Here is a 57671-nt window from a genome sequence, read left to right as displayed (position 1 = left end):
CACCCAGGGCAGGGTCAGCAGGCCCGAGGTCAGCGGCAGAGCCACCCGGGTGTGAGCGGTACTTCCCGGCTCCTGGGGGGCGCCCTCTTCAACCACCGAGCCAGCCCAGTGAGGGGTTGCCCGGGTCAGGGCGCCGGGGCGCATAAACCAGGTGCGCACCGTATCTTCGGGGTGGGGGTAAGCGGCAGTATAGGTAAAGTCAGCCATGGCAACCTTCCTGGGATCAAAGGAATTTTAAGCAACCTTACCTTTTGGGAGGGGCAATGCGCGGCAGGCACGCGCGATTGATAGAAAAGAAAGCCTCCTAGATAGCCAGGGCGGTTAGCTTCGCCTCCACAGCCTCAATCAGCTCAGCCAACGTGGTGATGTAATACTTCTCAGCCAGGGTCACCGCATTCTCACCCGGCAGGCCGTCCGTAGCGAAAGACCCCAGGCCAAAACTAGCCCCGGCGCCAAAGCTGCTGGTAGCGGGTGCCTGGCTGCCGGCGTCCTGACCAAAAGCGCCCACCCCAAAGGTGGACGCCGGCGCGCTCGCCGCCTCGCGCGTGAGGGTATAGCCGTAGGCCGTGGAATCGGCATAGCTGATGTTGAGCACATACTCCACCTGCACGCCGTCCTCGGTGCGCTCCACCGACAGGTCGGCGTCGTCAAGGAACTCACCGTCTAGCTCCAGGCCGCCGTTGTATTCCAGGGCCCAGCCAAACTTGCGGGCCAACGCAAAAGCGGTCTCTTTAATCTGGGTGCGCTGCGGGTCAATAGCCACTGACTCTCCTTGCCGAGGCGGGTGTTTCGTATCTACTGTACTTCGAGTCAAAGAAAGGGGATAAAGAGAAGCGGAGACGAGCCCTTCCCAGGGGGCCCGCCTCCACTTCGAGGTACTGCCCACACCCCTGCGGGCAGCTATCAGAGACGATAAATTTGAAACACACTCATACTCTGAATCGCAGGTCTGTCAGCCCAAACTCTTCCAGACCTACTACACCAAGTATGACACCTTAACCTATGCAAAACCTGAGATTCTGTAGGCATAAAAGGGGATAAAAACCAGGCAGGTGAGGGGTCTTGCCCCCTGTTTTGGGTCTGGCAAGGTGAAACAAAACCACCCCTCAATGGTGCAAATTTTATCTATCTGTAAAAAATTTCTAGACCTTCAGGGCGTGTTGCCCTCTCTGTCACACGCTTGACCGGTGATAGAGAGGGCATGGTGGCACAGGCGCCCTATTTCACCTCGTCAAGGTCAGCAGACTCGGGCACCTTGACCCGGGTATCCATGTTCAGGGTATCGCCGCGGAAGAAGGGCTTGAACTCGTCACGGCCCATCAACAGGGCCATCAGCCCAAAGCCAATCACAAAGGAGGCAACCGCCGTGACAAAGACGCCGCTGGTGCCCAGCATCTGGGTGTAACCGTACTCCGGGTCAGCCATGTTGTAGAGCGAAATAACCAGAATCGCGGTCATCATCAGACCACCGGTTGCCGGAATAACCAGGCGGAACACCACGTTGCGGGCGCTAGTGAAAATATCGCCCCGGTAGTACTTGATGCAGGCGAAGGACGTCACCGCGTAGTACAGGGCCACAGCCACGCTGGCAGCCTCGATGGTATCGGCCAGCATGTTCTCGCTGATGTAGGTCATGCCCGCGTAGAAGAGAGCCGAGCACACACCCATATAAACGGTAGAGGTCTTAGGGGTCTTGAACTTGGGGTGCACATCGCCAAACTTGGCCGGGATTGACCGGTAGACAGCCATGGCAAAAATACCGCGGGAGGAGGGCAGAATCGTGGTCTGGCAAGTCGCCAGGGCCGATACAGCCACCGCCAGAATGATGACCCAACCCCAGGAGCCCAGGGCGGCGTCCTTAAAGGGGGTGAAGACGTCGTCCGAATTATCGGGGTTAGCCAGACCAATCCCGCCTGAGCCAGCACCCGCGTACATTAGGGCCACCACGGCCACAAACACATAGGTGACCACCAGAATGGAGCTAGAAAGGACGGCCGCACGCCCCGGGGTACGGTGAGGATCCTTGGTTTCCTCAGCAATAGCCAGGCAGGTATCCCAACCCCAGTAGATAAAAATGGCAATCAGAACAGCCTGAATCATGCCGTTAAAACTGGCCTCAAAAGGATTAAACCAGCTGGCCTCAAACTCAAAACCCGTCACAGTGCCCGAGGCCAGCGAGTTAAAGACCCCCAAAGCCAGCAACACAATAGCCACGTACTGAATACCCACTAGCAGCCACTGGGTGAGCGAACCGGCCTCAATATTGCGGTAAGAAATCCAGGTAGTTAGAGCAATCACCAGCACCCCGGTTGCCACAATCACGTGCTTGTTATGGGCCAGGTCGTCCTGCCCCACCAAAAGCCAAAAATAAATTGCTGCGATCTGGGTCTGATTAGCCATAGCAATCACACCCGCAACGATCACGCCCCAGCCAGAAATCCAGCCGGTCTTAGGGCCAAAAGCCTTAGCGCCCCAGGTAAAGACCGTGCCCGAATCCGGAACTGCCTGATTCAGCTCCTTATACGAGAGCGCCGTCAAAAGCATAGGGATAAAACCCAAAATTAGGGCGATAGGGGCCTGATAGCCCACCGCTATCACGATGAACCCAATCGAGGCAGCCAGAGAATACATGGGGGCAGTTGACGCTACCCCAATAACGGTTGAAGAAGCTAGTCCCAGGCGCCCCGCGGCCAGGCCCTTATGGCGAAAGTCGTTGGTCATTGTCGCTAAAGATCATCCTCTACAGTGAAGCGGGCATATGCGACCCGCCCCCGGTGGCGGTTAAAGAACAGGTTTCAGTATATGGGTTTAAAAGAAGGACGCCGCCCCGCGCCACCCCTGCCGCAGGGCAGGGAGTGGGGGAGCGGCATCCTGAACTAACCTAAAGCTCAGAAACTTACCTGCCTCGTGCGGCGCGCTTCTGGGCTTGCTCACGGTCGTAAGCCTCCCAGTGCTCGCGCAGGGTGAGGGGGTCGGTGCCGTCCCAGGCGTCCAGGTTCTTAATCTCAGGTAGATCTGAGGCCTGGAAAACAGGCTCAAGCCCGGCCTTGCGCTGCGCCTCATAGTTGCGCAGCACCTTCATAACCTGGGGCATCAGCAGACATACTGCGGTCAGGTTCACAATAACCATGCCGCCGTTGAGCACATCTGCTAGGTTCCAGAGCAGATCCAGTGAAGAAATGGCACCGAAGAAGACGAACACAATCACAATCGCGCGGAAGATGTTCATGGGCAGGTGCTTCTCAGTCACAAAGCGGATGTTGGACTCACCGTAGTAGTAGTTGCCGATAATAGATGAGAAAGCGAAAAGGGTAATGGCAAGAGTCAAGAAATGAATCGCCCAGGGGCCCAGGTGGGTTGACAGCGCAACCTGGGTTAGGGTGCCTGACTGTTCACGGTCACCGTAGGGCACATTGCCAGCCACCAGCACAATGAAGGCGGTAACGGAGCAGACCAGCATGGTGTCAAAGTAGACACCCAGCGCCTGCACAAAGCCCTGCTTAGCGGGGTGGGAAACAGAGGCGGTTGCACCGGCGTTGGGGGCGGTACCCATACCGGCTTCGTTGGAGAGCAGGCCGCGGCGCATACCGTGAATAATGATCATGCCGATGCCGGTGCCGGTAACGAACTCGCTGATGCCGAAGGCACCTTCAAAGATGGAGATCAGGACGCCGGGTACAGACCCGATGTTCATCACAACAATGATGAGACCCAGGATCAGGTAGAGCACTGCCATGAAGGGTACCAGGATTTCGGTGACTGCTGAGATAGTGCGGATGCCACCGAAGATGATGAAGCCGGCGATAGCTGCAATGACGATGCCGATGATAACGCGGAAGCCCATGCCGCTTGTGCCCGTGACGTCAATACCGAAGGAGCCAGCTGCAGCGCCCACAATAGCGTTGGTTTGAACGGCAACGAACACGAATGCATAGGTGATAACAATGAAACCTACGAAGATGAGGCCGAGCCAGCGGGCGCCGAGGCCGCGTGACATGTAGTAGGCGGGGCCACCAATGTAGGAGTCTTCGCCCTTGCGCTTGTAGAGCTGGCCGAGCAGTGATTCTGCGAAGGCGCTGGCGGCACCGATTGAGGCGATGACCCACATCCAGAAGACAGCGCCGGGGCCACCGAGGATGATGGCCATAGCTACACCAACGATGTTGCCAACACCGACGCGGGAGGCCGCTGAGACGGTGAAGGCGCGGAAGGCAGAGATGCTCTTCTTGCCGTTGTATTCGGTGCCTGCAGGGTCTTTGAGGGTGCGGAACATTTCGCCGATGAGGCGGAACTGCACACCGCGGGTGGCGATGGTGATGCCGAGGCCTGCTCCGACGAGGAGGAAGAGGATGAGGTAGGTCCAGAGGGCATCTGAGATGCCGATGATGACGTCGGTGGCTCCAGCGGTGGATTCATTGATCCAGTTCACTGCATTGAGCAGAAAGTCCATGCGTGCTCCAAATTTCGTGTGAAGGGCAGGGCGGCCCTGGGGAGGGTGCGATAAGCACTAGGTAATTCTCACAGCTCGGTTTGGTTTCTGCAAAGCAGATGGACTGTGATGTTCGCGGTTCACGCCCTGCCCTCCCCTAGGGGAGGGTAAATCTAGGCGCGGCCGCTCCCGCTGCTGCGGGCGGTGTCGTCACTAAAGATGTCAGGAATCCCATCGGCGTTTGCGTCGATACTCTCCTTTTGGGCAATGAGCTTGTAGTGCTGGTTGCGCAGTGACAGGAGTGAGGCACCAAGGATTGCCGCGATGACTGAGCCGATCATGATGCCGATCTTGGCCTCCTCAGTGTGGGCAGAACCGGCCGCGAAGGAAAGCTCAGCAACCAGCATCGAGACAGTAAAGCCGATACCGCCGGTAGCGGCAAGACCTACCACGTCAAGCCAGGTGATGTCGGAGTCAAGACTGACGCCCCGGAAGCGGGTGATGAGCCAGGTGGTGCCGGTAATGCCGACGGTCTTGCCCAGCACCAGACCGACCATAATACCGATAGCAACTGAGTCAGTGAGGGCGGTGCGCAGGCCCTCCCAGCCACCTACGGCTACACCTGCCGAGAAGAAGGCAAAGACGGGTACGCAGAAGCCTGTGGAGAGCGGGCGCAGGCGGTGCTCTAGGGTCTCAGCCAAGGACGCGTGCGCGTCAGCCTGCTGGGCCTGGGCAGTCATGCGCACAGGGACGCAGAAGCCCAAGATAACCCCGGCAATGGTGGCGTGAATGCCTGATTCGAGGAAGAGTGCCCAGGTCAGTAGGCCAAGGGGGAGTAGAATCACCCAGGCGGCCCACTTGTGATTGTGGAAGAGCTTTTCGTGTTTGTGGGTCAACCAGAAATATAGCCCGATGGGAATAATAGAGGCGATGAGGTACCAGGCATGGAAGTTGCTGGTGTAGAAGAGGGCGATAATGACGATGGCAATCAGGTCATCGACCACGGCCAGGGTGAGCAGGAAGGTACGGAGGGCTGCGGGCAGGAAGGTGCCCACACCGGCGAGGACTGCCACCGCGAAAGCGATATCGGTGGCGGCGGGAATAGCCCAGCCGTGTACTGCAGTTTCGTTGCCGTGGTTGATAGCGAAGTAGATAATAGCCGGGGTCATGGCGCCGCCGAAGGCTGCCGCTACCGGAACAATAGCCTTGCCCGGGTCGCGCAGGTCACCTACCACGAACTCTTTTTTCAGCTCTAGGCCGGTGAGGAAGAAGAAGACCGTGAGCAGGCCGTCAGCCGCCCAGAGGTGCACGTTCATCATCAGGTGGCTGAAGCCGGGAATGTTGAAACCAAGTTCGGTGTCGCGGATGCCTTCGTAGAAGTGAGCTGCCTGGGTGTTAGCCAGGACGACGGCAAGCACGGTGGCGGCGAGAAGAATAAAACCGCCCACCGATTCCTTGCGCATAATCTCTGAGACTCGGCTGGTCTCGGCGTACGATCCGCGGGAAAAGAGCGGGTCCTTGTGAGGCGTTTCAGTCATGCCTCTCCTTAGGTCAGGTGTGTCTTCGCTTGCTTCAGGTTCCATTATGCTCCTTTAGCCCAGCTAATGCCGGAATCTGAGATGCAGAACTGCACACCGGCGTCCGCCCCTCATCTCACTCAAGGGGACCGCAAAACTTCAAAAGGACCGCATAATATGCGGTCCTTTTGAAGAAATCAGGTCCCCTCGGGGGTGTGTTGAGGGGCAGGCGGACGCTAGGCGCCGGGGCGGGGTGCGTCCGTGTTGTCGGTGAAGACGTCGGGGATGCCGTCCTGGTTCTCGTCCACGGTCTCCTTGAGCGCAATCTGCTTGTAGTGCTTGTTGCGAATCGACAGGATAACGGCACCCAGCAGAGCAGCGGTAACCGAAGCAGTCAGAATCGCGACCTTAGCTGCATCGTTGTAGTCAGAGCCCAGGCCGAAGGAAAGCTCGGCAATCAGCAGGGAGACGGTAAAGCCGATACCGGCCAGGGTGGCTACGCCAATAACATCGATCCAGGCGATATCGGGGTCGAGGTTGGCGCGGCGCAGACGGGTAACCAGCCAGGTGGAAGCAGTAATACCGATCATCTTGCCGAAAATCAGGGCCAGAATAATGCCGTAGGCAATCGGCTCGGTTACTGCATCGACAAAGCCCTGGAAGCCACCGATAGCGACGCCTGCTGAGAAGAAGGCGAAGACGGGTACGCAGAAACCGGCGGAGAAGGGGCGCACGCGGTGCTCCATGACCTCTGCCAGGCCGTGGTGGGCGTCCGCTGCCTCGGTGCGCTTGTTCTTGCGCACGGGAATCATGAAGGCCAAAATGACACCTGCGATGGTGGCGTGAATACCGGAGTTCAGGAAGAGTACCCAGACCACAAAACCGATGGGCAGCAGGATGAACCAGGACGCGGCGGGGGAGAGGTGGAAGAGCTTCTCACCCTTGCGCGCTACCAGGGCGTAGAGGGCAATCGGGATAATCGAGAGCGCCAGGTAGCCGATTTGTAGGTCAGAGGTGTAGAAGAGGGCGATGATGGTGATAGCGATGAGGTCATCGACCACGGCCAGGGTGAGCAGGAAGGTGCGCAAGGCGCTAGGTAGGTGGGAGCCAATGACGGCGAGGACGGCCACAGCGAAAGCGATGTCGGTTGCCGCAGGAATAGCCCAGCCCCCCAGTGCCTCGGAGCTGCTGTTGAGGTTGACCAGTACGTAGATGATAGCGGGTAGGGCAACGCCGCCTGCTGCTGCCACGATGGGCACCAGGGCCTTGCCGGGGTTGCGCAGGTCGCCCTCGACGAATTCTTTTTTGAGTTCCAGACCGACCAGGAAGAAGAAGACCGCTAGCAGGCCGTCCGCTGCCCAGTGGCCGATGGAGAGCTTGAGGTGTAGACCCCAGAAGTCTGCGCCCAGGTAGGTATCGCGCAGGCCGAAGTAGTGCTCGGCGGCCGCTGAGTTAGCAAAGATGAGGGCGAGGACGGTGGCAACCAGCAAGATGATGCCGCCGGTGGATTCCTTGGAGAGAATCTCTGAAATGCGCTGCGATTCCTTGTAGGAGCCACGCGACAGGACGGTGTTTTCTGATGACATAAACGCTCTTTGAGGTCGATGGGTAACGATAAACCGCCTACTCACCGGCCGCTTCTGAAGGGCTACACCAGTGCGGACGCCTGTAGTGCCGCGGGTGCCTACCTTAGGTGGGGAGGCGGTGAGTTGGGCGGGCCGACCAGTCTTCCCGGCACACCTTAGTAGCCTAGCTTATCAAATGAAGGGGGTGCTAGGGAAAATTTAGGGGCTGAGGGTAAATTTTGGCAGCGAGTCATGCTAGCAAAGAAGGGGTTTGAGGGGTATCTCTCGGTAGTCAGAAGCAAAAACTGGCCCTAAATAATCGATATTTTTCGTTAAAGACAACAACACGGGTGCACCAGAAGCAGAAACTGTTTCGAATGAAACTTAGACTAGGTATAGACAACCCCCACTTTTACCCACAGTACCGACCAGAGGAACCATGAGCGAAGAAACCCCCGCAGCCGCTAACGATACCGCCCGCTGGCTTACGGAAGAAGAGCGCGAGGGCTGGCTCTTTATCTCCTCCATCATGTTTAACCTGCCAGGCCAACTTGAAAGCCAGTTGCAGAAAGATTCGGGCCTCAGCTTCGTGGAGTACATGGTGCTCGCTATGCTCTCGGAATCCCCCCAGCATAAGCTCACCATGACTGACCTTGCTAAGCAGACCAACACCCTGCTACCCCGTCTTTCACGTGTGGTAACTCGTCTGGAGAAAGACAACTTTGTGGAACGTAGTATCTGGGCCAAGGACCGCCGCGTCTCTATCTGCCACCTATTACCCGGCGGTCTGGCCAAGGTCCAGGAGGCTGCTCCCGGCCACGTTGAAGCCGTCCGCCGTATTATCTTTGACCAGCTCAACGCCCGCCAGGTGAAGTCCCTGGCCAAGATTGGCGAGTCAGTATTGGGCGACAAGCCCAGCGAAATTATCAACGTGCGTAACGTTGAACTCTTTGATGAAGAGTAGGCTGCCAGTCGGGCTCTGCCCCAGGTTTTAATAACAAAAACTGCTAGAGCTCCGCCCCCGATACGTGGGGGTGGAGCTCTTGTTTATCCACAGGTTTTATCCCCAGCAAAATGCGGACGCAGCCCGCAGGCGTGCTGCTTTAAGGCTGGTTACAGGGGGTTTTGGGGCGATTTTGGGTGCTTTTTCGCCTTTTATCCCCAACTGTGGATAAGTCTGTGAACAATATCCACTTAAAAGGCGGAAAAACTACCAGCCCTGTGGGTAAGAGCGGCGAAAAGCCCATAAAACTCGCAGTTTCAGGCCTTAGAAGCAGGTTCTCCACAGGTTTTATCCACACCCGTGGATAAGTGACAACAGTGTGATTTTCGAACAACACCGGTGTATTTTCGAAAGACTAACCCCCGAATTACCCCATTCTGCCCCGCATTCCCTCGAACATCTTCGAAACTCCCACCCGTGTAATTCGAATATCCCCAGTTTTATCCCCACCTGTGGATAACTTTCCCGTCCCTTAAGTGGAAAGCTGTGGAAAAACTGCTGCCGGCGTCCGTCTGCCCCGTTTCAGACCGTTTTGCCCAGGGCTAAACAAGGGGACTTATCAAGTAACCTCCCGTGACCCCGTGCTCCCCAGTGTGTAGAGTTAAACCCAGAAAGACCCAAAGAAGGGCCTTCAACGAAAGGAATGACCATGTCAGAAAAGTACGTTCTGCCTGAACTCGACTACGATTACGCAGCCCTCGAGCCCCACATCTCAGCCCGCATCATGGAGCTGCACCACTCTAAGCACCACGCAACCTACGTCGGCGGCGCCAACACCGCCCTCGAAAAGATGGAAGAAGCCCGCGAAAAGGGCGACTTCGCCAACATCGGCAAGCTCTCCAAGGACCTGGCCTTCAACCTGGGTGGCCACACCAACCACTCCATCTTCTGGAAGAACCTTTCACCCGAGGGCGGCGACAAGCCCGTCGGTGAACTGGCAGCAGCAATCGATAACGACTTCGGCTCCTTCGACGGCTTCCGCGCCCACTTCGAGAACGTAGCCCTCACCATCCAGGGCTCCGGCTGGGCTATCCTTGCCTGGGACACCGTGGGTAAGCGCCTGGTTATCGAGCAGCTCTACGATCAGCAGGGCAACATCTCCGTCGCCCTGATCCCCGTCCTGCAGCTCGATATGTGGGAGCACGCTTTCTACCTGGACTACCAGAACGTCAAGGGCGACTATGTCAAGGCCTTCTGGAACATCGTTAACTGGGAAGACGTCGCAGCCCGCTTCGACCGCGCAGTCTCCCAGACCAAGGGCCTCATCATTCCTGAGGCCTAAACCTCTCGCACCCTGTGTGCAGGAAAAAAGCCGGGTGCCGGCGTCCTTCTCACCAGAGCGGACGCCGGCACCCGGCTTTTAATCGCAACCTGGGACTGTAATACTGGCATGTTCACCCTCTAAATTTTGCTCTCACCAGTGTAAATAATGCCCAGGGAATAGGTAGCAAAGAGCTCCTAGAAGCTGTAGATTCTCTCACCCGCCTGCCAAGAGGCAGGGGAGCGAGGGACGGCGTCCGCTGAGCTCAGCCCTTTTAGGAACCCGGGCGCACCGGGGTGGCCTCAGCCTCAGCCTTCTTCTGCTGGTTCACGCTGGCGCCGTTCTCAGGGTAGAAGTCATCGCCCAGAAGTGAACGGAGTTCATTTAGCTGTGCTTTCACGGCGTCTAGGGTCACGATTGACCCTACCCACTGAGCGGGAGCTTTAGTTTGTTCTTCTAAGTCCTTGTACACCGCAGAGGCGTCACGGTAGATAGCCTGGCGTTCGTTTTCACGTTGCTTTTGCTCTAGCGGTGCTTCGGCTGATGTGTCCACTTCCCAGCTTTTAGCGTCCTCTACGGCTGTCTTTTGCGCCTGGATTTGAGCAGGAATGGTACATTCGATGTCCTTGGAATAGAGACCAAGACCCTCATTGGCAGCATCCTGCTGAGCCTGAGAAATCTCGCCGTAGAACTCATCTGCATTGCTGGTAAAGGTGGTAGCAACCATGCCAGCCCGCGCCATATCACGGTTGATAAAAGCGTCCCCCGCATACACGGCGGCCTCAACGTAGCCCGTTGCCCCGCGCTGGGACTCATCAAAATTCAGAGTTACCTGGCTACCTTCGGGTAGCTTCTCCGCAAGAAGAGCCTTGGACTCATCGATGAGACAAGTGCTTGATAAAGCAACGCCATTGCTCGAAGGAGCCGCGGTGTTGATTAACCGAACTTCTTTCTCAACTCCATCGATATTGGCGGTAAATGTGTTAGCCGATTCCACGGAAACTACAGTGGCGGTCATACCATCGGTGTATGTAATGGTGGGGTTCGCTTCAGGGGTTGCTTCTGTGGGTGACCCGCATGCAGATAAAGCGAGCACAGTGACTGCTACTAAGGGCACTAGGCGCTTCATAAATTTACTTCCCCTGTTCGGCGTTATAGGCGGCCTCACGGTACATGCCCAGAGGGCCCTGATCCGCGAAAGCACGCGAGTGATTGTAACGGTAAAGACGCGGCGGGCGGTGGCGGGTCCCCTCAACACGCTTACCTGTATCAATAATAGACTTGGACGCCGCAATCTGACGGCGGAAGTTCGCCGGGTCAAGCGCCCGACCTAAAATCGCTTCGTAGACCTCACGCAGCTGGGCGAGCGTGAACTCCTCACCCAAGAAGGAGTGGGCGATGCGGGAGTACTCCACCTTATTCTGCAGGCGGTAGAGGGCGTACTCAACGATCTCGTTATGGTCAAACGCCAGGATAGGGAGCTCGTCAATCGGGAACCAGCGGATATTCTCGTGCACGCGGGTTCGGTTCACCTCGGTCTGGGGGATCGACGCCCAGTAAATCACCGACACCACACGCTCATGCCGGTCTTCCTCAGCGGGAACAGGCAGAGAGCCACCCTCACGCATAATCTTGTAATCCGGGGTGCGGTGAACATCGCCAAAAGCATAGAGCTGCTCAAGATACCCCGGCACCAGGCCGGTCGCCCGCTGAAGGGTATAACCAGCGGCCTCTTCAAGAGACATATCGGGCTGGAGAGGGCCACCCGGCAAAGCCCACTGACCCTTATAAGGCTCACGCAAACGACGCACCAGAGGCAGCCACAGCGAATGTTGAGACTCGCCCTCCTTACGTCGCAGAGCCAAAATCACGGTAGAAACAGCAAGCGAAACCGACGCATGGTCGGCATCAAGATGCTCATCGTGGTGGGCCTGGGCGGCGTTCGGCAAAGTCATGTGGCTCCCCGGTCGTAGGCAGTAAAAATCAGGACGCCCCACGGCGACCTCTACACCCATTCTAGTCAATCGGTCAAGAGATAACCCCCAGCCCAACACCCCGGGCACAAGACCGAGAACAAAAACAAGGACGCCGGTGGGCAACTACCTGCCCACCGGCGTCCTGGTACGGGAAAGCTACGAAATTTTCAGCTCTCCCATTTCATCCCAGTCATTGCCGTCGATCGTGCGAGAAATAATCTTGGGAGTCTCGGCCAGCCAGGGCTTCATAGCTTCCAGTCCCTTGGCGAAGTGGTCTGACTCTACGTGAGCTGCCGCGGCGTCGTCCTCAAAAGCCTCAACCAGAACAACCTCGTTGGGGTCCTCAACGCTCAGTGACCACTCAAACCACTTATTGCCCGGCTCAGCGCGGGTAGCTTCGGTGAACTCACGGGTAGCAGCCAAAAAGCCTTCGCGGTCGCCGTCCTTAACCTGGTACTTCACAACAATGAAAATCACGGGCGCTCCTTCACTTGATTGATAACAGTTCACTTACTATCTTTCCGGTGTCAGGAGCCAAAAGCAAGTAGAGGGTAAATCTCCCCAGAAGATGCCCCGGAAAAGTGCACGTGCCTGTCACTTTTTTAACGGGAAGCTGCACTTTTCAGGGGGAAGCGGCCGTGAAGTACCCGACTGACCGCCCAACAGATCAGGAACCCGGCAATCATGGTCAGCACGATGACGCCACCGGTAGGCAGGTTGAAAGCCCAGGAAAGATAAAGCCCCACCGTGGATGTCACTGCCCCAAAGGCCGGTGCAAAGACCATCATGCGCCCCAGCGTGGAACAGAGCAGGCGGGCGCTCGCCGCCGGAACCACCAGCAGAGCTAGCACCAGCACATTACCCAGGGTCTGAAGAGAAATCACAACCGATACTGTGACTACCACATAGAGCAGGATATCCAGGGCCAGCACCGGCAGACCCGCGGCCTTGGCACTCTCCTTATCAAGCGATACGGCCACAATTTCCTTATGGAAGAGCCCCAACACAAGGGCCAGTACAGCCGCAATCGCCGCGGCCTGGGCGACGTCCGCGTTTGAAATGCCCACGATAGAACCAAACAAAAAGTCCTGCACCGACCCCGAGTAGCCCGGCGCCAAGGAAATGATGGTGATACCCAGAGCGAAGGACCCGGCAAAGAAAATACCGATAACCGAGTCCTCTTTGAGCTTCTGGTTCTGGCTAAAAATCGCCACCAAAATAGCGGTGATGACGCCTGCCACCAGGCCGCCCACCACCAGCGATCCGCCCACCACAAAGGCCACTGCCAGGCCGGGGAAAACTGAGTGGGCAACAGCGTCACCGATGAAGACCATGCCGCGCATGACCACGTGGCAGCCCACCAGCCCAGTAATCAGGGAGGCTAGGACGACCGCCGCCAGCGCTCGTGCCAGGAAAGCCAGGTTAGGGTTGAAAAGGTCTTGGATAAATTCGAAAGGAGTAATCATAGGGCTCGTTCACACCCTTCGTGCTGGCCGTGCAGGAAGGCGTAGAGTTCTTCGACGCTGTGTTCTTGAGCAGGGGCGTCCACGGCGAGGTGGCCGCGCACCCCGATGATGCGGGAGCACCAGGCGCGGGCGGCAACCATGTCGTGGGTGGACATCAGAATGGTCATCCCTTCGGCGGCTAGCGACCGGTAGAGGCGGTTGAGGGAGTCCTGGGTGGGAGCGTCTACACCGGTGAAGGGTTCATCCAGCAGTAGGAGCCTGGGGGCGGACGCCAGCGCACGAGCCAGCAGGACTCGCTGCTTTTGCCCGCCGGAAAGTTCGCCCACGGGGCGGTCTTTGAGGTCGGTGAGTTCGGCCTTCTCAAGGGCTGAATAGACGGCCTGCCAGTCGGCGCGGCCGGGGCGGCGGAACCAGCCGATGGCGCGGGTGCGCCCGCTCATCACGGCGTTTTCGACGGTGATGGGGAAGTCCCATTGGAAGAGGTGTTTTTGAGGCACGTAGCCGATGTGGGCGCGGGCTTTGAGGGGCGGGGTGCCGAGGATATCGATCTGCCCCTGACCGATGGGCACAAGTCCGAGCAGGGAGCGCAGCAGGGTAGTTTTGCCTGCACCGTTCGCCCCAATCAGGCCGACGAATTCGCCGGGGTGCAGGGTTAGGTTGAGGCCGGTCAGGACGGGCCGCCCCGGGTAGCCTGCATGCAGGCCGCTAATGGTGACGGTCGGTGTGGACGCCCCCACCCGAGTTTCTCGGGCCGGGTGAGGGGAAACTGCGGTCATGCCCGGCCCCCGGCGGAGTCTTTGAAGGCTTCAGCCTTAGCGGCTGCGGAGCGGCGGGCTATGAGGACACCACCGACGATGAGGGCCAGAAGGGCCGCACCACCACCGGCGATGAGGCCAACCGGCAGGGTGGAGTCGCTGTTCCCTGCTTCACTGCCGGTGCTTGAATCGCCAGCCGCCGCAGCGGTGGAGGTCGCCTCGGTGGCCTGGGCGCTCGTGTCCTGGTCTTCCCCCTGGCTCTCGCCAGCTGGGCTGCCCTCGTCAACTGCACCGAGGGCGTCCGCCCCGGCAAAGACCTGCTCATTCGTTACTTCAGAACCCACGGCGAAAAGCAGGCGGGCGGTGTCGCTGACGACGGTGCCGTCGGCCAGCTCAGCGTGGGCGCGCACGGTCAGGTAGTAGGCGCCGGGGGCGGTGAAGACCCAATTAGCGTGGGAGTGCACGTTGGGTTCAACGAAGATGTCCTGGGGGTCGGTGGCATCGGAGGTCCATAGCACTTCCGGTGCCCCAAAGGTGCCGTTTTCCAGGTACATGGAGAAGCCGCCGGGGCCCTCTACCCCTTCAAGAGTGAAGGTGACGCCGCGGCCCAGGCGCTCCACCACCTGGGGGTTCTGGGTATTCCAGCCGGGCCAGACCACCCCGGCCAGTTCGGTCTGCGGGATCACGTAGACCTGCTCACCGGCGGCTGCCTGCACAAAGGAGTAGCGGGGGTCGTCGGGCACAGCCATCATGGCAGTGTCGTTACCGCGCAGCACCACCTCGGCAGGGTCGCGCCAAACCGGCTCGGTGGTTGAATCGTCACGGAACATGAGTTCCCAGGAGCCCTCGACGAAGGCCGGGCCCATATCGACATGCCCGGCGGCAATCTCATGCTGGCCGGTTACTACCGGCTCGTCGGGAGAGAGGGTTTGCTCCAGGGCGCGCTCTTCGGCGCTCTTGTTCTCTTCGGCCGCGTAGGCTGCGGGGGTCAGAGCGGACGCAGGCACCAGCAGGGCTGCTAGGGCCAGGGCGGTAGTGAATCGGGGAGAGACTTTCATGGAAATCCTTGGGCTAGGTGGAACAGTCGGTAATGGCCTGCGCGTTGGACAGCATCATCTGGGAGTAGCTGGGGGCATCTGCATCGAGGGAGTCAGAGTAGAGTTCGCAGACCCGCACCCCGGTTTCGTTGCCCACCTGCTGGAGCACCGGCGTCCTGTTCATCGACCCGCGTTCGGTGTAGAGGGCAGGCACGGCCAGGTCGTCGATGGTGCGGCGCAGGCGCTCGCGCTGCTGGATGCTGGGTTCTACGCCCGCGCCGGGGGAGACGTAGCCGGCGACGGTGAGCCCGTAGGTTGAGGCCAGGTAGCGGTAGCCGTCGTGGGTGGTGACCAGGTTCTTGGCGGCATCGGGGAGCTGGCCGTAGATGCGGTGGAGTTCCCGGTCGGTGCCTGCCAGTTCGGTGAGCAGGGCTTCGGTGTTGGCCCGGTAGGTGGCTGCCCCGGCGGGGTCGGCGGCGGTCAGGGCGTCGCGCATGAGCTGGGTGGCGGCCATGGCGTTGGGAACCGAGTGCCAGATATGTGGGTCGATTTCGCCGTGGACGTGCTTGCCCAGCACCGCCTGGGCCAGCAGGTAGACCTGGTCGCCGGGTTTACCGAGGAAGCGGTACTGGGGCCCGGTGGGGAGCTCCTGCAGGGTGCGGGAGGGTACCGCAATGACGGTGGTGGCGGGGTCGTGTTCAGCTACCTGCCCGTCGGAGTCGGTACGAATCACCAGGCGGCCGGTGTCGAGCTGGGCGGTGAGGTCGGCATGCCCGGCATCGAGTACGGTGACGGGCTGACCTGTGGCTTCCTGGAGGGCGCGGGCCTGGGCGTCGGGTGAGATGCCGACGGAAAAGTGCACGGTGGTTGGGCGGACGTCGGTGAGGCCGTCCAGGGCCGCGCCGTCGGCACTGCGGGCCTGAGCTTCAAGCTCCAGGGAGTATATACCTGGTTGAGTATATGCCCATGAAAGATGGGTGTGGGCCTGAAGGGGTAGGGAGGTTTCCCCCAGATTCCCGGCCTGTGTGCTGCTGTCCGCACCGGAGTCCGCCACTTTCTCAACCGACCCGAAGGTTCCGGTGATAAAGGCGGCCAGCTGGCCCGGTCCGCTGGCGGCAGTGGCCCTGAAAGTGACTGAGGCGTCACGACCCAGGTCGGCATCGCGCGGGGCGCCGGAAGTGCGCAGGCCCAGCCAGATGGAGTCGAGGGAGGCGTCCTCAACAATCGGAATCAGGCTGCCCCCGTAGCTCTCAATCTCTTCGGCAACCGCCACCGAAAGCGCCCCCTCGGGCAGGTTTGCATCAACCGTGCGTACCAGCTTCTGCTGCTCCAACAAGAGGCCGTTGGTGAAGGCTACGTCGGCGTAGGCTACGTCGCGAACATCGCGCAGGGAGGGCTCGTAGGTGTGGGGGTCAGCCCCGGCTGGTACCAGGGAGGTCACCTGGGCCCTGTCCCCGGCAACGGCCGTGGCCAGGTCTGCCAGGATGGGAGTGGATGCCACCACCTGCAGGCCCTCCTGCCCCCGGGCCCCTGCGCCGCCACAACCGGTGAGGGCCAGTAGGGCGGTCAGCAGAAGCGGGACACAACGGAGTAGTCGGTTACGCTGCACGGCGGGCAGAGCGACGGCGAGCAAAGAGCAGGACGCCCGCCCCGGCCAGCAGGACCAGGCCACCGGCTGCGGCGAGGGTGCCAGCTGATGAGGTGCCGGTGTAGGCCAGCTCGCCCCGGGCTGAAGCCTGCTGGGCCTTGGCGAGTTCGTCCTCGCTCAGGGTGCAGTCGCGCCCATCGGCGGTCTTACCCACAATGCGCACCTGGGAACCGTCGGGTCGAGTGACCAGGCCGGTGGTGCTATCGACAGAGCCCTGCCCACCACCTGCGGGGGCCTTGGAATTAGAGCCGCTACCGGCGTCCTGTTGCTGGGGCTGCTGTTCAGCCCGAGCAATATCGCCCACCTCAAAATTCAGGGTGCCGCTGGCCGAAACCTGCCCGCCGCTCTTGAGCGGCACAGACCAGGTGAGGGTCGCGGAGTAAACGCCGGGGGCGGTGAAGACCCAGTTGGCGTGCTGGTGGGTGTTGAGCGGAACCGAGAAGGAGTCGCCCACCCCGTTAAAGACGGTGGTTCCAGCTGATCCAAAGTTGCCGGAGAGGAAGACCGACAGCCTACCCGGACCCTGCAGGTCGGTCAGGGTGAGGGTTGCTGGGCCGGAGGCCTGGGCAACGAGTTCGGGGTGCTGGGTGTTCCAGCCGACCCAGGGTACGGTGGCCTGCTGGGTTGCCCCAATTAGGTAGATCTCGGCCCCGGCCGGGGCGATATGGCCCATGCCGCCGGGCATGGTGGTCTTGGCGCTGTCACCCAGCACGAAGGTCAGAGCATCGGACTGCTTCCAGATGGCGGGGGAGGTACGGTCGTCTTTGATCTGGGCCGAGAGATTGCCGCCGCTCAGCACCGCTCCGAAGTCGAAGTGGCCGCTGGTGGCTTTGTCGGTGCTTGTGTTGACGGCCTTTTGGATGGTGAAGGCGGGCTTATCCAGGGTGCGCGCGGACGCCCGGTTAGCCGTACCTGCCTCACCCTGCTGGGATTGCTCGGCAGGTTTTACCAGTTCCTCGGTGGCCAGGCACTGCTGGGGCGCGGTGCCCCCGCTGCCGCCTGCCACTGAGTGCTGCTGGGCGGGGTGTGGTTGAGCTGGGTTTTGGGTAGCCGGTGCCTGGTGAACCTGGGGGCTGCCTCCCTCAGCCGGGGCCGCATGCTGCTGGCTGGTCTGGGCGCTGGTGCCTTCCTGGCTACTGCCGGGGGCTGGTGCCGGGTTGAAGGGAGCGTAGGTGGGGGCTGCCGGTTCGGACGCCGCTGCCTCTGTCGTTTCTACCGGTGCAGGCGCGCTGGGCTCAGGGTTAGTAGGTGAAGGTATCTTGGGTGCCGCGCTGGGGGAGGGAGTAGCGGTCGGCTGGGCGGCCTCGGTTGAGCCGCCCAGTTCGGCGGGGAGCTGCCCCACCACAAAGGTGTAGGTCTGCTCGGCGCTGACGGGGGTGCCGTCCGCCCGGGTGGCACTGGCGCGGAAAGTGAGCTCATAGGTACCGGTGGCGGTGAAAGCCCAGTTGGCGTGCACGTGGGAACCAACCGGCTGCTGTAGGGCGGACAGGCTCTCGCGGGAGCTAAAGACCCGCTCGGTGCCGAAGGGGGAGGACTGGAAGACCTCGACCGCACCGCCCTCGGGGGCCTTGGTTTTTACGAGTTCTATGGTCAGTGTGTCGTTGACCAGCTCACCGGGGCGGATGCCCTCGGTATTCCAGCCGGGCCAGAGAACCCCGGCTACCTGGGTCTGGGGTGCCAGCCAGACGGTTGACCCCTCGGCACCCAAAAAATCGAACCCTGCGGGCACGCTGACCTTGGTTTCAGTGCGGTCTTGCAGGTTGAAGACCGTCTGGGCGGGGTCAAGGCGGGTGTGCGGGGCGCCGGGTAGGTCGGCGTAGGTGAAGAGATCTAGCTGGCCGTCGGCTAGAGCCATGGCCAGGGCATCGGTGTGCTCGACGGTGAGGACGGTGCGTGCCGAGGCTTCTTCGCCTGCGGTGGGGGCTGTCTGGCTGGCACTAGGGGTAGGACGTTCCTGCTCGGCTACTGCGGGTGAGGCTGCTAGGGGGCCTGCAAGCAGGGCCACGGAAAGGGCTGCAACCGAGAGGGCTCGGGGGAACTGGTACATGGTGTGCTTTCTAGCTGTGTGTTGTTTGGCTTTTCTCGACACATAGAATATCGTTAATGATAATCATTCTCAACTCATGGGGCTCTTCTCGTCACCCACCCCGCACACACTAGAAAGACCGCAATGCAGAACCAAGCACCCGCGTCCGCCCCCTCACTGCGCCCAGCTGCCCGACGGCACCACAGCCCACAGCGAGACCCAGCGCGCGGTCTTTGCTGCAGGTGGGGCGGCGATTGACGATTGCCTGGCTGCAGCTGAGAATACCCCCAGCCCTGAGCCCAGCCAGCAGCCGAGCACTCAGCCTTCCGTGCACCCCAGTGATCAGCCGGCCGCCGGGGTGGGCGGCCTCGTATTGCCCAGAGACCAAGCCTGGCTTCTCTTGCGATTGTTCAACAATTGTGTAATCTATGTCTATGACCTAGCACGCACTATGACGGCCTCGTCGCGTGCTCCTACCCCTAAGGAGAGACATGGCAGACACAAACGCCCTGATCACCCCCAAAGACCAGGCCGCCAAGGGGCGCCGCACAGCCCTACTCGGCTCCCTCTTCCTCATGGCCACCAGCGCCATCGGCCCCGGCTTCATCACCCAGACCGGCCAGTTCACCTACCAGATGGGCGCGGCTTTTGCCTTCGCGATTCTGGTATCGATCCTCATCGACATTGCCGTGCAGCTCAACGTCTGGCGCGTCATTGGTGTCTCCGGTATGAAAGCCCAGGAACTTGCCAACTCCGTCCTTCCCGGCCTCGGCATCTTCCTCGCTATCCTGGTAGCCCTCGGCGGCTTCGTTTTCAACGTCGGTAACGTCGCAGGCGGCGGTCTGGGGCTCAACTCCATGCTCGGTATGGACGCCACCACCGGCGGTATCGTCACCGCCGTCCTCGCTATCGGCGTTTTCCTTTCCAAGCGAGCGGGCGTCGCCCTGGACCGCATTGTCGTGGTGCTCGGTGCCGTCATGATTCTGGCAACCCTCTACGTCGCGATTGTCTCTAACCCGCCCGTCGGTGAGGCCCTCAAGAACACCGTTATTCCCAGTGAAGTGAACTTCACCGTCATCACCACCCTGGTCGGCGGCACCGTGGGCGGCTACATCACCTACGCCGGTGCCCACCGCATGCTGGACGCCGGCATCCACGGTCCCGAGTACGTCAAGGACATCTCCCGTTCATCTGTTACCGGCATTATCATCACCGGCGTGATGCGCTTCCTGCTCTTCCTTGCCATTCTGGGCGTGGTAGCTACCGGCGTAGCCCTCGATACCGACAAGTCCATCGCCGGTCAGGCCTTCGGCATCGCAGCAGGTGAGATCGGAACCCGCCTCTTCGGTCTGATTCTCTGGGGTGCGGCCGTCTCGTCTGTCATCGGCGCGGCCTTTACCTCGGTATCCTTCCTGACCACCGCTAAGACTTCCGTAACCGTCAAGAACGCCCTAACCATTGGCTTCATCGTGGTCTCAACCATCGTCTTCATCACCGCGGGTAAGGCCCCCGCCACCCTGCTGATTGTGGCAGGTGCCGTCAACGGTCTGATTCTGCCGGTAGGTTTTGCGGTTCTGCTGTTTGTGGCAACCTTCCGCGCCAAGACCCTGCTCAAGGGCTACGCCTACCCCGTCTGGCTGATCGTTCTTGGCTGGGTCTCCTGGCTGCTGACCATCTACCTGGGCTACAAGTCCCTCAGCGGTATCGCCGCCCTCTGGGCCGGTGCCTAAACCGGCCCCAACCCGGAAAAAGAACCAGGCCCCGGCAAACACTGCCGGGGCCTGGCCCTTTAAAGAGAACGCTAAAGGGTGACCTGGCCCCCGGCCTGGCCCTGTGCACCCTGCATAAAATAGGCGCGAGAATCCTCCAAATAAGCCCAGAGAAAGGCCTGGGCCTGCTCCCGCTGGCCCGCCTCAACCAGCTCTAAAAGCTCACAATTCCGCTTCACATAGGGGGCGTGAAAACCCGGCACCGTCACCTGGGAAAAGAAAAGCAGACGCATCTCTGCCAGCACACTGGCCATTGCCCTGTTCAGCCGTTCAGAGCCTGCCGCTGCAACCAGGGCCCGGTGGAAGGCCTGATTAGCCCCCGCCATACCGGCTACTGAACCGCGTGCCTCGGCTGCCTGCGCGTCCTCCAAGGCCGCCCGCGCATCCCCAATAGCCCCCGCCGGGGTGTAATCAATGGCGGCAGACTGGATAGCCCACCGCGCCACAAACATCTCCCGAATCTGCTCACCAGCAGGGGACACCACAAAGACACCCCGATTGGGGATGCGTTCTACCAGGTTTTGGCCTTCCAGGATGGTGAAGGCCTGCCGCAGGGTATTACGGGAAACGTCTAGCACGCCCGCTAGGTGCTCCTCTGCCAGCTTAGAGCCGGGAACCAGGGCCCCGGCGTCCATAGCCTGCTGCAGGGCATCTGCCACCCACTCTGTAGCCTGGGCATGGGCAGGTCTGTCTGTGAGGAAGTCCTCCAGGGAGGGTACAGCTTCTAGGGTGGTGGTGAGAGGGTTCATGGTTTCTATCTTAGGACGCTAGGGTGCCACCAAAAGACCCCGCACCCGCCCCTCACAGCTCAAGCCAGTGGCTGAGAGCAAGGGCAGATAATTGGGCAACAGTAAGAATAAGGGAGCAGTGCTAGAAGGTCACCAATGGCCGCCAGGCCGTGACAGACTCGCCCTTTTGGCCATGACTTCGAGCTTTTGCATATGCTCCGGTAGAGGGCTCAGAGCGAGTAGCGCAACCTTATTCCGTGGGGGTGTGCCTTTACACTTGAAAAGTGCATCTTTTCTGTGCCAGAATTAAGTGAAGTCGATATTTTAACGTGAAGGAAGTAAGTATGGAGCTTTCAAAAGGGGATTGGCACCAATACTTGGCGGGGTATGAGCCTGACTTTTCGGCGTGTATTCAGAGTGCCCATGAAGATATGTCTGCAGCGCAAGAGGTGTCGGGGATGATGGGGGGCCGTGTTTATGGTCAGATATGGAGTAAGGTTCTTCAGGAGTTTTTAGGGGTTGCGAAGAGGCGATCCAATGTGACGGTCGTGAGATTACCTAATGCTGGATATTCTCTAATCGCAATTGGTCCTTATCTCATTTTCCCTTGGCGTTTCTCGGATAGGCAGGGTGTGGACCCTGGGGATAGGCCGTTTGCTAAGTCGGATGCGAGAGTTAAGCTCTTCAGTGCTGAACGTCAGCCTTCACAATTGCAGTTGCCGATAGGTTTTGAAGGTGAGCTCTCTGAAGGTGAGCTCTCTGAAGATGAGTTTATCTTCAGTGATGAGATTTTTAGTCAGTATCGAGTTGTAATTGTTGCATTCGCCAGCAACCCAAAGTCAATCCATAAAATTATATGGGGAGAAGCAGAGCTGTTGTCTTCTGGTAAATTTGTTTATATGTTGAATCAACGGGAAATAATTATTGAGAATGGCAAAAGAGAGTCTGTTTGGGATCCTGATGCTTCATTCGCTGATACCGAAGCTGTCGATGTTCCTGTTAGGCGTAAATCCAAAAATAAAAAGAATGCTGAATGATGAATAATGATCAATCTTTTATGTTCGACCCAGCTCGTTTAACCCAAGCTAGGGATGCTGTAGGAATGACTAAAAAAAACTTAGCGGAAAAAGTTTCTCTTAGTCCATCTGCTATAACGCAGTTTGAATCTGGAATCATTGCTCCAACAGGTGATAATATATTGAATATTTCTCATGCATTAGGTGTCCAAAGGGACTACTTCTATCTAGGGCGCCCTGTTTTCAGGTCTTCTGAAAATGGTGTTCATTTTAGGAGCCTGAGGTCCACTTCTGTTCGTGACAGGAAAAAAGCTCAATCCTATATTGAATGGCTGAGGGAGCTTATAAACTTTTTTGAGTCTGAGATAGATTTCCCAATATTGAATGTACCCAGGTTTCCTGTTGAGGGTAGCTCACCTGAAGAATCTGCAAGAAAACTAAGAGATTTCTGGGGTGTGAAGCCTGGTCCTGTTAAGAATCTAATCAACTTATTTGAAACTAATGGGGGTTTTGTCTCTATTCTAGAAATCCCAGAAGCGGATAAGATTGGCGCTTTCTCTGTTTGGCTGGGAGGGAAGCCGATTATCTCGATTAACAAGGGAAGGACCGACAATGTTTATGTTCAGAGATTTACAACTGCCCATGAAATTGGACATCTCGTAATGCATGGAGAGGTTATTCCTGGTGATAGAATTCAGGAGAATGAAGCAGATAGATTTGCTGCAGAATTTCTTATGCCCAAATCTCATGTAATCCACGAGCTGCCATCTCGTATAAGCATGAAGAAAGTTCTTCAGCTTTCTCAGAGGTGGGGAGTCTCTGCAGAAGCTATATTGTATAGGTCTAAGGAATTGGGTGTTTCCTCTGAGCAGTCCACAAGAAGAGGTTTTATGTCTGTGAATACTATGAAAAAAGACGGAATGATATCATATCCACCCAGCAGTCTTTTTCAAGGAGAGAGGCCTCGATCTTTGAAAAAGGCGTTTAGTATTCTCGAGGATGAATATTCTATCTCTGACATAGCTGATGTTCTTCAATTGAAAACTCGTGTGATTAGAAACATTTTGGGGATTGAAGAATCGAGGCCGCATCTTTCTGTCGTTAACTAGTTTTATTTTATTACTCCCCTCGTATTCTTTAATGAGGAATGGGGGTAGGCTGTGGCTAGAAGGCTACCCGTGCGTGGAGGGTGCTTTCTAGTTACGAGGTTCTGCAGATTTAGGCTGAGGCGCGTTTCCGCTCCACATAATCAAGCGGGGCAGCTATCTCATTTTTCGCCTTATTGTTCAGCGCCTTGTTATCGCGCATCATCTGCTCACCGCGTAGTTCGATGAACTCCAGATAATCGTCCTTACCCGTAGCTTTATAACCCCAGACAGCCAGCTCTGGAGTTGTGGGCGAGGGCGGGCACAGGTTCTACTATGGAGGAGGCTTAGAAAGCTACCAGCAACTGCCCAGCAGTCACCCGCTCACCCGGCTCCACCAGCAGGGCAGAGACTGTGCCAGTGGAGTCAGTATGAACCGGTACCTCGGTCTTCATAGCTTCTAGCAGAGCCACCTGATCCCCGGCGGCTACCTCATCGCCCACGGCAACGGTGTACTTAAGCAGGGCCCCACCCATGGGTGCCAGCACCTGCCCGGTACCTGCCTGCCCCTGCCTGCTGGCGGGGGTGGCGGCGTCCGCACCGGAACCCAATGAAGCAAACACCGAATCGGGCAGACCCACCCGATGCGGGGTGCCATCAATTTCCAGGGTGAAGCGGGTGACGCCGGTGCCCGGGAATACACTGGCACCCACCGGCAGTAGGGGTTGACGGTAGGACGCCTGCACCCCGCTCCCAGCCCCGGTGCCAGAAAGCTCGGCGGGGGCGTCCTCACCCTGAGCGAGGGAGGGGAGGAAGACATCCTCAATCCAGGTGGTATAAACCCCAAAGTCGCTGCTCTCGGCGGTAAAGGCCGGGACCTCAAGCACCTGCCGGTCAAAGGGCAGCACGGTCGCCACCCCGTCGATGTCCATCTGGGCCAGGGCGAAGCGGGCCCGGTGCAGGGCTACCTCGCGGGTGGGGCCGGTGACAATCAGCTTGGCCAGCATGGAATCGAACTCGCCGCTGACCACCGAACCGGGGCGCACCCCGGCATCCCAGCGAATCCCGGGGCCAGAGGGTACAGTGATGGACTCAATGCGGCCGGCAGCAGGCAGGAAGCCCCGGGCCGGGTCCTCGGCATTGATACGGAACTCAAAGGCATGACCAACAGGCTCAGGAGTCTCGGTAAAGGGCAGGGGCTTGCCCGCCGCAATGTCGAGCTGCAGGGCCACCAGGTCAACGCCGGTGACCTCCTCGGTGACCGGGTGCTCTACCTGAATGCGGGTATTGACTTCTAGGAAGGAAATGGTATCGTCGAGGGCCACCATGAACTCGGCGGTACCCACACCCACATACCCGGCGGCCCGGAAAATCTCAGCGGACGACCTCTCAATCTGCTCCCGCTGATCAGCGGTCAGGAAGGGGGCAGGGGCCTCCTCCACCAGCTTCTGGTTACGACGCTGCAGGGAGCAGTCACGGGTGCCAACCACCACCACATTCCCGTGGGAATCCGCAGCCACCTGGGCCTCCACATGGCGGGGCTTCTCTAGGAAGCGCTCAATGAAGCACTCCCCGTTACCGAAAGCAGCTACCGCCTCGCGCGAAGCCGAGACGAAGGCGTCCTCAACCTCGCCCAGCTCCCGCACGATGCGCATACCGCGCCCGCCGCCGCCGTGGGCGGCCTTGATAATAGAGGGCAGGCCGTGCTCCTGGGCAAAGGCGCGAGCCTCCTCGGGGGAGGCTACGGGACCGTCCGACCCGGGCGCCAGCGGGGCACCCACCGACTGGGCCAGCTCACGGGCCTTGACTTTGTCGCCCAGGGCTTCAATGGTCTCGGGGGCAGGGCCGATCCAGGTCAGCCCGGCGGCCATCACGGCCCGGGCAAAATCAGCATTCTCTGCCAAAAAACCGTAGCCGGGGTGGACGTCGGTAGCCCCCGAGGCCACCGCAATGGCCAGTACTTTCTCAATATCCAGGTAGGTTTCGGCAGGGCCGGTGCCCTCCAGGGCGTAGGCCTCATCGGCCAGGGCGGTGTGCAGGGCCTCGGCGTCAGAATCGGCGTAGACCGCCACCGACGCGATCCCCTGGGCGGCGCAGGCGCCAATAATACGGACGGCAATTTCGCCACGGTTAGCAACGAGAACTTTACGCATGCGGGGGCTCACTTTTCGGTCGGGGTAGGGACGGTTTGGGTGTCGGTTAGCAGGGTGAATCTTAACTGGGTTCCGGGCGGAGCCTGGGCTAGCAGGCGCAGGTCAGCCGGGTGCACCGTGGCAATCACGGGGTAGCCGCCGGTGACCGGGTGATCGGCCAGGAAGACCACGGGCTCACCGCTCGGCGGCACCTGGACTGCCCCGGCCACCATGCCCTCGCTGGGTAGCTCCCGGGTCACGGCCCGGGTGAGGACGTCGGTAGGTTGGGCGTTCGTGTCGGCGTCGGCTGGGGTAGCTGCCAACAGGAGCCTGACCCCAATGCGATCACTGGACTGGGAGACCTCCCAGGTCACTTCAGTGAAACGGCCCAGGGATTCGGGAGTAAACCAGTCGTCGCGGGGGCCGGGCAGGACGCGGACCTCCAGCACTGCGCCCGGATCCGGCAGCGGCAGGACGGGCGCCGGGTGGGCAACGACGGCCGAGCTGGCCCGGGCCCGCACCAGACGGTCGCCGGGAGCCAGGGGCTTCGGGCCCAGCCCGGCCAGGGTGTCGTGGGAGGCACTCGCGGCCTCGGTTCTAGCGGAAAACCCTCCGCGCATCGCTAGATAGGTGCGCAGACCGCGTGTGGGCGCCCCCAGGGTTAGGGTCTGCCCGGCCTTCAGGGCAAAGGGAATGTAGGGGCGAACGACCAGAGGAGTGCCTGTCGCCCGAGCCTCGCCCTGCCCAGGTTCAGAGGCCTGCCCGCTGGCGTCCTCGGTAATCTGAGCCGGGGTATCTGCCCCGGTCAGGGCCAGCTCAATATCGGCCAGGGCGGTTACTTTCAGCCCGCCAGCCAGGTTCTCAAGAACAGTTGCACCCGCAGAATTACCGACCAAACGGTTAGCTTCTGCCGCCGCTTCCCGGTCAGCCGGGCCGGAAGGAGAGACACCCCAGTGGGTCAGGCCAGCCCGGCCAGAATCCTGGAAGAGAGTCTGTAGCCCGGGAACTTTCACTTCAAGTACGGGGCGGGCAGGCCCCCGCTCGTCCTCGGCGGGGTGGGTGGGGTCGTCCTGAACCCTTGCTTGACCTGTTGTAATCAGCTCGCGTACCGCCTCGAACTGCACCTGCATACCGGGCTCAAGCAGGGCGGGCGGATTTTGACTGAGGTCCCAGAGGGGGGCGTTCGTGCGGCCAATGAGCTGCCAACCGCCGGGGGAGGTACGCGGGTAGATGCCCGAAAAATCACCGGCCAGACCAACCGCCCCGGCAGGAACCGAGGTGCGCGGGGTGGGGCGACGCGGAACGTCCAGCACATTATCGTGCCGGTGCAGGTAGAAGAAGCCTGGGGCGAAGCCCGCAAAAGCAACCGACCAGTGGCCGGTCGTGTGGGCGTAGATGACTGCCTGCTCGCTCATACCCAGGTGGGCGGCGACGTCCACAAGATCCTGGCTATCGTAAACGACCGGAATGGTCACGGTGCGCCCGTGCGTGCGCACATCGCCGGATGCCTGTGGAAGGTTGGGCGCCGCAAGAAAGGCGGCGGCCTGATCGGCAGTAGCAAAGCGGACGAGCACAGTCTGGGCCGCCGGGACCAGTTCGGTCTGTCCTGCGGCAGGGTTTTGCTGCAGGTGCCCGTGCAGGTGCAGGGCGTTTTCGAGGGTTCGGCAGTCAACCATAACGGCTAGTAGGCCGAAGGGCTTGACCGTGTAGATGTCGGCTGCGCGCCCGTTAGTGGTGAGCCTGCCGGGTATCGGTGCGGTGGCCATGGCGCCTCTCTCTACTAGCTTCTGCGGTGAAGATGGAGCGGTGGGCTGTGCGTTATCGCACTGGGACTCGGCCCACGCCGCCTCTCCTAGGATTGTTCAACAATTCTGGCAGATGTGGCGCCGCCCACGCAAGCTGCGCCGCCTTGTGGCTGTTCTCTCTGGCGAATGCGACTTATTTTCCCGAGCGGGTGTTGTTTAAACGTCCTTTCGGGAAGATGAGTCACATTCGGTGATGAAGCCATCTGTCGGGGTGCGCACCGGGGTAAGTGCCGCTCAACGGCTCTATCTTTGTGGAAAACTTTGACGCACTGACGTCATACTTCTCGCCCTGAGCAAACCTCCGCAGCTAGGCCTCAAAGTTATCCACAGATGGTAGAAAACGGCTAGTAGAGACGTACTGTATAGGGCATTTTTAACCCATGGAACACTTGTTTGAGACTGTCAAAACTTCGGTTGAGCTTAGACACCTGGGTAAGAGCACTTCCGGTGTAAGCCGCGAATGCACCAGGGGAGAGCTCTTTAAAATCGGTCACAATGCCTATATAAAGACAGCTTTATGGGAATCACTGAGCAGTACCGATAGGTGTCTAGCCGGGCATGTGGCTTTCATGAAAACAAATCGGGGGTATGTGTTAAGCCATGTGTCTGCTGCTCTCTGGTGGGGTGCCCCTGTGCTGCGGTTACCGCACAAAATATGGGTGAGCCATCCGCACGATTCAGTCAAATCTCGGGGGAGGGTGCAGGTCAGCCGCAACCGGCAGAAGGAATGCGACAGTGCAGTGTTCCACCGGGGAGCCCGTGTGATGTCGCCGCTGCAGACGGCTATTGATTGCGCGCGGACGCTTCCGATGATTGATGCCCTCTGCATTGCCGATTACTTTTTGCATTGCCGACTGGTGGATTATGAGGTTTTAGCCCAGCATTTGAGAGAGCTAAGCGGTCGTGGTGTTTGTACGGCGCGTGAGGTGGCTCGTTTGATGAGTGCGAAGGCAGAGTCGCCGCTGGAGACTGTTGCTCGATATTGGATTCTGATGTGGGGTCTTGCGCCGCCTGCAGAACAGGTGCCTTTATGGGTTGGTGGAAGAACTCTGCGACCTGACTTTTTGTGGGAGAAGGAGCGGGTCATTTTAGAAGTTGATGGGAAGGTCAAGTATGCGGGTACTTTTGGTGAGGCTGCAGAGGACGTGGTTCAGAACGAGCGCCGTCGTCAGCACGAATTAGAGAGCATGGGGTATACCGTAGTGCGCGCTTTATGGGAGGACATTGTGGTGCACCCTGAGCGTCTACGTGCAAAGTTGGCGAGGGCTGGAATTTGTGAAGGCCCGCGTCGTCGAATGTGACTTGAATTCCCAAACGGGCGTTAAAGCAACACCCGCTCGGGAAAACACGTCGCATTCGGCAGGGCAGTGGGGGGCAGGACGCCGCCCCCGCCTCCCTAAGCGAAGGCGCGGACGTCCGCCCCGGCGTCCTCAAGCGCCGCCCGCACCTGCTGGGCGATGGCGACAGCTCCGGGGGTGTCGCCGTGCACGCAGATGCTATCGGCATGTAGGGGAATAACCGAGCCGTCCACGGCTACAACTTCACGGTCCACCGCCATGCGTACCACGCGCTCGGCGACAGCCTGCGGGTCGTGGATGACCGCCCCGGCCTCCCGGCGGGACACCAGGGTGCCTTCGGGGGTGTAACCGCGGTCGGCAAAAGCCTCATAGAACACCGGAACGCCCAGCGCCTGCGCCTCACAGGCCACCGCGGAGTTGGGCAGGCAGAGAATCGGCAGATCACCGAGTTCGTGCAGGGCACGGGCCACGGCAGCAGCCTGCACCTCGTGGTGAACAATGGCGTTGTAGAGCCCGCCGTGGGGCTTGCAGTAGCGAACTTCGGTGCCCTCAACCCGGGCCACCGCCTCAAGCGCCCCCACCTGGTAAATCACTGCATCGGTGAGTTCGGTGGCGGTCATATCCATGAACCGGCGGCCAAAACCAGTCAGGTCGGGGTAAGAAACGTGGGCTCCAATCGTCACGCCGTTCTCCCGCGCTGCCCGCACGGTAACACGCGCAACCGAGGGGTCACCGGCGTGAAAACCGCACGCGATATTGGCTGAAGAGACGGTCTGCATCATCGCAGCGTCGTCGCCCATGGTCCAGGAGCCAAAAGACTCCCCAGAATCAGAATTTACATCAATACGAAGGGTGCTCATGGCACTAGCCTACCGCTGCCGCCCCTGCCGGGCGTACCTGCTGGGGGTGTGGATGTCCGCCGCACCTGCGCGAGCATGTTCCCAGGGCGGGGTAAGAGGGCTAGAATTGCTGAGGTCTACAAAGGAGTGCACATGACACACGCTAGCGACCCCCGCCGGGTCACCCTCTACACCTGGATTATTTCGGTGGGTGGTTTTCTCTTCGGATATGACACCGGAATTATCAACGGTGCCCTGCCCTTCCTCCAGCAGGACTTTACGCTGTCGCCTGCGGCAGAGGGGGTGGCCACGTCCGCGCTGACCCTGGGGGCCGCCTTTGGCGCGCTCCTTGCCGGGCAGCTGATTGACCGGTTCGGACGCCGTCGCGTGCTCTTCGTGTTGGCTTTGGTTTTTGCAGCCAGCTCCCTGGGCCTTACAGCGGCCCCCAACCTGGGCATTTTTATTGTCTTCCGTGTGCTGGTGGGCCTGGCGGTCGGCGCCGCCTCAGCGGTTGTGCCGATTTATCTGGCCGAGATTTCCCCCGCTAACCGCCGCGGTGCGATTGTCACCCGCAACCAGTTCATGATCGTTTTCGGCCAGCTCACCGCCTACGTGGTCAATGCGATGATTGGCAATATTTTTGCTCATCAGGTGATGATTTGGCGGGTTATGTTCGCTATCTCGATCATTCCTGCGCTGGTGCTTTTTGTGGGTATGTTCCTGGTGCCCGAGTCGCCGGGCTACAAGCGGGAAGCTGCCGCCGAGCGCGGTGCCCTGAAGCTGCTCTGGCGCGATCCGGCCCTGCGCACTACCCTGCTGCTGGCTGCGGCTATTGGTATTGTGCAGCAGGCGACCGGTGTCAACGCCCTCATGTACTACGGTACCCAGGTGCTGCGCGAGGCGGGTTTTTCCACCGATGCTGCCCTGACCGCCAATATCTCCAACGGTGTGCTGTCGGTGCTGGGCGCCGCCGTGGGTCTCTGGTTTGTAGGACGCTTCCCCCGCCGCCTGGTGCTGACTATCGGCCTGGTAGGCACCACCTTCTCCCTGGCTATGCTGGCCGTGACCTCGCAGGTGCTGGACGCCTCCGCCCGCCCCTGGGCCACCCTCTTGATCTCTATTATTTTCTTGGTCTTCCAGCAGGGCGCCGTATCGCCGGTGACCTGGGTGCTCATGAGCGAAGTCTTCCCCGCCCGCGTGCGCGGCGCCGGTATGGGTGTGGCTACTTTTGTCTCCTGGATCGCTAACTTTACGGTCTCCCTCTTCTTCCCGCAGATGGTGGCAGCCCTCGGTCTGGGCATGACCTTTGCGGTCTTCGCCGTCATCGGCGTCGGCCTGATTACCTTCACGCGCGCCGCGGTACCCGAAACCGCCGGCCGCGATATGGACTAGCCGCCCGGCGTCCGTCCTACTACCCTAAGGAACCCCTATGGCTCGCCCCGACTACGGCATTGGCCCGCTGGCCCACGCCCTGGCTACCGACTTCGGCTACGACTTCGAGTACGACGCCCCGGCTGAGGTTGACGGCCTGTGGCTGGAGACTGCCGAACTTGAGAAGACCTACATCGATCTGACTGGCCGCGTCTTTACCCTGCTCCTCCACATTTTTTATATCGGGGACGAGCGCCGCTACGGTTTTGCTCTCTTTGAGCTTGAGGACGCCGCGGAGCCGGGTTCTGAGACCGGTGCGGACGCCGGTGAGCAGCTGGTGCTGCAGGAGGACGGCTTGGCGAGTGTGGCTGACCTGAAGGCCCGTGTAGCTGATGTGCTGGCTGATTCAGCCCAGCTACTGGCCGAGCAGGACGCCTACGACCTGGGTGAGGCCATTCGGACTGTTGATGCTACCTATACTCCGGAGCAGCAGGCGGCTATTCTTGAGGCTTCACAGGCGCAGAAGGGGAAGTCTTTCTTCGCATAGTGCCTAGTCGCGATGGGTTTTGTGGGAACATAGCTAACGCACAGGTTCTGCTGGTCTTCTGCACAGACTGGGTTGCCATACTTATATCAAGAGCTCAAGGAGAGACAACCGGAAAGCTCAAGATTCGTGAGAATCCTTCAGAGAAAAGTGTGTTTCATTCTCGAAAAGGTAGCCGCCCGTGAGGGATGCGAGAAATGTGTGTGTTTGAGAAAAGCGAGCCGGTCGGCTCGCTTTCTCTCGTTAAAATCATTTGCTCTAGTCGAACCTCTCCCCCTTGGGGTTGCTGGGTAGGGCTGAGAGGGCGAAGGCCGCGAGGGAACCTACAAAAGGGAATGCATGGACCCACATCCAATGCCCTGACAAATTAGCATCGTGGAGACGTCGAACTGAAAGTGACAACGTAGGAACTCCGAGCACTACAAGTGCAGGGGCACTAAAAGCCAAGGAAGTCATCTCAGCTCTGTTGAAACGTTGTTTGCGTGCTACCTGTTCTTCTTGTGTCTCGGGTTCGCCGGGAGCCGCTCGATCGGGGAAAGGCCAGAAGGCGTCCTTATTGTGGGGGCTTGTGTAGGAGCCAGGGTTTCGGGCGCGGTCGTAACGTCGTGCTGTAATATCGCAAGCCATCAGTGTGCCCAAGGCAAGCATATTGGGCCACCAGAACTCACTCCGAGATGCCCGCCCCGCGTAGGTAAAGGTCTTGGCAAACATGCGACGTGTTGCTAGAAGGGGGCTCGCCCCTGGGATAGGTTCAGGGGAAGAGGAAATCGATAGGGTCACGGAAAACCTCCTTGTTAGTCCGTATACCACATTCTACATAGAGCCCCTAGGAAGCATGTTTAGTCGGCGCGTCTGTGGATAACTCTCGCAATGCTCGGTCATAAACCTGCCGGGCGCCCCGGAGTTATCCACAGATTTCTAAAAGACCTAGTGGGGGTGGAAATTTTTTCCCATACTGGTGCCATGAACAATACCTTCCAGCACCCCGAACGTCCGCTCTACCCACTACCTCCAGCCCCAGCTCGCCCGCCTCATCCGGGCCAGCCCCTTATGTACCCACCGCCGGGGGCGCATATGCCCCGCGAGAGCAAAAAGCTCAACCCCTACGGCACAATCTCCCTGGTCATGATGCTACTTATGGCCTGCCTAGGGCTCGCCAACTTTTTCTTTTTCGGCTGGGAACTCAACATCGTCCTACCCACAGGGTTTACCTGGCTCGGCGCCATGGGGCTGGGAATAGGGGCTCTATTCGTGAAGGGCCGAGAGAAAATCACTGCAATCATCGCCCTGATCTTGGGGGTGCTGATTATCGTTGCCGCCCCACTATTCTTATTTCTCGCCTTAGCCTTCATCATGTGGGTGGGAAGTGGCTTCGCCTAGAGGATGAGCTCGCGGCGCTCCTCCTCATACCCGGGTATGATTTGTTGATTTTTAGGCATCAATCGGGTGTTGTCTGGGCAGGTTAGCACCTACACTAAAAGAGAACTGCACCACATTTATCTCTGCTAGTGAAGGGCCAGCACCATGAGCACACCCCCCACACCCCCGTCCCCTGCACCGGAAGCTGCGCACCGGCGTCCGCCTGCCAAAAAGAAAATGAGCACCCTCACCAAGGTGCTCATCGGCCTCGCTATAGGCATCATCGCCCTCATCGCCATCGGTGCGCTATTCGTAGGCAGCATCTTCGGCGGTAGCAACACCGCCCAGAACTCCATTCCCTCCACCGACTACCTGATTCTGAGTGACGAAGGCGTCAGCAACAAGGTGCGGGTGGACGGCACTATCGCCCCCGGTGAGGTCCGCTCCATTACCACCCACCTGACAAGCCCCATTAGCTCCGTTGAGGTAGAAGTAGGCGACCGGGTTGAGCTCGGCCAGACCCTAGCCACCATCGACACCTCCACCCTGCAGGGTGATCTCGACACCCAGCGCACCCAGCTCGACGGGGCCGTCACCAGCGCCCAGGGCGCCCTGACCGCAGCACAAACCGCCTATGACCAGTACAACCAGGGAATCGCTAACGGCACCAACCCTGAAATTCTGGCAGCCCTCGCCACCCAGCGCTCCGCCAACGAACAGGCATCCCTGGCAGCCACCGATCTGAACGCCAAGTACCAGATGCGCGACCAGGCCGCAGCCTCCGGCGAAGACCTCACGATGATCAATGCCGAAGTCGCAGCTGCTGAGTCGGCCCTACGCTTGGCAAACGGGGCAAAGGCGGACGCAGACACCGGCGTCACCACCGCCCGCAACTCCGCCAACACTCAGCTTGCCGCCCTCGAAACCGAACTCAACAGTGCCCGCACCGCCCTGGCCAGCGCAGAAACTGCCCGCGATCAGACCCTCGGCGCTCTGCAGGGCGACCTCACTTCGGCCACCCTCACCTCACCCATCAACGGCGTGGTCATGAGCGTTGCTAAGCCCGGTGCGCCGGCAACCGGCCCCGTCGTGACCATCGGCGACGATTCCAAGCTCACCATCACCACCAGCGTCCGCGAGGCTGACGTTGCCACCATTAAGGAAGGCAACCGCGTCACCTTTACCGCCGGGGCAACCGGCACCAAGGAGTACTCGGGTACCGTCACCTCGGTTGCGTCCATCGCTGACTCAGCCCAGCAGGCCAATACTGAAGCCGCTGCCGCAGGTATGGCAGCAGGCAGCTCGCCTACCTTTACCGTCACCATCGAGGTAACCGGCAATCGTGATGGCCTCTACCTGGGCTCTTCCGTCAAGGCCAGCATTATCACTGCTGAAGAAGAGAGCTCCCTGGCTGTACCCCTCGACGCGGTCTACACCAACGACCTGGGGAGCGAGAGCGTCGTAGTAGCTGCGCCCAACGATGATGGCTCCTTCACCCTCGAAGAGCGCTCCGTTGAAACCGGCCTGGCCAACGAATTCGACATCGCTATCACCGGCGGTGACGTAGTCTCTGGTGACATGGTGCTTACCTACGGCGAGGCCTACCGCTACCGCGTGGGTGAAACCGTCACCCTCGATGCCGGCACCAGCTTCGGGTGGTAGACATGAGCACCCTGCTCGATATGCAAGGCATCGTTAAAACCTTCAACGCGGGCACGCCCAGTGCCATTACGGTACTCCCCGGCGTTGACTTTCACGTCGATCGCGGTGAGTTTGTGTCGGTGGTCGGCCAGTCCGGCTCGGGTAAAACCACGCTGATGAACATCATCGGCCTGCTTGACCGGGCCACCTACGGCTACTACACCTTCGCGGGTGAGAACATACCCTCGCTCAGCGATGATGAACTGGCCTACTATCGTAGCCAGAACATCGGGTTCATCTTCCAGAGCTTCAACCTGGTGGGCCGTATTTCTGCCATCAAGAACGTGGAGATGCCCATGATGTACGCTGGCATGAACCCCCGTGACCGTCGAGAACGAGCCGCCCACCTGCTAGAGCAGATGGGCATGGCCGACCGTATGAACCACAGCTCCGCGGCTCTCTCCGGCGGCCAGAAGCAGCGTGTCGCTATCGCCCGAGCCCTGGCCAACGACCCGCCCCTGCTCCTGGCAGATGAACCCACCGGTGCCCTAGACTCTCAAACTGGGCGCATGGTCATGGACCTCTTCCACGAGCTCAACCGCGAGCAAGGCAAGACCATCGTCTTCATTACCCACAACCCTGAGCTGGCGGCTGAGACCGACCGCATCGTCACCATGGTCGACGGTCGGATTACAGAGGAGGTCTCGCAATGAACGTGCGTGAATCAATCTCCCTAGCCCTGGGGAGCCTGCGCAACAACAAGATGCGCTCCTTCCTCACTCTGCTCGGCATCATCGTGGGTATCGCTTCGGTCATTACGATTTTGACGCTGGGGCATTCGCTAAAAACCCAGGCTTCAGAGTCGATCATGAGCTCAGGGGCCAACGACCTGATGGTGAACGTGGTGCAGCGCCCCACCGAGGAGCAGGAAGAAGCTGGTTTGACCTCCGGCCCGAGGGGCATGCCGAACGGCGAATACATTGAGCCCGCAGCTGAGTCTAAGTTCGATGAGCACGACATCGCCCGCCTCAAAGAGGCCCTGGGCGATAACATCGCGGGTATTCCCCTCGGGGCAAGCTCTTACACCAGCGTAGACCTCAGCGCTGGTGGGAGCGAGGCTCCTTACGCCAGTGCCCAGTTCGTCAATATGGACTATCTGGAGCTCAACCCGGTCAGCCTGGTGGCGGGGCGTTCTCTGACGCAAGCCGACATGGACGCCAAACGACCGGTCATCCTGCTTTCAACTGACCAGGCTTATCAGCTCTTTGGCGACCCCCAGACGGCAGTGGGAAGCGAAATTGATGCGCAGTTTGGCATGACCTCGCGAAGCCTTATGGTGGTCGGGGTCTATCAAACCGAGTCTGTGGGCAGCGGCATCTTCGCCTACACAGGTCCGGGCACAGTCTACCTACCGGTTTCGCTGGAACCCGACTTCAACTCCTATAACAGCGACGGCTGGAACAGCATCACCGTGCGCCCGGCTGAAGGCAAGGATCTGGGTCAGGTCAAGGCCCTGCTCCAGGCCCACCTGACCAGCATGTACCGCAGCGACGACCAGTTCATGGCCGAAATCCAGGACTTCTCGGCCATGACCGAGCAGTTCAACGCGGTTCTGGACGGCATCAGCGCGGCCATCTCGGCTATCGCCGGTATCTCGCTGCTGGTGGGCGGCATTGGCGTCATGAATATTATGCTCGTGACCGTCACCGAACGCACCCGCGAAATCGGCATCCGCAAGGCCCTGGGTGCAACGCGAGGGGCAATCCGCCTACAGTTCGTGGTTGAGGCTATGATGGTCTGCCTGGTCGGCGGTATTCTCGGTGTTCTCATCGGCGGTGGCCTGGGCATGGTGGGTGCCAACATGCTGGGCACATTCGTCTTCCCGCCGCTCAGCGCCGTTCTCCTAGCCCTGGGTTTCTCCCTGGCGATCGGCCTCTTCTTCGGCTACTACCCGGCCAACAAGGCAGCCAAGCTCGACCCCATCGACGCCCTGCGCTACGAGTAGTTCACCTATCATCGGGGAAGAGAGTAAAAACAAGGACGCCGCCCCCACCTTCCTGCCCTGAAGCAGGGGAGTGGGAGGCGGCGTCCTTATCTCTGTGTGCTAGCTGCGCCTAGCGCAGGGTCTCACCAATCTTCAGGTGCACGACCGAGGGGCCGCGGGTCGCCAGGGCCTGCTGGACGGTCTCGGCCAGGGTGTCCATGGTGGCTGAGAAGCCGGTGGCGCCGAAGCCCTCGGCCAGTTTGACCCAGTCGGGCTGTACCAGATCAACGGCCACGGGGGCGATGCCGCGGTCGCGCTCGTTCTGGCGAATCTCGCCGTAGCCGCCGTTCTCCACGCAGATGATAGGTAGGTCGAGCTGCTGCTCAACAGCGGTCATGAGCTCCTGGATGGCGAACATAAGGGCGCCGTCGCCGAGCAGACAGACCACCGGACGCTCGGGCGCAGCTACCTTGGCACCGATAGCGGCGGGCAGACCGTAACCCAAGGTGGCGTAGGTGGCCATGTAGAGCAGGGAGTTGGGGCGGGCTGCCCGGTAGAAGGTGGTGGTGCCCATGTAGGTGACCTGGGAGGAGTCACCGGCGATGATAGTGTCTTCGGGCAGAATCTCCATAATCTTCTCGTTGAGTTCTGCCAGCTCAGGCGCGATAGCCCGCCCCTCGTTGTCGAGAGCGTCGAAGATGCTTTGCAGGTCGCGGGGCTCACGGGAGCCGGGGGCCAGACCAAGCTCGGCGAGGGCGTCCAGAAGCTGCGGAATGACGGCCTTGGAGTTGCCGGGTAGCTCGATATCGGGGGTGATGTTGGTCAGCATCTGGTCGCGCGTAATATCTATGCGAATGACGGGGCCTGCGGGGTGGATGTCACCGTCCCAGAGCTCCGCTTCACCGATCTTGGAGCCGATAATGAGCATGGCGTCAGCCTCGCGGCAGAAAGCGTGGGCGGCGCTCAGACGCAGGTCTGCGCCGAGGGAGAGGCGGTGCTTTTCGGGGATGGCGCCCTTGCCGTTGACCGAGGTAATGACGGGGGCTTCAAGAGTTTCAGCCAGGCGGAGCAGGTCGGCTGCCGCGCCGATGGAACCGCCACCTGCGACGATGATGGGTTTCTTCGCTTCGGCCAGCATACGGGCTGCCTCGCGTACGTCGTCAGCTGGTGCAGGCTGGGGCTTGCCCAGGGGGCGGGCCTGCAGGATAGCGGGGTCAAGCTCAACCTCGCGTTCGAGCACGTCGAGGGGCACCTCGATGTGGATGGGGCGCGGACGGTTGTGGGCGAAGGAGCGGAAGGCGTTGTGGATGATGTCCACGGCTTCTTCGGCGGAATTTACGCGGCGGGAGAACTCGACGATGGAGTTGACGGCACCGGTGGGGTTCTTGGTCTCGTGCAGGGCACCGATGTCACGGAATTCGTGGCCCACAGGGCGACCGGGGGAGAGGATAATCATGGGGCGTGACTCGGCGTAGGCTGTGGCGGCACCCGATAGGGAGTTGAGCAGGCCGGGGCCCGAGGTAGTGATGACGACGCCGGGCAGGCCGCGGGTCAGCGACCAGCCGTCCGCGCCGTAAGAGGCACCCTGCTCGTGGCGGGTGGTGACGGGGTGGATGTCGAGCTCTTCGAGGTGGCGGTAGAACTCGAGGTTGTGGGTGCCGGGAATGCCGAAAACGGTGTCGATACCGTAGCTGCGCAGGGTTGCCAGAATGGCGTAGCCGGCGTTGCGGCGGGGCTCAGTGGTTTCACCGGAACGGTCGGGGAGTGAAGGGTGGGTCATGGTGGCCTTTCATGGGCGCGGGTGCGGGCTTCCGCTTTAGCATACGGGGTGAATGTATAGATATGCGGGATTTTCGCTCCTGAAATGTTATGCGGGGCACAGTATGTTTATGAGCGGACGCTTGTGGCGGCTTGGGTGCATCTGGGCAGTTTCGCTGGGAGGGGTCTGCCGGGGGTTTCATTCTGTGTAATAGAAGGGTTCTGAAGGAAAGCGTTCAGTAGACTGATTAAACATTTGCAGCCAACTCCCAGGACACCATGCGTACTCGCCACACTCATTTTCTTGCCGCTATGACCCTCTCTGCTCTCGCCCTGGCGGGGTGCTCAGCCACCTCAGTTGAGGAGCCAGCCAGTGAAACCGCCACCCCCACAGTGGCTGTGAGTAGCTCGGCGACCGCCAGCCCCACGCCCAGCGCGAGCGCGACGGCGTCCGCTCCCGAGCAATCCTTACGGTCCAATGCTCCAAAGAGTGAGGTGCTCGGTGGCGGCGACCAGATCTTTGCCCACCGCTACGTGGCGCTCTACGGTAACCCCGGCGGCCCGTCCCTGGGAGTGCTCGGTGAGCAAGGCCCAGCCGAATCTGTTGCCCGGGTTAAAAATCTCGCCGCTGAATACCAGGCACACACCGACGAGAAGGTCATTCCCGCCTTTGAAATCATCACCACGGTAGCCAGCTCAGCCCCTGGGCCCGACGGCGATTACTCCGATGAAGCAACCATTGAAAGCCTGCGCCCCCTCATCGATGAGGCCCGTAAGAACGGGGTCTACGTTATCTTGGACTTCCAGCCCGGCCGCAGCACCTTCACCGAGCAGGTCAAACAGTATGAAGAGCTGCTCAAGGAACCCCACGTTGGCCTGGGTATTGACCCCGAATGGCGTATCTATCCCGGGCAGGTGCACCTGCAACAAATTGGGACCGTGGATGCCTCAGAAATTAATGAAACTCTGGACTACCTGGCGGCGCTGACCGATAAGCACCGCCTGCCCCAGAAGATGGTGGTGCTGCACCAGTTCACGCATTCTATGATTACCAACCGGGCGGCGCTCGATACAAGCCACCCCGAGCTGGCCCTCACCCTGCACGCGGACGGCCACGGCACCCCTGAACTCAAGGACGCAACCTACCAGGAGCTCATTCGCGACCTCGACCCGGCCATCAAGCCTTCGTGGAAGAACTTCTATGATGAGGACATCCCCACCCTGACCCCCGCCCAAACTTATGCGTTGACTCCCAAGCCCTACGTGGTGACCTACCAGTAAATACGGCGGGGTGTGCAGGTTTCTTGGGCTCTGTGCAGGTTTTTCTGTGCACAGAGCCCAAGAACTCTGCACAAGCTGATGCTACGGTTCGGCAGGTATCTCCACTAGTCGGTACCAGCGTCCGTATGGACCAGCTCAGTAACACCAAGGACCGGCCCAGTTGCACCCGGCTGAATAATGGACCAGCCACTTTTCATTTTGTTGGTATTAACCCAGCGAAATGAAAAGTGGCTGGTCCATAGCGGTTGGTGGCCCGGCCCGCCCCTCGCACTTCACCGCAAAACAGGTGTATACTTCTTCAAGGCGCACCCCACCGTCCAGTACCCGGCAGTACAAGCCCTAGCCTTACTGCCACCGGTGTGAAGGGAAGAGATTCTCGGGGTTTGAAGATACTGGTTTTCCGACGTGAAAGCAGGCTAGGGGTGCTTAAGAAAGTCGATGTACCATGACCGCCGACAGCAACTTCAAAACCCTCGTACGTGCCCGCATGGCAGAAACCGGCCTGAACTACACGGCCGCCCGCGCGCTCGTCCTCAAAGAAAAAGCTGACCAAGCCGCAGCGGCCGAGCGGGAACACCGCACCCTTGTCTCCCGCTTTTACAAGGACGGCGCCCTCACCAGTTTTCTAGCCAAGCGGCGGGCGCGGGCGCATGTGCTGCTTTACTTGGTCAACTACTTTGAACCCGATGCCCGCTACACCGAGAAACAGGTCAACGAAACCCTCAAGGCGCTCTGGCCTGATTTCGCCTACCTACGCCGCGAGCTCGTCGACTACGGCTACCTCAAACGCGACGATCTAGCCGGAATCTACTGGCTCACCAACACCACCCCAGACCGCTGGGACACCGTACTCCACGATGAGGCACCCGACTGGGAAGCCATCTGGCTACCGGCCTACCTGAACGGAGAAGCAGACCGCTTCACCCTGGAAGGCTAACCCCGTGCTCCCATCAAAAACTGCCCTGCGGCTGCTCATGCTGGGCATGTTCGTCTCTGCCGTGGGAACATCCCTCTCATCTATGGGCTTCTTCCTCCTGGCAGCCCAAACCGGGCGGTCGTCCCTGCTGGCAGCTGTTCTGGTGGCTAACCTCCTGCCCTCTATTCTGCTTGGCCTTGTCGGTGGGTATATCGCTGACCGCTACCTCACCTGGTGGCTCTGGCCTCTCTCCCTGCTATTCACGGCGGGAATCATGACGACCATGGCCATCACCCTACGCTGGGAGGTCATCATCGCAGGCTGCGCACTGATGAGCTCCTGTACAGCTCTTTACCCTCGGTGGCGCCGGGAACGGGTACTTCAACGCCATCACAAACCGCATCATCCTCTCCTTCGTGCCAGAGGCCCAGCAGGGGCGGGCCTGGGCCGGGTTCCGCTGGGTCGTTTACACCTGCCTGCTTGTTGGGTACATGATAGGTGCGGTGGCGGGTGCTAGCCGGACGCTGCCGCCCCCCCGATGCTGAATAGGCCTCCTGCGTGGGGAGCGCCCTAAAGAGGCGCAACGGATTGAAGTCCAGCAAAGCTCATCCCCGCATACGCGGGGGGGGGGGGTACTCTACCCCGCCGACCATGACCGCCCCGGTACGGGGCTCATCTCCGCATACGCGGGGAGCACCAGCAAAAGTACCCACTGCAACAATAGAAATTGGGCTCATCCCCGCATACGTTGTGGTGACGTGTCAAAAGATTTAACATGTGACCTGGATCTGTAAAAAATTCGGGAAATTTTTGACATATCAGCGGGTTCAGCGAGGGATGTGTCAAAAATTCGCTAGATTTTGTACATGACCTGGTCTGCTGACAAACCCTACAACGACCTTCCGCCGCTACCTCCGGCGAACTATGTGGAAACTGTCCGCGTACTCAAGTCGGTCATTGAAGCACGCGCGGCTATCGCCGGGCTGAATGAGGCGCTGGTGTCACTACCCAACCCGGGCATCTTCCTGCACTCTTTTGCCCTGCTGGAAGCCCAGGCAAGCTCTGAAATCGAGAACATCGTAACCACCACCGATGAGCTCTTCAGAGCCGCCACTGTATCTGCAGATGCTAGTGGGGCTACCCGTGAAGCTCTGCGCTATCAGAAAGCTCTCTTTGCTGGCCTGGATGCTATGAGGGAGCGCCACGGTCTTATCACCGCTAACACAGCCCGGGATATTTGTAGCGCCATCCGAGATGTTGACACCAGGGTGCGGCACGGGGAGGGGGTGTATATCGGCAACCCGGCTACTCGCCGTCGTATTTATACCCCGCCCCAGGGTGCTGATGTGATTGCGCAGAAGCTGAGCAACTGGGAAGAGTTTGTGCATTCGGCTGGTGACTTTGACCCGCTGGTGAAGGTGGCACTAGCTCACTATCAGTTTGAGGCGATTCACCCCTTTGATGACGGGAATGGGCGCACCGGCCGTATTCTCAATGTGCTGATGTTAGTTTCTGCTGGGCTTTTGAGTGAGCCCGTTCTTTATATTTCTCAGAGCATTATTGCCCGCAAGAATGACTACTACCGCCTTTTGAATGCTGTAACCGCTGAGGGTGCCTGGGAGGAGTGGACGCTGTACATGGTTGAGGCCATGCGGGAAACTGCGGTGCAGACCCTGGCCAAGATTAAGCAGATTCAGGCGCTCCAGGAGCAGGTGAAGGAACTTGCTGGATCCCAGATACCTGTGGGTGTAGTGGACGTGCTGTTTGAGCAGCCCTACTGTCGCATTAAGGACGTCGCGGAGCGCTGCTCGGTGACCCGGCAGACCGCAACCAAGTACCTGGGGGAGCTTGTCTCAGCCAGGGTTCTGCGGGAAGAAAAAGTTGGTAGAGAAAAGCTCTTCGTGAATGAGGGGCTAATGGGAATTTTAAAAGAAAATAAAAAATGATACGTAAAAATTTTTCTGAATATATTCAGGTTGCATCTGATAAAAAATCAAGTGAATATTCCGAACTGGAAAATTATCTTGGTGCGGGCAGAAAGCATAATATATATATCAGATTTTCTGATGGTAAAGAATTTTTTGAGAAGAATAAAGGTCAGATATATACTTCGTTAAAATCAATAGTCCCCCTGGTAAAAGAATATTTGTTATCAAAAGAGCTTCCGTCTGAGGTTGATTTGGATGATTTGGATCGAGTTTGCCGCTTGAATGGGTGGGGGAAGGGCGTTCCTACAGACATAGCTATCTTAGGAAATTTTATCTCATATCTTGCGGGTGAAGATGATATTGAAGTGAAGCGCAAAGGGTCCCCCAATGAAAGATATCAGGGGTTCAATTCTGGCTTAGATCTCAGTGATAGTTTTATTGAAATTTGGAATGATAAAATAGAAGGTAAAGATTTGAATGAATCTCATGAATTGGTGGGGGAAGAAGATGGCGAATTGACGGAGGGAGGAGATGGCGAAGAAGAGGGAAAAATTGCCAACCAGTTGATACAGTACTGGAACATTATTATTGAAGGTGTTGCAGGATCTGGTAAGTCTCATATACTCCAAAAACTGCGTAAGAGTGGGGACTATGGTAAAAACGGAAGTCAGATTGAGGTTGTCGTCTTCCACCCCTCCACCTCCTATGAAGAGTTTGTTTCTGGCATCCGCCCCAACTTCAGTAAGCAAGAAGGCGAGAGCGACTTCGTAACCCAAGAAGGCACCTTCGTGCAGATGTGTAACCGGGCAGCCACTAACCCGGATAAAAATTTCCTGCTTTTCATCGACGAAATCAACCGCGCCAACACCGCCCGGGTCTTCGGCGACCTCATGCTGGTACTGGAAAAGAGCAAACGCCAAGAGTTCAAAGACCTACCACAAGAAGGTAGGAGTGGTGCCCTCTTTGAAGCTGCCTATCAGAATATGCCGGGGGACTATGTCCGCCTGCAAACCCCCATTTTCAAGAACGGCAAAGAGTACAACAAGCTGGCTGTTCCCACTAACCTGCACGTTCTGGGCACCATGAACACCACTGACCGCTCCGTCGGCACCATCGACCTGGCTCTTCGTCGCCGCTTCCATTGGGTCACCCAGCACCCCTTCACCGCAGAAGAGCTGCAAGCGGCAATGGAAGAAAACGGTGAAGACTACCCAGAAGAAATTGCCTCCTGGTACGAAAACACCAATACCATCCTGCTCAACCAGGTTGGCCCCGATGCCCGCCTGGGCCACGCCTACTTCTTCGGCAAAGACGGTGATGAAGAAGCCATCGCAGAAGCTCTGCTGAATCAGCTCAAAGAAGTCGCCTTTACCTTCAATATCAGCCAGACTATCCTCGATGAGATTGGCCCCGTATACGGCCAAAAAATCTTCATTCGGGGTGCTGGTCTCGGTGCCCGCCCCGACATCGTTGATGAGTCATACCAGGGCTAGGTATGAGCGACCACGAGGAAATCTGGCAGGCCCCACTCCGCTACTTCCAGGCCAGCAAACTGGGCAATGGGGTGGGGCTTACTGTGCTGCAACGAGAAATTCCAGAAGGGGAGAACTGCAGAACTCTTACTATCCATGTTCTTCCCAAACTATGGAGGGGTAAGGGCCCATACGATAGGGTTTTCACTCTACCCGAAGGCATCCGCACAGAAACCTTTCATACCTTTGTCTACGAAATGGACGTCGTAGCCCTTGACGAGAGCTGGGCCGCCCACTTCTCAAAGGCTGTACCAGCACAACTTCAAGAAAAATCAGCAGATGAAGAAGAGGAAGGCGCAACCGACCCTCTCTGGTCAGAAACCAGCGCCCGCTCGATGACTGAACCGCTCGGCGTCCTCAATACGGGCCATGCCAACACCCTCTGGGAGCTCATCAACACCTACGGCATGAGCCCCGCGCCACTGGCTGACAAGATCGACCTTCCGCCTTCTTGTGTCTCTATCTTGCCCGATGTTCCTGAGCTGAAAATTCAGTTTTACCGGCAATTTCTGAGGCAGACCGAAGAAGCTGTCAGACAACGCAAGCCTGTCTTCTTGCAAACCCAGGATGAACTGAACTTTGTGCGCGGACGAATGGTGCCCCAGGGCCTGATTAAACGCAAAATCTACCATCGAGTGCCTGTGCTCTGTGAGTTCGATTCACTCACTGCCGATAACCATATCTGGCAGGTAATTCGTGCCGCTGTGCAGGTCGTCGGGCAGGTGGAAGACCAGTACCTACAGACTTTTTCTGTGGAGCTTGACGCTCATCTGCGAGATGTAGGAATCAGAACTTCAGCAGAGCTTTTGGGTGAGAGACTGAGTTCTACAGAGCTTTCCCGCATCGGCTCTCATCTTAGAAAAGCCTACCTTCTGGCACGTTCCATCCTGGCCAAGCAGTTGGGCGTAGGGTTTGAAGAACCAACCTACGCAGGTGGGGTTATCGCTAACCTCAAGGTGGTTTCCAGTGACCTCTGGGAGAGCATCGTCGCCCGTCACTTTAGAGCCGAGGTTGAAGCGGGCGCTGATGTAGAGGTAGAAGAACAGGCTGAGCTTCACCTTTACTACAAGAAGGACGGCTCACCCGCAGCTACCGCAAAAAGGCCCGATCTGGTGGTCAAGCGCGATGGCAAAACCACTGTTTATGACGCCAAGTACAAGTTCCGCCAACGGCATATTGGTGACGCTTCCATGAGCGACCAGTACCAGCTTGCTACCTACGCCTACCGTCTGGCCGCTGATGCCTTCCTGGTCTACCCCCACAAACCAGGGCAAGATCCACTGCACAGTGAGTTCTATTTACCCCGAACCGGTAGCCCTACCAGCGGCAAACTTGACGCTGCGGCACTGGACCATCGCGTCGGCGTCCTTTCCCTCCCCTTCCCTAGCCCGGAATCTCAACCAACCGGTACCAGCGTCCTGCTGTCTCAGTTTTGAGCCAGGTGGGGAAGAGGTGCGGGTCTGAGATGTGTCCGTCAGCATCGACCGTGCTGTGCCCTGCATCTGCTAGTTTTTCGAGGGAGCGTCGCAGACAGGCCTCTAAGAGCAGTTCCCCTTGATAAGGGGCTGGGGTGGTCGTCTCCCCGCAGAGTTTAGGATAATCACCGGGGAAAACTGCTATCACCGCGTGAACCTGCCCACCAGCGTCCACCGCAACTGAGGAGTAATCGTTATAGGCCTCAGTGGCATGGCGGGCCAGTACCGGCCGGTGGTCGCCCGATACGGGGTGCCAGCTGGCGTGCGTCCACTCATAAAAATCGACGTAGGCCTGTTCAAATTCGGGGTAGCTCACGCTGTGTGCAGAGCGGACGGACGCGTGTTCCCGCAGATTCTGCGCTGAGGCGGTAGGCATGGTGGCAGGTGGCACCATCTGAATAGTCTGGGCACCCAGCGAGTCGGCAAAGTACAGGGTCGGCTCGCCCAGGTAGTCCCGCATGAAGAAGGGGAGGGAAGCGGACGCCTGCACCCGCGCCTGCCGGTAGAGGGCAGTACCTATGCCCTGCCGCCGCAGATCAGGGGCCACTGCAAGCTGGAATTCGTAGTGGGTGTGGTGGGCGCGTGCAGTCCACCAGGCAACAATTCCTACTAGCTCCCCATCGTGATGGGCCAGCAGGCAGCGCGTGTGCTCATCGCGGGTGAAATCCTCAAAATACACGGCTTGCGCCCAGGTCGGTAGCTGCTCACGATGGTCAGCGGGGGCGCTGGAGAAAGTCAGATGCATGAGCTAGCCCTATGAAATCGTTCGGGGGAGGATGGTAGTGAAAGTATAAACCGCACCATGATTTTTTAACTTCATATTCTGCAAATTTATGCACCCCTGATTCCGCCCTGAAGAGCAAGGACGCTTGCCCCCGCCCGGGTGCCGCCGGTGGGTTGGCATAGCTTTACTGACCGGTGAATAAGTATCAGATTCACGCACGCGGTCGCGGTCAAAACTGCCCCGCCGCTGCTGCGCAGGCGGGTTATAGTGGTAGCGATTCTAGTGCGCCCGGCCACACCGGCGCAGGGCTTACCCCGCATCCAACCTGCCCCGCGCACTGAGCTAGCTACCAGCGTCCTAACCCCTTGGAGAACCCGTGACTCAAGCCTTCTTCTCAGCTGACCCCAACCGCGTCATCGCCACCGGCGCTGACGGCGTCGAACGCGTCGGCCCCGTCAACGCCGCCGAAGTGCCCCGCTGGGCCGGCCTTGCCACCTTCGCCCGCCTACCCCGCCTCGACGAGGTCGACAAAGCCGACATCGTGGTGGCAGGTATGCCCTGGGACTCCGGCGTCTCCTACCGCCCCGGCGCCCGCTTCGGCTCCAACCACGTGCGCGAGTCCTCCCGCCTGCTGCGCCCCTTCAATCCGGCCGCCAACATCTCCCCCTTCAAAGAAGCCCAGGTGGCCGACGCCGGTGACATCATCGGCAACCCCTTCAACATCGAAGAAGCGCTCGCCATGTTCGAGGCCGGTGCCCACGAACTCACCAAGGACGGCGCCCGCCTGGTCACCATCGGCGGCGACCACACTATTGCCCTGGCTAACCTGCGTAACCTAGCCAAGAAGCACGGCAAAATTGCCCTGCTGCACTTCGATGCCCACCTGGACACCTGGGACACCTATTTCGGTGCCGAATACACCCATGGCACCCCCTTCCGCCGTGCCTTCGAAGAAGACCTGCTCGACACCGAGGCCCTCTGCCACGTGGGCACCCGCGGCCCCCTCTACGGCACCGAGGATCTCGAGGACGACGCCCGCTTCGGCTTTGGCATCGTCACCAGCGCGGACGTCTACTACCTGGGTGTGCAGAAGGTCGTTGAGCTGTTGCGGGAGCGCATTGGCGATAAGCCCCTCTATGTTTCCATCGATATTGACGTGCTTGACCCCGCCCACGCGCCCGGCACCGGCACCCCCGAAGCTGGCGGTATTACCTCCCGCGAACTGCTCGAAATCCTGCGCGGTCTGCGCGGGCTTAACCTGGTGGGTTCCGAAGTAGTTGAGGTGTCCCCGGCCTATGACCACGCCGAACTGACCGGCATTGCCGCCGCCCACACCGTCTACGAGCTCATCTCCCTGCACGCCGCCGGTGCAGACGCTGAGCCGACCAGCCCGGCGTCCGGCGTCGCTGACATTACCTACGGAGGTAAGAAGTAACCATGAGCAAGATTGCAGCCCTACTGGCTGAAGCCAACCCTGCCGAAGCCCGCATTATGCGCCACTTCGCTGACCGCGCTGCCGGGTTCCGCCCGTCCGCTGTGCGCGACGTCTTTGAGGTGGCCATGCGCCCCGGCATTATCTCCCTGGCCGGCGGCAACCCCGACCTCGACCTGCTGCCCCTCGACCGACTCGGGGCTATGAGCGCCCGCATTATCGAAGAGGAGGGCCTGGAAGTCCTGCAGTACGGCTCAGGTGCTGGCCTGGAAGAACTGGCTGAGCTGGTCTGCGACTTTATGGAATCTGAGGGCGCCCGCCCGGCGGTTGATGACATTCAGATGACCGCAGGCTCCCAGATGGGCCTGGACCTGGCCACCAAACTCTTCGTGAACCCGGGTGACGTGATCCTGGCTGAAGGGCCCACCTACACCGGTGCCCTGGGTGTCTTTGAAGGCTACCAGGCTGATGTGCGCCAGGTTCCCCTGGACGCCGACGGCCTAGACCCCGCAGCCGTTGCCGCTGCCATCGAAGAGATTAGGGCGGAGGGTAAGCAGGTTAAGTTCCTCTACACCATCCCTAACTTCCAGAACCCCACCGGCATCTCCCTGGCCGAAGAGCGCCGCGAGGAACTGGTGCGGGTTTGCCGGGCCGCCGACGTCCTGATCGTTGAAGATAACCCCTACGGGCAGCTGGCCTTTGACGGTAGCCGCCGCCGCTCCCTCTACTCCTATGACCCCGAGAACGTGCTCTACCTGGGATCTTTTTCAAAGGTTTTCTCACCCGGTGTGCGCGTGGGCTGGATGGTCGCGCCCTTCCGCGTGCGCAAGTTCCTGCAGATTGCGGGTGAGGCCGTGACGATTTGCCCGTCGGTGCTGTCGCAGCGCCTGGTGCTGGGCTTCATGAGCGAGGGAATGTGGGAGCCTCACACCCGCAAGACCGCAGCCCTGTACAAGCAGCGCTGTGAGGCTGTGCTGGCAGCCTGCGAGAAGTACATGCCAGAAGGCACTACCTGGTCTGTACCCGAGGGTGGCTTCTTCACCTGGCTGACCCTGCCAGAGGGAGGCAAGTATGAGGACGCCACTGATGCCCTGGCCCCGGCCATCGAGGCCGGTGTGGTCTTCATTCCCGGCTCCGCCTTTTATGAGCCGGTGGTGGGATCCGATGGCGTTTCGCGCAACCCCGGTGCCAACCAGCTGCGTATCGCCTTCTCAGCGATTGAGCCGGACGCCCTGACCGAGGGTGTGCGACGGCTGGCTGAGGTTTTGAAGGGCTAGAGTTCTTTGCCGAATGCGACTTCTTTTCCCGAGCGGGTGATGTCTGAACACTCGCTCGGGAAAAGAGGTCGCATTCGCGTTGCAACAAAATTCTGCCCGGTGGGGTAGAGCAGCCTGAGAACCTGTCAAAAGATTGAACATGTGACCTGGATCTGTCAAAAAATCCCGAAATTTTTGACAGATCAGCGGTTTTGAGGGGTGACGTGTCAAAAATTCTCTAGGTTTTGTACATGACCCTCCCTATCGAGTTGTGGGCATGGATAACTACCCCTGCCAGCCCGGGCCCACTAAGGTAGGAAGACGCTCAAACTCAGCCAGGTTCTCACCGAACTCTTCTCCCCCTCGTGCTCTCTGGCCTGCTCCTGGTACAGATTGCCCTGGCCACCGACCCCACCTGGGCCGCCCTGGCTGCCATCTGCCTCATCTTCATCGTGGGCATCCCCTTTGCCCTATCCTGGTGGATGCACGCCACGGGCCGAACCAGCGACCGCTACATCCAGGACCGCCGCCAGCGCACCCCCTTCTACGCCGGAACCTTCGCCTCCTACCTGGTTGGCGCTATCCTGCTCAATATCATTTCCACCAGCTCGCAGGTATGCCTGGCTCTCAGCCTCTCCCTTATTTCCCCTGCGGTGGTTGCCGCCTTCGAATCCGGCTCATCCCCGCATACGCGGGGAGCACAGCTATATCAGTGCTCACCCAATACAGCTCAGCGGCTCATCCCCGCATACGCGGGGAGCACGTGAAAACAGTGCTTGTTTTTGGCTGATAAAACGGCTCATCCCCGCATACGCGGGGAGCACGCACCCAATCCCGCTATGACTGGCACCCCCATCGGCTCATCCCCGCATACGCGGGGAGCACCGAAGCGCCCTGGAGACTCTACGCATACCCGCCGGCTCATCCCCGCATACGCGGGGAGCACACGGTGCGCCCTCATACTCGCCAGACTCAAGCTCGGCTCATCCCCGCATACGCGGGGAGCACGCAGTCGGTCACGGATTCATCAACGCCGCCCACGGCTCATCCCCGCATACGCGGGGAGCACTTTTCGTCCAGCAGGGTGAGTAGTCGTCGAGCCGGCTCATCCCCGCATACGCGGGGAGCACGAGCTAGCTGGCATACCGGACAGCGCCTCTAGCGGCTCATCCCCGCATACGCGGGGAGCACTTCTTCATCTCCCTGATGGTGCTGTTCGCAGCCGGCTCATCCCCGCATACGCGGGGAGCACGCGCCGCCCTCGATTTCTACGAACATTGACCCCGGCTCATCCCCGCATACGCGGGGAGCACAGCTTCCTTACCCGGCAGACAGTCAAGCAAATCGGCTCATCCCCGCATACGCGGGGAGCACTCCACACCCAGGACGTCGCCTGAACACTCATAACGGCTCATCCCCGCATACGCGGGGAGCACTACCCCCGCCACTTCCGCTACGTTCACGAATCGCACCTAACCGGCTCATCCCCGCATACGCGGGGAGCACTTCCTCCTTAGTGGGGGTGAACATGGCTTTTACGGCTCATCCCCGCATACGCGGGGAGCACACGCCGCGCATATACAGCATTACCGCTAGATGCGGCTCATCCCCGCATACGCGGGGAGCACCTGACCGGCCACGGGGGTTTCCAGTCGCAGTCCGGCTCATCCCCGCATACGCGGGGAGCACGCATACACACGCGGGGTTAGAGGGAGCTATCTCGGCTCATCCCCGCATACGCGGGGAGCACGATACGCTGGTAAACAGCTCGAACGTCGTTGTTTACGATTCCACCGTTCTTGAGAATCTCGCGCATTTTCGGCTCATCCCCGCATACGCGGGGAGCACGAACCTTGCGGCTCGTTGCCTTGTGATTACAGCGGCTCATCCCCGCATACGCGGGGAGCACGCTGAGAGCAGCGGGGGATTTACCCGAGCCAGAGGCTCATCCCCGCATACGCGGGGAGCACGCAAGCACCCCATATTTCACCATGCCGCCGTCCGGCTCATCCCCGCATACGCGGGGAGCACGCCCTGGTGGCTTGAACCTTGCGGCTCGTTGCCGGCTCATCCCCGCATACGCGGGGAGCACGCCCTGGTGGCTTGAACCTTGCGGCTCGTTGCCGGCTCATCCCCGCATACGCGGGGAGCACTGACAGCCATATTCGGTTCTCCATTTCTGTTACGGCTCATCCCCGCATACGCGGGGAGCACGCCGGTTGGTTTCGGGGTTTGTAGGGGCTTTCCGGCTCATCCCCGCATACGCGGGGAGCACGGCGATGTACTTGGTGATGCGTTCTAGGGCTTCGGCTCATCCCCGCATACGCGGGGAGCACTTAGCTGCACGCTCTGCGATCTCGGCGGCCTTCGGCTCATCCCCGCATACGCGGGGAGCACAGATTCTCTAGAACCTCCGTACTTCATCACTACGGCTCATCCCCGCATACGCGGGGAGCACGGGGATACTCTGGCCAAGATTGCACGCTACTACGGCTCATCCCCGCATACGCGGGGAGCACCTGTTGTCGCACTCGATACCGCACTCAGCGCACGGCTCATCCCCGCATACGCGGGGAGCACGGCTGGGGGATATGGCTGCTGTGGTCACGTCCCGGCTCATCCCCGCATACGCGGGGAGCACACCAAGTACATTGCAGATAACGGGGGCCTGGACGGCTCATCCCCGCATACGCGGGGAGCACCTTCCGGGAGGACTCCGCCGGTATCACCGCCACGGCTCATCCCCGCATACGCGGGGAGCACGATAGTGTAAGCCAAGTAGTTCTCAGCAAATCCGGCTCATCCCCGCATACGCGGGGAGCACGATAGTGTAAGCCAAGTAGTTCTCAGCAAATCCGGCTCATCCCCGCATACGCGGGGAGCACTCGGTGTGGATCTCTGTGGTGGCGTCAGCATCCGGCTCATCCCCGCATACGCGGGGAGCACCGGGAAAAACCTGCAGGTCTTTTTTCCTCTCCCGGCTCATCCCCGCATACGCGGGGAGCACCAGTACGGGGCTAGCTCCTTCCAGACACGTTGCGGCTCATCCCCGCATACGCGGGGAGCACGAGACTTTGCCCAGTACTATCAGAACCTCCTTCGGCTCATCCCCGCATACGCGGGGAGCACGGAAGTGGCTGGGCGACACCTCAGCCGAAAACCGGCTCATCCCCGCATACGCGGGGAGCACCGCTCAGAACAGCTCAAGCTCCTCTTCATCATCGGCTCATCCCCGCATACGCGGGGAGCACGAGCATTTCTTTCGCCCGGTAGACGGAGCGTTCGGCTCATCCCCGCATACGCGGGGAGCACAAGACTACGAACTTTCACGCTATGCCGCGTACCGGCTCATCCCCGCATACGCGGGGAGCACGTCGCTGACTGGGGGCGTGTAGGTCGCTAGCACGGCTCATCCCCGCATACGCGGGGAGCACTCGGCGGTCAGCTTGCGTAGAGGGATGTCGCCCGGCTCATCCCCGCATACGCGGGGAGCACTCAAACCTTGACCGCCACCGACCTGGCGGCGGCGGCTCATCCCCGCATACGCGGGGAGCACGAAGTCACCTACCAAAGGGGCCGCTGGTACGGCGGCTCATCCCCGCATACGCGGGGAGCACTACCGCCGGGGACCGCATCGAAAGCTTCGCATCGGCTCATCCCCGCATACGCGGGGAGCACGTGCGATGAAGCCGCCGTGACCGTATTCGGTGCGGCTCATCCCCGCATACGCGGGGAGCACGCAAAGATTTTCGCATCCTCCACAAAAGCCACCGGCTCATCCCCGCATACGCGGGGAGCACCTGCCCTCAAGTCTGGTCTGCGAACCCATGACCGGCTCATCCCCGCATACGCGGGGAGCACGTGAGGAAGCGAGCCTTACGACAACGCCGGCTCGGCTCATCCCCGCATACGCGGGGAGCACACAGCAGCCGACATGGCGGTGCTGATAAAAGCCGGCTCATCCCCGCATACGCGGGGAGCACGCCTTATCACCACCTCACTGTGCCCTATAGCCCGGCTCATCCCCGCATACGCGGGGAGCACCCGGCATACCAGTGGGTACGATTCCCCAGCGACGGCTCATCCCCGCATACGCGGGGAGCACACGGTCAAAGGCTCACCCGGAAGGACTGGCACCGGCTCATCCCCGCATACGCGGGGAGCACAAGAACCTCGCCGGTATCAGCCCCCGCCTCTACGGCTCATCCCCGCATACGCGGGGAGCACAGTGCGGACGAAGATGTCGGTCATGCTTGCTCCGGCTCATCCCCGCATACGCGGGGAGCACCCCTTGCTAACGGCGCTTCTCAGCCTGCTGGCCGGCTCATCCCCGCATACGCGGGGAGCACTCTAAAGGCAACATCGAAGCCCTCAACGAATCCGGCTCATCCCCGCATACGCGGGGAGCACGTGAACGCCATCCCGGATAGCCACTACAGCGACGGCTCATCCCCGCATACGCGGGGAGCACATCACAGCGTGAATCCGTTGCATCAGCTCACCCGGCTCATCCCCGCATACGCGGGGAGCACGAGGCTAATGCGGTACGGGCAGCGTTGAAGCCCGGCTCATCCCCGCATACGCGGGGAGCACGAGGCTAATGCGGTACGGGCAGCGTTGAAGCCCGGCTCATCCCCGCATACGCGGGGAGCACGAAACAACCCTCGCCCAAATTCGACTCATTGACGGCTCATCCCCGCATACGCGGGGAGCACACCTAGAATAATAATGCAACCCCTTCCGCAAACGGCTCATCCCCGCATACGCGGGGAGCACTAGACGCGGTAGGTTCGGTCATAAAGCCAGTCCGGCTCATCCCCGCATACGCGGGGAGCACAGCCTCTCGGGTCACTCACCGGAGCCCTCCTGCGGCTCATCCCCGCATACGCGGGGAGCACGTTTTTGCCGTTGCCGGTGTTGGGGTTTATGCCGGCTCATCCCCGCATACGCGGGGAGCACGCACACCTAACCATCTACGAAACCACCATCGACGGCTCATCCCCGCATACGCGGGGAGCACCCGGTGAACCTCTCTCCCCCGCCCTCGATGGTCGGCTCATCCCCGCATACGCGGGGAGCACGCAATGTGTGTACTGGAAGTTCTATACTCCACCGGCTCATCCCCGCATACGCGGGGAGCACGCGCCGCCCTCGATTTCTACGAACATTGACCCCGGCTCATCCCCGCATACGCGGGGAGCACGGGTGCCCAGCAGACTTGAGATTCAGCAGGGTCGGCTCATCCCCGCATACGCGGGGAGCACACGGAAATGGTCAGGGCTGATAACACTCACGGCGGCTCATCCCCGCATACGCGGGGAGCACGTGAGCACGCTGAGAACTCCCATTCTGATGCGCCGGCTCATCCCCGCATACGCGGGGAGCACATCATCAACGAGTCCGGCTTGTACGCCTCTATCGGCTCATCCCCGCATACGCGGGGAGCACGCCTGTCAACGTCGCCGCTTAGGCAGGTAAGCCGGCTCATCCCCGCATACGCGGGGAGCACATGCGCTGGCCTACCGAGATACGGTTAGCGTCCGGCTCATCCCCGCATACGCGGGGAGCACGCCCTCGCTAAGCTATGAGGGGGCTATGGTGCCGGCTCATCCCCGCATACGCGGGGAGCACTCCTTTCCGCTAGAATCAGATCAGCGTCACTCCGGCTCATCCCCGCATACGCGGGGAGCACTTCCCCGCTCTCCAATGTCCAAAGTCAAATTGCGGCTCATCCCCGCATACGCGGGGAGCACTACCCAGTGCTCCGGTAGGCCGTCTAGCTCGTCGGCTCATCCCCGCATACGCGGGGAGCACCCCGCCGGGTACCGCCCCACCGAAAACGTCCACGGCTCATCCCCGCATACGCGGGGAGCACGCTTCTTGACAAGGGGTTTTACCTGAGCCAAGGGTAATACTCGTTCAGTTTGAGTGAGTTTTGTCGAGAAGCTAATCGCTCACATCTTACTGCGCCATGAGGGATTTCTCGAACGTAGCTGAGCGCGTGCCTTACTCCAGCCTGGTTTGCGCTGTGGTGTACTGCGTGAACCAGGTAGCGGTCTCATCATAAGTGTCAGGCCTTCAATATCCACAGGTTCCCAGTCGTGCTTATGTACTTTGAAGCGCAGTCGCTGTTCGCTGTCGGAGGAGTAAACGAGAATTGCTCTACCGCTGCTGGCGTAGGAGCAGGTCCTTTCCCAGAGCGCGTCTCGCACTTTGGCAGAAACATTGCCCACAAATGTTCCGGGGCTGATTTCAAGTAGCCAACGGGTGAGGTCTCCGCGTAACCCTTCGGGGCAAGCAGATAATACTAGAACAATCACTCGGTATCACCTGCATAGTTAATGCCTGCGTTCACAGTTCCCTTACCAGGACCAGCCCAGAGTGAGAGTTCGTCAATCTGCTCCCATTCCGTATCAATATCTGGCACTAGTAGTCGTGAAACATCACGGGCGCACCTCGCCAGCAGCTTGTGTGTTACTACCGCGTCCCGAACCGCCCGGCGCACATCCGATGTAAGGTTGTCACTCCCTGCTGCAACCACATTAAAAGCGGCAGGAATGGTGATTTCAGCCTTATACAGGTCAGCAATATCGTAGATAAAAGATTTCTCTTTCCCTGTATGGACAAAACCCAAACCGGGTGCACAGCCCAGGGCAACGATGACTGAATGCACCACGCCGTAGAGTGCCGCATTGGCGGCGCTCAGAGCCTGATTAATAGGATTGCTATCTTCAAAGATATTGATGTCGTAGTCGCGACGTCCCCATGTAACACCGGTACGTTCGGCATGTTCCCGGTAGATACGGCGGACACGTGCGCCCTCCCTGCCGCGTAGTTGCTGCATAGTGAGGGTTGAGACGTCTTCACCGGGAAACCGGTATGCGTACATTTTGCGTGCAATATCAAGGCGAGCACGTGAGTTAGATACCAGCTCAGCCTGGGCTTGTAGCATGCGGGAGCTTCGCGCCAATGAACTACCGTGGGCGTAAAAACGTACACCGTTCTCGCCGCACCAGACTACGCTGGCACCGCAGTCACCCAACAATGTCATAGCGGCATTGGTGACGCGGGTGCCCGGCCCCAGCAGTAGGCAACCCAGGGTCGCTGCAGGTATATGGAGCACGCCCTTATCTGAGGTAGCTGTTACCGCGTTAGCGTCCCGGTGCACCGCGCACCGTTCTAGATAGACAAAAGATAGCCTGTCACTTACGCGCGCTAACTCGGTTCTAGTGGGTGGCGGTGTACCGGGAATGCTCATACTGCTACCCTCCTCAGGGTCATCAGGCCACATCCGTATGCCTTGCCTCTACCGATACCGTCCACGAGCGTTTGCTTGAGTAGGGCAGCGTCGGTTACTTCAAGGATGCCGTCAAACTGTGCCTTGCGCAGGGTTATCTGGGCGTTGCTTCCGCCCCGGTTGGGGTCTTTGCGGTTGAATCGTAGGTCTTCCCGGTGAGTGACGTCCACAAGTAGACCGCCCAGCGCCTCATTGCTTTCCTTGATGGCAAAGCCCAGCTTATCGACGCGGTCGGTCAGCCACGCTACCTGCTGTTCAGGGGTGACGTGGGGCAGCGCTTTGCCGCGAGTACCGGGTGGGGTTGATTGGCGTTTAACCGGGTTGGCCTGGAGTCTGAAACCCCATTCTTGCCCGGTCATGATGCGGTCTAAGAACCCGTCGTAGCTGATGGAGTTCCAGGTTTGTGATACCCAGCCTGCCTGCTCCGCGATGTGGGTCAAATCAGGTTCGATGGGACTGACCAGGTAGAGGGTGTATCTCAGCCCGTCGTGGTCCAAGCGCCAGAGAACACGCTGCCCAGTGTTATCCAGCGATCCTGGTGGAAAGGCCTGTAACACCGCGCGGTGCATAAGCTGTCGGTTACCCAGTAGTTTCCGGCCCTCACGTTTCTGAGGGTTAATCAGAATTGAGCTAAACCATGTCATTGACTACGCACCGCCTCAAAGAATGGATCGAATGACTCTGTGCCGTCCTCGTTATCGAGAACCACGGGGGATGCTTCAAAGACCGTCCGCCAGGAATACTGGCGGTTTTCTTGGCTGAAGCTGAGGGGGCTATCTCGCAGCAGATCACCGTCTTCCCCTGTTCGTGCGTCCCGAACGATAGGCAGGTAGACGGTCTTCTCTCGCCGTTTTCTGTACCAAGTACTTGCCTGCCAAGGTAACTCGCGTAGGGCTTCCTCGACATCAAGATCTGTTAGGTTCATGAAGATGTCGTGATTAGCTGGGCAGTTGCGACGCCCCAGGTAGAGCGGGAAAACTGGTGACTTCACGGCTTTGGCAAGGGATTCAATCAGTTCATCTGACCCCGATACTGCTACCAGAAAAATCGCGTCCGACAGGTAGTAGCGTGTAGAGAGGTTAACTGTTTTTGCTCCCGGTTCACGGGCTGCCTGGTAGTCACGTTCTAGGTTGCCGGGTTGATCGATACGCACTGCGAACTCTAGACCAGCTAAGTCTGAGATATTGTCGGTGCGGTATCGCCCCTGAGCCGCTGCCAGCAGACCCAGTACGCCTGACTTGGTGGGGGCGGTGTGGGTTGAGCGGGTGTGGTAGCGGCTGTCTGATCCCCAGGATTGTAAAGGCCCTCTCAGTTTAAGAACCAGTGTTTTCATGGGGTTTACTGTGCCTCCGCTGCGGTGAGGACGTCGGTGAGTTCGTCGAGTAGTTGCGGCAGGCTGGTGACGGTACCCAGTTTTTCGAGTTCTCCTACCAGTTGGGGTAGGGCAACAATCCAGGACGCTTCGGGCTGGTAACCGTACATGGAGTCAACCGCCTGAGCCTCAGCTGCTAGTTTCTTAGCTGCTTGCAGGCGGTAGCCGCCGTCCTCATTGGTTGCGGGAACTTCGAAGGCGTTCACCAGGTTGACGGGGCGGTCCTTGCGAATGTTGACGAGAATTGCCTCAGGTAGAGTGCGGTTAGCGAAGGTGTTCTGCTTACCGGTGGGCATTGAAACCAGAAAGGCTTCTACGAAGGCGCGGGCGGCCTTGACGGCGGTTTCTCGATCATCTAGGTTTGCTGCCAACGCGTCCAGGTTGAGGGTGGCATAGCGGTAGAGGGTAGAGGACATCATTTCAACAGTGCCCAGCATGCCCGCACC

Annotated in this window: 46 protein-coding genes and 1 CRISPR repeat array (2 of these 47 running past the window's edge); of the genes, 20 read left to right on the top strand and 26 right to left on the bottom strand. The window is 59.6% G+C overall.

The annotated features are described in order from the left end of the window. The 6 genes from VSX42_RS06030 to nhaA (VSX42_RS06005) all read right to left on the bottom strand — a co-directional run. Positions 1-207, bottom strand: partial view of a TIGR01777 family oxidoreductase gene (locus VSX42_RS06030; protein WP_326503429.1) — the start only. Its footprint begins 1212 nt before the window's first position; the window shows 207 of its 1419 coding nt (coding positions 1-207); it begins with the start codon at positions 205-207; the stop codon falls past the left edge of the window. Positions 208-304: 97 nt separating this feature from the next. Continuing rightward, entirely contained in the window at positions 305-763 is a 459-nt protein-coding gene (locus VSX42_RS06025; protein WP_326503428.1) for a hypothetical protein, read from the bottom strand. 455 nt (positions 764-1218) lie between these two features. Beyond that, entirely contained in the window at positions 1219-2721 is a 1503-nt protein-coding gene (locus VSX42_RS06020) for an APC family permease (RefSeq protein ID WP_326503427.1), read from the bottom strand. Between the two features lie 175 nt (positions 2722-2896). After that, positions 2897-4450: an alanine/glycine:cation symporter family protein gene (locus VSX42_RS06015; protein WP_326503426.1), complete on the bottom strand. Its 1554-nt coding sequence runs from the start codon at positions 4448-4450 to the stop codon at positions 2897-2899. Between the two features lie 152 nt (positions 4451-4602). Further along, positions 4603-5967 (bottom strand): Na+/H+ antiporter NhaA, encoded by a 1365-nt coding sequence (nhaA, locus tag VSX42_RS06010; RefSeq protein ID WP_326503425.1) that lies wholly within the window; start codon positions 5965-5967, stop codon positions 4603-4605. Between the two features lie 215 nt (positions 5968-6182). Then, positions 6183-7532 carry a Na+/H+ antiporter NhaA gene (gene nhaA / locus VSX42_RS06005; RefSeq protein WP_326503424.1) on the bottom strand — a complete coding sequence of 450 codons (1350 nt, stop codon included), beginning with the start codon at positions 7530-7532 and terminating at the stop codon, positions 6183-6185. A 418-nt stretch (positions 7533-7950) separates the two neighbouring features. On the opposite strand from nhaA (VSX42_RS06005), the gene VSX42_RS06000 reads away from it, so the two are divergent. Then, the gene (locus VSX42_RS06000) at positions 7951-8475 is read left to right on the top strand and encodes a MarR family winged helix-turn-helix transcriptional regulator (protein ID WP_326503423.1); all 525 of its coding nucleotides are present in this window, start codon (positions 7951-7953) and stop codon (positions 8473-8475) included. A gap of 688 nt (positions 8476-9163) precedes the next feature. After that, on the top strand, positions 9164-9796 hold the full coding sequence (locus tag VSX42_RS05995) for a superoxide dismutase (RefSeq protein WP_135012588.1): 633 nt from the start codon (positions 9164-9166) through the stop codon (positions 9794-9796). Between the two features lie 253 nt (positions 9797-10049). Here the strand turns inward: VSX42_RS05995 and VSX42_RS05990 are convergent, their stop codons facing one another. The 8 genes from VSX42_RS05990 to VSX42_RS05955 all read right to left on the bottom strand — a co-directional run bounded on the left by VSX42_RS05990 (position 10050) and on the right by VSX42_RS05955 (position 18704). Continuing rightward, positions 10050-10793 (bottom strand): thermonuclease family protein, encoded by a 744-nt coding sequence (locus tag VSX42_RS05990; RefSeq protein WP_326503422.1) that lies wholly within the window; start codon positions 10791-10793, stop codon positions 10050-10052. Positions 10794-10908: 115 nt separating this feature from the next. Next, positions 10909-11730, bottom strand: coding sequence for an NUDIX hydrolase (locus VSX42_RS05985; RefSeq protein WP_326503421.1), 822 nt, complete (start codon positions 11728-11730; stop codon positions 10909-10911). 177 nt (positions 11731-11907) lie between these two features. After that, complete coding sequence (locus tag VSX42_RS05980; RefSeq protein ID WP_237222845.1) at positions 11908-12228, bottom strand: putative quinol monooxygenase; 321 nt, start codon at positions 12226-12228, stop codon at positions 11908-11910. Positions 12229-12353: 125 nt separating this feature from the next. Beyond that, a complete protein-coding gene (locus tag VSX42_RS05975; RefSeq protein ID WP_326503420.1) occupies positions 12354-13217 on the bottom strand; it encodes an anchored repeat-type ABC transporter permease subunit in 864 nt (287 codons plus the stop codon). Then, positions 13214-13993 carry an anchored repeat-type ABC transporter ATP-binding subunit gene (locus VSX42_RS05970; protein WP_326503419.1) on the bottom strand — a complete coding sequence of 260 codons (780 nt, stop codon included), beginning with the start codon at positions 13991-13993 and terminating at the stop codon, positions 13214-13216. Before VSX42_RS05970 ends, VSX42_RS05975 begins: the two co-directional genes overlap by 4 nt. After that, the gene (locus VSX42_RS05965) at positions 13990-15030 is read right to left on the bottom strand and encodes a choice-of-anchor M domain-containing protein (protein ID WP_326503418.1); all 1041 of its coding nucleotides are present in this window, start codon (positions 15028-15030) and stop codon (positions 13990-13992) included. Before VSX42_RS05965 ends, VSX42_RS05970 begins: the two co-directional genes overlap by 4 nt. Before the next feature lie 13 nt (positions 15031-15043). Beyond that, positions 15044-16642, bottom strand: a complete 1599-nt coding sequence (locus tag VSX42_RS05960; RefSeq protein ID WP_326503417.1) for an anchored repeat ABC transporter, substrate-binding protein — start codon at positions 16640-16642, stop codon at positions 15044-15046. After that, positions 16608-18704, bottom strand: coding sequence for a TIGR03773 family transporter-associated surface protein (locus VSX42_RS05955; RefSeq protein WP_326503416.1), 2097 nt, complete (start codon positions 18702-18704; stop codon positions 16608-16610). The genes VSX42_RS05960 and VSX42_RS05955 overlap by 35 nt, the downstream gene beginning before the upstream one ends. A gap of 470 nt (positions 18705-19174) precedes the next feature. Between VSX42_RS05955 and VSX42_RS05950 the strand changes: the two genes are divergently transcribed. Further along, entirely contained in the window at positions 19175-20413 is a 1239-nt protein-coding gene (locus tag VSX42_RS05950) for an NRAMP family divalent metal transporter (protein WP_326503415.1), read from the top strand. 71 nt (positions 20414-20484) lie between these two features. Here VSX42_RS05950 and VSX42_RS05945 read toward each other — a convergent pair whose 3' ends face one another. Beyond that, positions 20485-21201, bottom strand: coding sequence for a GntR family transcriptional regulator (locus tag VSX42_RS05945; RefSeq protein ID WP_326503414.1), 717 nt, complete (start codon positions 21199-21201; stop codon positions 20485-20487). Between the two features lie 323 nt (positions 21202-21524). On the opposite strand from VSX42_RS05945, the gene VSX42_RS05940 reads away from it, so the two are divergent. After that, positions 21525-22217 carry a hypothetical protein gene (locus tag VSX42_RS05940; RefSeq protein WP_326503413.1) on the top strand — a complete coding sequence of 231 codons (693 nt, stop codon included), beginning with the start codon at positions 21525-21527 and terminating at the stop codon, positions 22215-22217. Next, positions 22214-23305 carry an XRE family transcriptional regulator gene (locus tag VSX42_RS05935; protein ID WP_326503412.1) on the top strand — a complete coding sequence of 364 codons (1092 nt, stop codon included), beginning with the start codon at positions 22214-22216 and terminating at the stop codon, positions 23303-23305. The genes VSX42_RS05940 and VSX42_RS05935 overlap by 4 nt, the downstream gene beginning before the upstream one ends. Before the next feature lie 323 nt (positions 23306-23628). On the opposite strand, the gene VSX42_RS05930 is transcribed toward VSX42_RS05935, so the two are convergent. After that, entirely contained in the window at positions 23629-25434 is a 1806-nt protein-coding gene (locus tag VSX42_RS05930; RefSeq protein WP_326503411.1) for an acetyl/propionyl/methylcrotonyl-CoA carboxylase subunit alpha, read from the bottom strand. Positions 25435-25442: 8 nt separating this feature from the next. Next, positions 25443-27179 carry an urea amidolyase family protein gene (locus VSX42_RS05925; protein ID WP_326503410.1) on the bottom strand — a complete coding sequence of 579 codons (1737 nt, stop codon included), beginning with the start codon at positions 27177-27179 and terminating at the stop codon, positions 25443-25445. Between the two features lie 803 nt (positions 27180-27982). On the opposite strand from VSX42_RS05925, the gene VSX42_RS05920 reads away from it, so the two are divergent. Beyond that, positions 27983-28519: a DUF559 domain-containing protein gene (locus tag VSX42_RS05920; protein WP_326503409.1), complete on the top strand. Its 537-nt coding sequence runs from the start codon at positions 27983-27985 to the stop codon at positions 28517-28519. Positions 28520-28614: 95 nt separating this feature from the next. Here VSX42_RS05920 and VSX42_RS05915 read toward each other — a convergent pair whose 3' ends face one another. Next, positions 28615-29376, bottom strand: coding sequence for a 5-oxoprolinase subunit PxpA (locus VSX42_RS05915; protein ID WP_326503408.1), 762 nt, complete (start codon positions 29374-29376; stop codon positions 28615-28617). Between the two features lie 132 nt (positions 29377-29508). Between VSX42_RS05915 and VSX42_RS05910 the strand changes: the two genes are divergently transcribed. Then, complete coding sequence (locus tag VSX42_RS05910; protein WP_326503407.1) at positions 29509-30747, top strand: MFS transporter; 1239 nt, start codon at positions 29509-29511, stop codon at positions 30745-30747. Positions 30748-30784: 37 nt separating this feature from the next. Beyond that, complete coding sequence (locus VSX42_RS05905) at positions 30785-31273, top strand: hypothetical protein (protein WP_326503406.1); 489 nt, start codon at positions 30785-30787, stop codon at positions 31271-31273. 255 nt (positions 31274-31528) lie between these two features. On the opposite strand, the gene VSX42_RS10945 is transcribed toward VSX42_RS05905, so the two are convergent. Next, complete coding sequence (locus VSX42_RS10945; protein WP_418950778.1) at positions 31529-31981, bottom strand: DUF805 domain-containing protein; 453 nt, start codon at positions 31979-31981, stop codon at positions 31529-31531. 363 nt (positions 31982-32344) lie between these two features. Between VSX42_RS10945 and VSX42_RS05900 the strand changes: the two genes are divergently transcribed. From VSX42_RS05900 to VSX42_RS05885, 4 genes are all read left to right on the top strand, one after another. Next, complete coding sequence (locus VSX42_RS05900) at positions 32345-32650, top strand: hypothetical protein (protein ID WP_326503405.1); 306 nt, start codon at positions 32345-32347, stop codon at positions 32648-32650. 216 nt (positions 32651-32866) lie between these two features. Next, positions 32867-34291 carry an efflux RND transporter periplasmic adaptor subunit gene (locus VSX42_RS05895; RefSeq protein ID WP_326503404.1) on the top strand — a complete coding sequence of 475 codons (1425 nt, stop codon included), beginning with the start codon at positions 32867-32869 and terminating at the stop codon, positions 34289-34291. Positions 34292-34293: 2 nt separating this feature from the next. Continuing rightward, positions 34294-34983: an ABC transporter ATP-binding protein gene (locus VSX42_RS05890; protein WP_326503403.1), complete on the top strand. Its 690-nt coding sequence runs from the start codon at positions 34294-34296 to the stop codon at positions 34981-34983. Positions 34984-34985: 2 nt separating this feature from the next. Continuing rightward, entirely contained in the window at positions 34986-36275 is a 1290-nt protein-coding gene (locus VSX42_RS05885) for an ABC transporter permease (protein WP_326503402.1), read from the top strand. A 109-nt stretch (positions 36276-36384) separates the two neighbouring features. On the opposite strand, the gene VSX42_RS05880 is transcribed toward VSX42_RS05885, so the two are convergent. After that, on the bottom strand, positions 36385-38034 hold the full coding sequence (locus VSX42_RS05880) for a thiamine pyrophosphate-binding protein (protein WP_326503401.1): 1650 nt from the start codon (positions 38032-38034) through the stop codon (positions 36385-36387). A 257-nt stretch (positions 38035-38291) separates the two neighbouring features. Between VSX42_RS05880 and VSX42_RS05875 the strand changes: the two genes are divergently transcribed. The 6 genes from VSX42_RS05875 (at position 38292) to VSX42_RS05850 (ending at position 45105) form a co-directional block, all read left to right on the top strand. Continuing rightward, positions 38292-39293: a hypothetical protein gene (locus VSX42_RS05875; protein WP_326503400.1), complete on the top strand. Its 1002-nt coding sequence runs from the start codon at positions 38292-38294 to the stop codon at positions 39291-39293. A gap of 445 nt (positions 39294-39738) precedes the next feature. Beyond that, positions 39739-40230, top strand: a complete 492-nt coding sequence (locus VSX42_RS05870; protein ID WP_326503399.1) for a DUF2087 domain-containing protein — start codon at positions 39739-39741, stop codon at positions 40228-40230. Between the two features lie 4 nt (positions 40231-40234). After that, positions 40235-40726 carry a hypothetical protein gene (locus VSX42_RS05865; RefSeq protein ID WP_326503398.1) on the top strand — a complete coding sequence of 164 codons (492 nt, stop codon included), beginning with the start codon at positions 40235-40237 and terminating at the stop codon, positions 40724-40726. A 349-nt stretch (positions 40727-41075) separates the two neighbouring features. Then, positions 41076-42155 (top strand): Fic family protein, encoded by a 1080-nt coding sequence (locus VSX42_RS05860; protein ID WP_326503397.1) that lies wholly within the window; start codon positions 41076-41078, stop codon positions 42153-42155. After that, the gene (locus VSX42_RS05855; RefSeq protein ID WP_326503396.1) at positions 42152-43630 is read left to right on the top strand and encodes an McrB family protein; all 1479 of its coding nucleotides are present in this window, start codon (positions 42152-42154) and stop codon (positions 43628-43630) included. The genes VSX42_RS05860 and VSX42_RS05855 overlap by 4 nt, the downstream gene beginning before the upstream one ends. Before the next feature lie 2 nt (positions 43631-43632). Next, positions 43633-45105 (top strand): 5-methylcytosine restriction system specificity protein McrC, encoded by a 1473-nt coding sequence (locus tag VSX42_RS05850; protein WP_326503395.1) that lies wholly within the window; start codon positions 43633-43635, stop codon positions 45103-45105. Here the strand turns inward: VSX42_RS05850 and VSX42_RS05845 are convergent. Next, a complete protein-coding gene (locus VSX42_RS05845; protein WP_326503394.1) occupies positions 45053-45889 on the bottom strand; it encodes a GNAT family N-acetyltransferase in 837 nt (278 codons plus the stop codon). The two genes, VSX42_RS05850 and VSX42_RS05845, sit on opposite strands and share 53 nt — an antisense overlap. A 394-nt stretch (positions 45890-46283) precedes the next feature. Here VSX42_RS05845 and speB point away from each other — a divergent pair, with 394 nt between their 5' ends. Then, a complete protein-coding gene (speB, locus tag VSX42_RS05840; RefSeq protein WP_326503452.1) occupies positions 46284-47303 on the top strand; it encodes an agmatinase in 1020 nt (339 codons plus the stop codon). A 2-nt stretch (positions 47304-47305) separates the two neighbouring features. Then, positions 47306-48577 (top strand): PLP-dependent aminotransferase family protein, encoded by a 1272-nt coding sequence (locus VSX42_RS05835; protein ID WP_326503393.1) that lies wholly within the window; start codon positions 47306-47308, stop codon positions 48575-48577. A 652-nt stretch (positions 48578-49229) separates the two neighbouring features. Further along, positions 49230-54431: direct repeats of the CRISPR family, unit length 29 nt; unit sequence CGGCTCATCCCCGCATACGCGGGGAGCAC. A 79-nt stretch (positions 54432-54510) separates the two neighbouring features. On the opposite strand, the gene cas2e is transcribed toward VSX42_RS05835, so the two are convergent. The 5 genes in view from cas2e to cas7e are tightly spaced (at most 5 nt apart) and all read right to left on the bottom strand, a layout consistent with a single transcriptional unit that may run on beyond the window. Next, complete coding sequence (gene cas2e / locus VSX42_RS05830) at positions 54511-54876, bottom strand: type I-E CRISPR-associated endoribonuclease Cas2e (RefSeq protein ID WP_326503392.1); 366 nt, start codon at positions 54874-54876, stop codon at positions 54511-54513. Next, positions 54873-55814: a type I-E CRISPR-associated endonuclease Cas1e gene (cas1e, locus tag VSX42_RS05825; protein WP_326503391.1), complete on the bottom strand. Its 942-nt coding sequence runs from the start codon at positions 55812-55814 to the stop codon at positions 54873-54875. Before cas1e ends, cas2e begins: the two co-directional genes overlap by 4 nt. Beyond that, a complete protein-coding gene (gene cas6e, locus VSX42_RS05820; RefSeq protein WP_326503390.1) occupies positions 55811-56497 on the bottom strand; it encodes a type I-E CRISPR-associated protein Cas6/Cse3/CasE in 687 nt (228 codons plus the stop codon). The genes cas1e and cas6e overlap by 4 nt, the downstream gene beginning before the upstream one ends. Next, positions 56494-57186: a type I-E CRISPR-associated protein Cas5/CasD gene (gene cas5e / locus VSX42_RS05815; protein ID WP_326503389.1), complete on the bottom strand. Its 693-nt coding sequence runs from the start codon at positions 57184-57186 to the stop codon at positions 56494-56496. Before cas5e ends, cas6e begins: the two co-directional genes overlap by 4 nt. A gap of 5 nt (positions 57187-57191) precedes the next feature. Next, positions 57192-57671: the 3' portion of a type I-E CRISPR-associated protein Cas7/Cse4/CasC gene (cas7e, locus tag VSX42_RS05810; protein ID WP_326503388.1), read on the bottom strand. It continues 639 nt past the right edge of the window; 480 of the gene's 1119 nt are visible here — the last part of the coding sequence; the start codon falls outside the window, past its right edge — the gene reads right to left on this strand; its stop codon occupies positions 57192-57194.

Source organism: Rothia nasimurium (assembly GCF_035916755.1).
Classification (GTDB): domain Bacteria; phylum Actinomycetota; class Actinomycetes; order Actinomycetales; family Micrococcaceae; genus Rothia.
Note: the sequence above shows the minus strand (reverse complement) of the source record. Positions and strands in the feature narration are given on the sequence as shown.

Excerpts from the sequence above, each read along its gene's own strand:
- VSX42_RS06020 (WP_326503427.1), bottom strand. The coding sequence starts at position 2,721 with ATGACCAACGACTTTCGCCATAAGGGCCTGGCCGCGGGGCGCCTGGGA.
- VSX42_RS06015 (WP_326503426.1), bottom strand. The coding sequence starts at position 4,450 with ATGGACTTTCTGCTCAATGCAGTGAACTGGATCAATGAATCCACCGCT.
- nhaA (WP_326503425.1), bottom strand. The coding sequence starts at position 5,967 with ATGACTGAAACGCCTCACAAGGACCCGCTCTTTTCCCGCGGATCGTAC.
- nhaA (WP_326503424.1), bottom strand. The coding sequence starts at position 7,532 with ATGTCATCAGAAAACACCGTCCTGTCGCGTGGCTCCTACAAGGAATCG.
- VSX42_RS06000 (WP_326503423.1), top strand. The coding sequence starts at position 7,951 with ATGAGCGAAGAAACCCCCGCAGCCGCTAACGATACCGCCCGCTGGCTT.
- VSX42_RS05995 (WP_135012588.1), top strand. The coding sequence starts at position 9,164 with ATGTCAGAAAAGTACGTTCTGCCTGAACTCGACTACGATTACGCAGCC.
- VSX42_RS05990 (WP_326503422.1), bottom strand. The coding sequence starts at position 10,793 with ATGACCGCCACTGTAGTTTCCGTGGAATCGGCTAACACATTTACCGCC.
- VSX42_RS05985 (WP_326503421.1), bottom strand. The coding sequence starts at position 11,730 with ATGACTTTGCCGAACGCCGCCCAGGCCCACCACGATGAGCATCTTGAT.
- VSX42_RS05975 (WP_326503420.1), bottom strand. The coding sequence starts at position 13,217 with ATGATTACTCCTTTCGAATTTATCCAAGACCTTTTCAACCCTAACCTG.
- VSX42_RS05970 (WP_326503419.1), bottom strand. The coding sequence starts at position 13,993 with ATGACCGCAGTTTCCCCTCACCCGGCCCGAGAAACTCGGGTGGGGGCG.
- VSX42_RS05965 (WP_326503418.1), bottom strand. The coding sequence starts at position 15,030 with ATGAAAGTCTCTCCCCGATTCACTACCGCCCTGGCCCTAGCAGCCCTG.
- VSX42_RS05955 (WP_326503416.1), bottom strand. The coding sequence starts at position 18,704 with ATGTACCAGTTCCCCCGAGCCCTCTCGGTTGCAGCCCTTTCCGTGGCC.
- VSX42_RS05950 (WP_326503415.1), top strand. The coding sequence starts at position 19,175 with ATGGCAGACACAAACGCCCTGATCACCCCCAAAGACCAGGCCGCCAAG.
- VSX42_RS05945 (WP_326503414.1), bottom strand. The coding sequence starts at position 21,201 with ATGAACCCTCTCACCACCACCCTAGAAGCTGTACCCTCCCTGGAGGAC.
- VSX42_RS05940 (WP_326503413.1), top strand. The coding sequence starts at position 21,525 with ATGGAGCTTTCAAAAGGGGATTGGCACCAATACTTGGCGGGGTATGAG.
- VSX42_RS05935 (WP_326503412.1), top strand. The coding sequence starts at position 22,214 with ATGATGAATAATGATCAATCTTTTATGTTCGACCCAGCTCGTTTAACC.
- VSX42_RS05930 (WP_326503411.1), bottom strand. The coding sequence starts at position 25,434 with ATGCGTAAAGTTCTCGTTGCTAACCGTGGCGAAATTGCCGTCCGTATT.
- VSX42_RS05925 (WP_326503410.1), bottom strand. The coding sequence starts at position 27,179 with ATGGCCACCGCACCGATACCCGGCAGGCTCACCACTAACGGGCGCGCA.
- VSX42_RS05920 (WP_326503409.1), top strand. The coding sequence starts at position 27,983 with ATGTCGCCGCTGCAGACGGCTATTGATTGCGCGCGGACGCTTCCGATG.
- VSX42_RS05915 (WP_326503408.1), bottom strand. The coding sequence starts at position 29,376 with ATGAGCACCCTTCGTATTGATGTAAATTCTGATTCTGGGGAGTCTTTT.
- VSX42_RS05910 (WP_326503407.1), top strand. The coding sequence starts at position 29,509 with ATGACACACGCTAGCGACCCCCGCCGGGTCACCCTCTACACCTGGATT.
- VSX42_RS05905 (WP_326503406.1), top strand. The coding sequence starts at position 30,785 with ATGGCTCGCCCCGACTACGGCATTGGCCCGCTGGCCCACGCCCTGGCT.
- VSX42_RS10945 (WP_418950778.1), bottom strand. The coding sequence starts at position 31,981 with ATGTTTGCCAAGACCTTTACCTACGCGGGGCGGGCATCTCGGAGTGAG.
- VSX42_RS05900 (WP_326503405.1), top strand. The coding sequence starts at position 32,345 with ATGCCCCGCGAGAGCAAAAAGCTCAACCCCTACGGCACAATCTCCCTG.
- VSX42_RS05895 (WP_326503404.1), top strand. The coding sequence starts at position 32,867 with ATGAGCACCCTCACCAAGGTGCTCATCGGCCTCGCTATAGGCATCATC.
- VSX42_RS05890 (WP_326503403.1), top strand. The coding sequence starts at position 34,294 with ATGAGCACCCTGCTCGATATGCAAGGCATCGTTAAAACCTTCAACGCG.
- VSX42_RS05880 (WP_326503401.1), bottom strand. The coding sequence starts at position 38,034 with ATGACCCACCCTTCACTCCCCGACCGTTCCGGTGAAACCACTGAGCCC.
- VSX42_RS05875 (WP_326503400.1), top strand. The coding sequence starts at position 38,292 with ATGCGTACTCGCCACACTCATTTTCTTGCCGCTATGACCCTCTCTGCT.
- VSX42_RS05870 (WP_326503399.1), top strand. The coding sequence starts at position 39,739 with ATGACCGCCGACAGCAACTTCAAAACCCTCGTACGTGCCCGCATGGCA.
- VSX42_RS05860 (WP_326503397.1), top strand. The coding sequence starts at position 41,076 with ATGACCTGGTCTGCTGACAAACCCTACAACGACCTTCCGCCGCTACCT.
- VSX42_RS05855 (WP_326503396.1), top strand. The coding sequence starts at position 42,152 with ATGATACGTAAAAATTTTTCTGAATATATTCAGGTTGCATCTGATAAA.
- VSX42_RS05850 (WP_326503395.1), top strand. The coding sequence starts at position 43,633 with ATGAGCGACCACGAGGAAATCTGGCAGGCCCCACTCCGCTACTTCCAG.
- VSX42_RS05845 (WP_326503394.1), bottom strand. The coding sequence starts at position 45,889 with ATGCATCTGACTTTCTCCAGCGCCCCCGCTGACCATCGTGAGCAGCTA.
- VSX42_RS05835 (WP_326503393.1), top strand. The coding sequence starts at position 47,306 with ATGAGCAAGATTGCAGCCCTACTGGCTGAAGCCAACCCTGCCGAAGCC.
- cas1e (WP_326503391.1), bottom strand. The coding sequence starts at position 55,814 with ATGAGCATTCCCGGTACACCGCCACCCACTAGAACCGAGTTAGCGCGC.
- cas6e (WP_326503390.1), bottom strand. The coding sequence starts at position 56,497 with ATGACATGGTTTAGCTCAATTCTGATTAACCCTCAGAAACGTGAGGGC.
- cas5e (WP_326503389.1), bottom strand. The coding sequence starts at position 57,186 with ATGAAAACACTGGTTCTTAAACTGAGAGGGCCTTTACAATCCTGGGGA.